The sequence below is a fragment of the Brachybacterium sp. p3-SID957 genome (assembly GCF_025144775.1).
In the GTDB taxonomy this organism is placed as follows: Bacteria; Actinomycetota; Actinomycetes; order Actinomycetales; family Dermabacteraceae; genus Brachybacterium; species Brachybacterium epidermidis.
On the sequence record NZ_JALXKT010000021.1, the window covers coordinates 1 to 44,120 of the forward strand.

Below are 44,120 nucleotides of genomic sequence, written 5' to 3' on the forward strand. Positions count from 1 at the left end.
CGAGCCGAACCGCTCCCACACCCGGTGCGAGCCCAGCAGCTCCTGCACCTGGGCGAGCACCGAGGCGCCGTCCTCGCCCGCCACGACACCGGGCGCGCCCTCGGGGGTGCGGGTGGCCAGCAGCTCGCGACCGCGACCCCAGGCACCGATGGCCTTGGCGTGGCGGTAGCACTCCTCCACCATCAGGCCCAGGCGCGGGTCCGCACCGTCGCCCGCAGGTGCGCCGCCCTTGGTGTCCACCGACGGCCACGCGTCGGCGCCGGGAGCGGGGCTGCCCGCGATCAGCAGGGCGTCGAACTCCACGGAACGGGCGGTGGCGAAGGTGCGGCTCACGGGCACACCGGCCACCTCCCCACCGCGCGGCGCGATCACCACGGGGGTCATGGAGGCCTTCACGACGGCCTCGTGGAGGGCCAGCAGGTCCTTGTTGTCCTCCTCCGGATCCACCACGATGCCGATCGTCCGGCCGTCCGCGGGCCAGGTGCGGCCCAGCTGAGAGAGGGCCTCGCTGGTCTCCACGCCGTCCTCGCCGGCATGCTCCCCGGTGGGCTCGGGGACCGGCAGGCCAAGCGCCTCGGCGACCCGTGAGCACAGCTCCCGGTCGATCTCGGCCAGGCACTGCAACTGGCGCTCCTTGATGGTCTGCTCGTAGCACTTGCCCAGCTCGAAGGAGTACGCGTCGACGATGTGGTCCTGCTCGATCTCCGTCATGCTGCGCCAGAACATCCGCGCCTGGCTGTAGTGGTCCTCGAAGGTGACCGACAGCGCCCGCTCCTTGACCCCTTCGGCGACCTGCACGGGCAGATCGGTGAAGGCGGCGTCATCGGCGCCGGCCATGAACGGGCATCCGCCGTCCAGCGAGTTCGGGCGATAAGGAGCCACCCCTGCCGGGTCGCCCTGCTGGCCGTACCCGTCGCGCAGCATGTCGTTGACCGGCGCGTGGGCGCGGTTGATCGGCAGCTGGGCGAAGTTCGGGCCGCCCAGGCGGGTGATCTGCGTGTCCACGTAGGAGAACAGCCGCACCTGGAGCAGCGGGTCGTCGGTGACGTCGATCCCGGGCACCAGATGACCGGGGTTGAAGGCCACCTGCTCGGTCTCGGCGAAGTAGTTGCGGGGGTTGCGGTTCAGGGTGAGCAGGCCGACGGGCTGGACGGGCGCCAGCTCCTCGGGCACGAACTTGGTGGGGTCCAGCAGGTCGATGCCCTCGAAGCTCTGCTCCTCGTTGTCGGGGAACACCTGGATGCCCAGCTCCCACTGGGGGTGGGCTCCCGCCTCGATGGCGTCGGCCAGGTCCCGGCGGTGGAAGTCGGGATCGGCACCGCCCAGCAGCTGCGCCTCCTCCCAGGTCAGCGAGTGCACACCCAGCTTCGGCTTCCAGTGGAACTTGGCCAGCGAGCCGTTGCCCTCCGCATCGGTGAGGCGGAAGGTGTGGATCCCGAAGCCCTCCATCATGCGGTAGGAGCGCGGGATGCCGCGGTCGGACATGTTCCACAGGGTGTGCGCCTGGGCCTCGGAGTGCAGGGAGACGAAGTCCCAGAACGTGTCGTGGGCGCTCTGGGCCTGCGGGATCTCCCGGTCCGGGTGGGGCTTGGCGGCGTGCACCACGTCGGGGAACTTGATGCCGTCCTGGATGAAGAACACCGGGATGTTGTTGCCCACCAGGTCGAAGGTGCCCTCGGGTGTGTAGAACTTGGTGGCGAATCCGCGGGTGTCCCGGGCGGTGTCCAGGGAGCCGCGCGACCCCAGCACGGTGGAGAAGCGGGTGAACACCTCGGTGACCGCGCCCTTGGCGAGGAAGCCCGCGCGGGTGATCGACGCGGCGGTGCCGTAGGACTCGAACACGCCGTGGGCGGCGGCGCCGCGGGCGTGCACCACGCGCTCGGGGATCCGCTCGTGGTCGAAGTGGGTGATCTTCTCGCGCAGGTGGTGGTCCTGCAGCAGCACCGGGCCGCGGCGGCCGGCCTTCAGCGAGTGGTCGGTGTCCCTCAGGCGCGCCCCCTGGGAGGTGGTGAGGTACGCGCCCTGCTGGGCGGTGGTGGCCGGGTCGTCCGAGGGCACCGCGCCGGTCGCGGTGCGGGGCTGGATCCCCTGCTGGTCCTCCTTGGGGGGCAGCGGGTCCGTGGGCTCGGTGGGCTCGGCGAGCGCGGGGGGCTGAGGCGCGGGGGCGCCGGGGGCGGGGGTAGGGGTCTTGTCGGTCTTGGCCATGACGGGTCCCTCCTCGAAGGGCTCGGTGTGATCTCACAGGACCGTGCCATTGACACGCTACGCGCGCGGCGGTGCACCGCGGCCGGGTGGAGCGATGAAACCGAAGGTCACGAATGCATACCGACCGGTCCGACGGGAGCACGATCGGTGGTCGCCCCCGGTCACCGGGGACGTCACCCTCCCGGCACTGCGTACGTCAGCCACCGGACACCGCGGAGGTGACCTGGATCCCTTCCGTGCCAATGCAGCCTCCCGGGAGTGCCCACCTCCGGCAAGGAGAAGCGAAAGCCCAGGTCAAACGGTTGGCATCGCTGAGCATCGGGGTAGGGTCACCCCTGATGAGCACCTCAGCCCCTCTGAACCCTCCCCCATCGGCGGCTCCCGCGCAGTGACGGGAACCCCGCTCCTCACTCCCCAGGAGAAGCGATGCAGAACCGAGCAGGCCACGGCATCACCGTGGTGATCCTGGCCGACCCGGGCCGCTGCACCCTGGGCGCCCAGTCCGTCCAGGAGCCCCTCCAGGAGGAGCTGTCGCGCATGTTCGGCTCCGCCGAGGTGCGGGTGCGGTCCCAGATGCTGGGGATCAGCAGGCACAACACCCTGGAGATGTCCACACCCGGATCCGTGCGCAGTGCCGACCGGGACGTGGACGCGGTGCTGATGCTCACCGAGATGCCGCGCCGCTCCGGCGGGATCCCGCTGATCGCCGAGGTGTTCCCCGAGCAGCATGCCGCGGCGGTGGCGTACCCCGTGGTGGGCGTCATGTCCAGCAGGAAGAGGCTCACCTCGGTGTTCATGTCGTGCGTGCTGCGGATCCTCGGCACCGGCACGCCGGAGGACCACGACCGGTACGCCCTGCCCTGGAACGAGTGGACCGAGGCGACCGAGCACTCCACGGCACAGCTGAAGGCCCACACCGTCACCGGAGTGCCGCGCACCATCATCGGGATGGTGGCCACCAATGCGCCGTGGCGGGCAGCCCCCAGGCTCTCCAGCGCGCTGGCCGCGGCCTGCGCCACCGGTGCGTTCGGCATCTTCTACAGCAACATCTGGGAGATGTCCGCCGCGCTGTCCACACCGCGACTGCTGATGATCGGGCTGCTGGCGATGACCCTGATGGTGGTGTGGCTGATCGTCAGCGGAGGCCTGTGGGAGAGAGCCGAGCGCGAGGACCCGACCACGGTGCACCTGTACTACAACCTCTCCACCGTGCTGACCCTGTTCCTGTGCGTGCTGGGCCTGTACGTGACCATGGTGGTGCTGATCTTCCTGGCCGGCCTGGTGGTGATCGATCCTGACTACATGGAATCGGTCATCAAGCAGCCCGCGGATCTCGGCCGCTACCTCGACATCGCCTGGATGAGCGCCGCCCTGGGCGTCGTCGCCGGTGGCCTGGGCGCCACGTTCGACGACGATACGGACCTGCGCACCCTCACCCACGGCCGCCGCGAGCTCCAGCGGCGCCCCGAGGCACTGCAGGACTGAACCAGGACGACGAACGGGCCCCGCGCTGTACCCAGCACGGGGCCCGTTGGTCGTGGTGCGCGTCAGGCGGAGCCGTCGTCGCGACCGCCGCCAGCCGGAGGGCCGGCGGCGCCCGCGTCACCGCCGCCGCGGCCCGAGCCGCCCCCGCCACGGCCCGTGGTGCCGCTCTGCTGATCCTCGCCGCTCTGCTGATCCTCGCCCGTGGGCTCCTCGGTGGGGCGCTGGTTGCCGCCGCCCCGGCCATCCCCGTTGCCCGGCTGCTCCTCGGCCGGCTCGGGCTCCTCACTGGTCGGCTCCTCCGCGGGCTCCTCGGTGGTCGGCTCCTCCGCGGGCTCCTCGGTGGTCGGCTCCTCCGTGGGCTCCTCGGTGGTCGGCTCCTCCGACGTGGGCTCCGGCTCAGGGGCCTCCGTGGTGGGTGCGGGGCGCTGCGTGCGAGGCGGTGCGGGGGCCTGGGTGCGCACCCGCTTCTGGTTGTCCAGCTGCACCTCCTCGGGGAAGTCGAGGAACTCCTGACCCTCCAGCGAGCGGGACATGATGGACCCCCAGATCTGGGTGGGGAAGCTGCCGCCGGTGATGTTGTCGACCCCGCCGAAGCCCGTGAGGACCTCCTCGGTGCTGCCGTCCTCGGAAGGCTGGAACATGCCCACGGCCGTCACCAGCTGCGGGGTGAAGCCCACGAACCAGGCCGAGCGGAACGACTCCGCGGTGCCGGTCTTGCCGGCCACCGGGCGACCCCCCATGACGTCCTGCAGCGAGCGGGCCGACCCGCGGGTGGGCGGGCCCTGCAGGCCGACGGTCGCGTTGATCGCCACCTGCTCGTCCAGCACCCGCTGCTCGTCGATCTCGTGCTCGTACTCGAGGGTGCCGTCGCTCGCGTGCACCGTCTGCACGATGTAGGACGGGCGATGCACGCCGCCCGCGGCCACCGTCGCGTACACCTCCGCCATCTCCCGCACCGTGGGGGAGGCCGAGCCCAGCACGTTCGAGGGTTCTGCGCCCAGGCCGGGGGTGTTCTCCGGCAGACCCAGCTTGATCGCCGTCTCCTTTGTGCGCTCGGGACCGATCGCCAGGTTCACCTCCGCATAGGCGGTGTTGATGGAGTTGGTGGTGGCGCGCTCCAGGGTGACCCGGCCGTAGGAGAGGTCGTTGAAGTTGTTGACCGTCCAGCCCACCTGCGGGAACTCCTTGGGGGCGTTGCCGTCCCAGCGGGAGTGCAGCGGGTAGCCGTCCTCCAGGGCGGCGATCAGGGTGAAGGTCTTGAAGATGGACCCGGCCTGCATGCGGGACTGGGTGGCGTCGTTCTGCGCCTGCTGCACGAAGTCGGGACCGCCGTACATCGAGCGGATCGCCCCCGTGGAGGGATCCACGGTCAGGGTGCCCACCCGGTTGCGCTCGGGCCGGTCCTCGGGGAGCTCGTCGATCGCGGAGACGGCGATCTCCTGCATCCGCGGATCGATCGTGGAGACGATCCTGAAACCGCCGGTGTTGAGCTGGTCCTCGGTCATGCCCTGGGCGAGCATCTCGTTGCGCACCGTTTCCAGCAGGTAGCCGTTCGTGCCACCCAGCGCGTTGGTGCGTCCCGGAGGGATGGTCTCGGGGAACACCATCGCGTCGGCCTCCTCGGGGCTGAGACCGCCGGTGGCGTTGACACGTCGCTCGATCACGCGGGTCCACAGCTGCTCGGCGCGCTCCGGATCCTCTGCCGGGTCATAGGACGAGGGGGCGGGGATCACCGCGACCAGCAGTGCGGCCTCCTCGTCGGTGAGATCCGCTGCGTCCTTGTCGAAATACGCCTGCGCGGCCTCCTGCACGCCGTAGGCGCCGCGACCGAAGTAGATGGTGTTGAGGTAGCGCGAGAGGATCTCGTCCTTGCTGAGCTCCTGGTCGATCTTCAAGGCCAGGATCGCTTCCTTGGCCTTGCCCACGTAGGAGGTCTGGGTGCCGGTGTGGTACCGCTCCACGTACTGCATCGTGATCGTCGAGCCGCCCTGACGGGCGTTGCCCGAGAGGTTGTTGATGACGGCGCGCACGATGCCTCGGGGGGACACGCCGCGGTTCTCGTAGAAGCTCGAGTCCTCGCTGGCGACCACCGCGTCCTTGACGTTCTCGGGGATCTCGTCATTGGGGATGATGGTGCGGTTGATCTCGCTGAACTGCCCCATCTCGGTCTCGTTGTCGGCGAAGTACACGCGGGAGGTCTGGGCCAGGGCGATGTCGTCGACCGCCGGCACCTCGGTGTCGTTGTACAGCCACACGGCGAAGCCCAGACCGGCGATCACGAACAGCGCCATCGCACCGACGATCATGCGCAGCGAGGGGATCCACCGCCACGGGTTCTTGGCACCCGCGCGCGGGTAGTTCAGGACGTTGGTGGCAGCGACCTTCTTGCCGCGCCCGCCGCGACCCGAACCGGAGCGACCCCTGCCCGAGCCCCCTGCCCTGCCGGAACCGCCGCCCTTGCCGGAGCCTCCACGACCGGGACCCGTCGGCCCCGATCCGCGGCCCGAGCCGGAGCCGCCGCGATCGGAGCCGCTGCCACCGCCAGCAGCAGCGCCGGCTCGCTTCCCGCCGCCGGCGGCGGCACCCGGGCGGGCATGGCGGGCGCCGACGGAGGTACGACCTGCCGCCCGGGGCCCCGAGGAGCCGGTGGTGGCGCCGGAGCTCGACGCCTTGCCGGCGGCGGCTCGCTTGCCGGGCTTGCCGGAACCGGTGGCGCGCCGGACTCCGGCGGCGCGACGGGCGCCGGTCGAGCGTCGGGACTCGCTCATTGCTGCTCCTGGGCGTTCTGGGGTACGGGGATCGCACCCCGCAGGGCGCGGGTGCGCGACCTCTCAGTATGGACACCCTCCCCACCCGGAGGGAACGACCCGTTGGTCACCGTCACAGGGTGTGCACGTTCCCTGCGGTCTCCGTCACAGGCCTGTCGGAGCACGGGGGTGACCCGGGGGCGCCCCCTGCACGCTGCTGCAGGACCCTTCAGGCCTCCTCGCGTGACTCCCACCAGGTGCGCAGCTCCTGCTCGGCGCGCTCCTCGCCCAGCGGGCCGTGCTCCATGCGCAGGTCCAGCAGGTGCCGGTAAGCGGCGCCGACCTCGGGGCCCGGGCCCACGCCCAGCAGCTCCATGATCCGGTTGCCGTCCAGATCGGGGCGGATCTTCCCGATCTCCTCCTGCTCGGCCAGATCCGCGATCCGCTGCTCGAGCTCGTCGTAGGCGCGGGCCAGGTGGCGGGCCTTGCGGCGGTTGCGGGTGGTGACATCGGCCCGGGTGAGTCGGTGCAGGTGCTGCAGCAGGTCCCCCGCGTCGGTGACGTAGCGCCGCACCGCGGAATCCGTCCACGGGGAGTCGGCGTAGCCGTGGAAGCGCAGATGCAGCTCGACCAGGCGTGCCACCTTCTTGGTGGTGTCCTTGTCGAAGGTGAGGGCCTTCATGCGCTTGGCGGCCATCTTCGCGCCCACGGTCTCGTGAAAGCGGAAGGTCACCGTACCGCCCTCCTCGTAGCGGCGGGTGGCGGGCTTGCCGATGTCGTGCAGCAGGGCGGACAGGCGCAGCACCAGGTCCGGCGCCTCGCAGGGTCCACCGGATCCCGCCGGGCTCTCCAGGTCCATCGCCTGATCCAGCACGGTCAGGGAGTGCTCGTAGACGTCCTTGTGGCGGTGGTGCTCGTCGATCTCCAGGCGCATCGCCGGCAGCTCCGGCAGCACGTGCTCGGCCAGGCCCAGATCCACCATCAGCTCAAGGCCACGACGGGGGTGCTCGCCGAGCATCAGCCGCACCAGCTCCTCCCGCACCCGCTCGGCGGAGACGATGGTGATGCGATCGGCGAGCGCGCGCACCGCGGCTGCGGTCGCCTCCTCGAGCACGAACCCCAGCTGGGAGACGAACCGCACGGCCCGCATCATCCGCAGGGGATCGTCGTCGAAGGACTGCTCGGGAGCCACGGGTGTGCGCAGCACGCGGGCGGCGAGGTCGGCCAGACCGTCGAAGGGGTCCACCAGCTCCAGGGAGGGGATGCGCACCGCCATCGCGTTGACGGTGAAGTCCCGGCGGGAGAGGTCGCCGACCAGTGTGTCGCCGAAGGCCACCTGGGGCTTGCGACTGGTGGGGTCGTAGCTCTCGGTGCGGTAGGTGGTGATCTCCACCTTCACCCCGTCGCGCACGCCGCCCAGAGTGCCGAACTGGCGTCCCATGTCCCAGATCGCACCGTCGCCCGTCCAGGAGCGCAGGATCGTCTCGGTCTGCTCCGGGCGTGCCGAGGTGGTGAAGTCGAGGTCGGCGCTGGAGCGCCCCAGGACCGCATCGCGCACGGGCCCGCCCACCAGCGCCAGCTCGTGACCCGCCTGCTCGAAGAGTCGGCCCAGCTCATGGACCTCCTCGGGGAGAGCCTGGAACATGACGGCCGCGCGGGTGCGGGCGATCTCGAGCCGCGTCGGCGTCTCGGGGGACGCCCCGGCGGTGGCGGCACCGGAGGCGCCGCCGACGGCTTCGGGGCCTGCGTGGTGGGCGGAGGGATCGGTCACGAGGGTCCTGTCCTGGAGTGGTCACCGGGAGGCCGCCTCCGGCGCAGGCACTAGCTGCCGCACCTGCGCGAGGCGGCGGGACCTCTACGGTAGTCGGCGCATAGGGTGTCCCCATGCCGTCGTCCCCGCTGCCCGTGCGCCCCGTGCTCGCGGCGCTGCTCACGGCGCTGCTGGCGATCGCACCGATGCTGGCCACAGCCGCCCTCACCCCGTCGGCATCCGCCCTCACCAGGGTCTCCCCACAGCCAGCAGCGCCCTCGGAACCGGCAGCCGACGCCCCCGCGGTGCTGGACCTGGAGTCGCTCACGCCGACCGCCCTGGCCGCCGGTGGCACCCTGACCGCGCGGGTGACCGTGACCAACACCTCCTCCTCCCCGATCACCGCACCGCAGTTGGAACTGCGCACCCGCAGCGCGCGGGTGACCGACCGGGGGACGATCGCCGAGTGGCAGGCCCGCACCGAGGTCGACACCACCGGGGGCCCCGTCGACAGCTCCTCCCCGGGCCAGGATCTCGCCCCCGGGCAGTCCGCCACCCTCCAGGTGAGCGCGAGCAGCGAGGAGCTGGGCTACAAGGACCAGCCCTACTTCTGGGGCACCCGCCGCATCTCCCTCACCCTCAGCTCGGAAGGGACGCCGCTGGCCTCCCTGTACACCTTTGTGGTGTGGCGGCCGGCCGGTGCCCAGGACGCCGTCACCCAGTCCGTGCTGCTGCCGGTTGCCACGCTGGACCCCTCCGCGCCGATCACCGCCCCGGACGCCTTCGCCGAGACGGCCGAATCGGGGCGGTTGGCGGACCTGGTGGACCTCGCGGTGCGCGAGGACGTCGACTGGTGGATGGACCCGGCGCTGCTGGACCCGCCGCTGGTGGCCGCCGACACCGCCGACGGGGACGGTGCGCCGCTGACCGACCCCGCTGATCCCGCCGATGGCGAGGCATCCCCGACGCCGAAGGTGCCCGCGTACGAGCCCCATCCGGTGGCCGCGCCCCTGGCGGCCACGTTGCAGGAGAACGTGGGCGAGCGCACCGTGCTGGCCATGCCCTATGCGCATGCCGATCGCGTGGCCCTGGAAGCGGCCGGCACCGACGCCCTCTCCGCCGCAGTCACGGAGGCCGGTCAGCAGGCCTGGCAGGAGGCAGGGATCGAGCCGCACGGCGATGCGCTGGCCACGGCCGCGCAGCAGACCCGGCCGGAGACCCTGGAGACGATGGCCGAGGCGGGGGCGTCCACCCTGATCGTCCCCTCGTCCTCCCTGCGCACGGACCCGAGCGCGCCGGTGACCCCGAGCTCCGTGGGCAGCTATGCCACGGAGGCGGGCCCCCGCACGGTGCTTGCTCCCGACCCGGTGCTCTCGGCCGAGTTCTCCCTGCTCACGGGCACGACGGACACAGAGCAGACCCGTCAGCGGCTGCTGGCCGAGACCGCCACCATCGCCTCGGAGTTCACCACCGCACCGAGGCACCTGCTGATCGCCCCCGACCCCGGCACCGCTCTGGACGCCCAGGCGGCCGGATCGGTGCTGGACACTCTCGCCGAGGCGCCGTGGATCCGGCCCGGCCGCACCGCGGATCTGATGGATGCCGTGCAGACCGGGGAGTGGACCACCCAGACCCAGGACGAGAGCGGGGCCATGCTGACCCTGGGTGAGATCGCGCCGCAGCAGGTCCAGCCCACCGGACCGGACGAGATCGGCACCTACACCGCACTCCCGCGGGCGGAGCCGCTCCCTCTGACCAGTCGCGCCGTCCTCGAGGACCTCGCCGGCTCCTGGGAGCGGCTGGACCGGCTGGGAACGGCGATGCAGGACGATGCCGCCCTGGACGGGCCCCGGCTGATGGCGCTGTCCGGGACCTCGGTGGGGTGGCGCGGCATGAGCGGGGCCCCCGCGGAGCGAGCGCGGGAGACGGGCAATGCCGTGGACGCCCTGCTGGGCGGGATCCGCGTGCAGCCCGCCTCGGGCTACAACCTGATCTCCGACTCCGCCGGTGTGCCGATCACCCTCAGCAACGACCTGGACACCCCCCTCACGGTGCGCACCTCGCTCAGCTCGGACCGTCCGCTGGTGCGGATCAGCGACGAGCAGCCGGAGGTGACGATCCCCGCCCACGGGCAGGCCGACATCGCGGTGCCTGTGGAGGCGATCGCCAACGGCACAGTGCAGCTCACCGTGGGCGTCACCACCGTGGACGGCCGACCGCTCACCGAGCCGGTGGAGGTGCCCCTCACCGTCAACCCCGCCTGGGAGAACTGGACCACCCTGCTGCTGGTGATCGCCATGGGCATCCTGGTGGTGGTGGGTGTGACCCGTGCCCGCCGCACGGGCGCCACCACCCGCGCGCCCGGCGTGCACGTGCCGGAGGACCCGGTGGAGCTCTCCCGTAGCGGGCTGTCCCAGCCCGCACGCCTCTCGGAGCCCGCGAGCCCGGCCCCGGGCGGGGGCCCAGCCGAGCCGAGCCCGGAGCCCGACGACCGAACCGAAACCCAGGAGGACCGAGCATGACCCGCGAGCTGAGGGCGGTGCACGTGCCCCGACACCGCCGACCGGGCGTCCCCTCCAGCCGGTCCGCCCTGATGCGCGCCAGTGTGCTGATGGCCTCCGGCTCGATCGTCTCGCGCGTGCTGGGCTTCGTGAGGAACTTCCTGTTCGGCATGATCCTGGGCGGTTCCATGACGGCCGCCGCCAATGCGTTCAGCGCCGCCAACACCCTGCCCAACACGATCTGGATCCTGGTGGGCGGCGGCACCCTGAACGCCATCCTGGTGCCCGCGATCGTGCGCGCCGTCAAACGGCCCGATCGGGGCAGCGACTACATCTCGCGCCTGATGACCCTGGTGGCCACGTTCGCCCTGGCCATCACCGCGGTGTGCATGGTGGCGGTGCCACTGCTGCTGGTTCTCACCAGCGGCGTGCTGCCCCCCGTGACCTACGCCCTGGCCATCCAGCTGGGCCTGTGGATGATGCCGCAGATCTTCTTCTCCGCCCTGTACGTGATGTGCGGACAGCTGCTGAACGCCCACGACTCCTTCGGCCCGTTCCAGTGGGCGCCGGTGCTGAACAACCTGGTGGGCATCGCGGGTGCCGGCATCTTCCTGGGCATCTGGGGCACCGTCGCCGAGGCGGAGCTGTGGACCATGCCGATGGTGGCCGCGATGGCAGCGATCAACGTGGGCGGATCGGCCGCACAGGTGCTGTTCCTGTTCTGGTACGTCAAGAAGCTGGACCTGCACCTGCGTCCCCGCTGGGGCTTCCGCGGCCTGGGCCTGGGCAAGCTGAGCCGGATCGGCCTGTGGACCCTGGGGATGCTGGGGCTGGGACAGCTGGGCATCTGGGCGTCCCGCTGGGCCACCAACGGGGCGGTGCGCGCCTCCGAGCTGCTGAGGGGCCAGCCGGAGGCGGCGGCACGGTACCCTGCCCTGCTCGCCATGGAGTGGGCGTACATGGCGTTCATGATCCCGCAGGGGATCATCGCGGTCACCCTGGTCACGGCGACTTTCCCCGCCATCTCCCGGCACGCGGCCGATGGCGACCACGGCGGCGCGCTGACGCGCTACGCGGAGACCAACCGCCTCCTCGCCGTGCCGATGGTGCTGTGCACCGCGGTGTTCGTGGCGCTGTCCGGGCCGATCATGTGGGTGATCGGCGGCGGCACCGGGGAGATCGGGGCCCGCGCCAACGGCACCGTGCTGGTGGCATACATGCTGGGCCTGGTGCCCTTCGCCTCGCTGTACCTGATCAAGCGGCTGTTCTACGCCTACGAGGACGCCCGCGCCCCGTTCCTGATGCAGATCCCGATCGCCGCCATCACCCTGCTGTCGGTTCCGGTGATCCTCACGGTGGTGGATCCGCGCTGGGCGGCGATGGCCGCGGCGGGTACCACCAGTCTCGGCAACCTGGCGGCCTGGGCCGTGGGCCTGCTGATGCTGCGCAGGCAGGCCGCCCGACTGGGTGTGGAGCCGCCCGGGATCCGCAAGGGCGCCGTCGTGCTCGCGAAGCTGCTGGCGGCGGGGGTGGTGGCCTGGCTGCTGGGTACCGGCCTGGTGCAGCTGACGGAGGGCCTGATCTGGTCGCACCGCGTGTGGGCGATCGTGCTGGGCAGTCTGATCGGTGCAGTGATGAGTGCTGTGTTCCTGGGCCTCACCTGGCTGCTGCGCGTGGATGAGGTGCGGTGGCTGATCGGGATCGTGCAGCGGCGCGTTCTTCGGCGTGCCAGGTCCACCTCGTAGCATGGGGAACGCTTCGGGCAGGCACGGGCCCGTCGGACGAGAGAAGGACGGTCGGTGAACACCATCCCGCATCAGGACGCGCTGCGCTCCCGGTGGACCTTGGAGGGGACGATCCCCCTGTCCGGGGTGGCCGAGAACGCCTCCTGGCAGCGTGCTCGTTCGGTGGCCACCGGGGAGAGGGTGGCCCTGTTCGTGGTCCACGGGACAGCAGCGCTGGAGACGGCCGACGCCGCGCGCCGCGCCTACCTGGTGGAGGATCCCCGACTGATCCCGGTGCGGGACGTCATGGTCCTGGACGATCCGCGGGAGGACGGGGCCGACGCCTCGGGCGCTGATCCGCAGCCGCTGACCGTGGTCGAGTACCCCTTGCCGGCGGCCCCGCCGCTGGCGGCCCTGCTGCGCGGCCGCAGCCTGCACCCCGAGACAGCACGCGCGATCATCGGGGAGGCCGCCCGGGGGGTGGAGACGGCTCGCCGCCGCGGGGTGCGCCACCAGTTCCTGGACTCCAACCGCGTCTTCGTGGACACAGCATCCGGCCAGGTCACGATCCTGGGCGTGGGGGTGGAGGCCGCGTCACATGCGGGGCTGGACCGTTCGGGGGCCATTGCCTCCTTCCAGGACACCCGGGCTCTGGTGGCCCTGCTGTACCGGGCACTGGCGGGTCGCAGCCCGCACCGCAGCGGGGCGGGCCCCGTCCCTCGCCCCTCGCAGATCGCACAGCACCCTGTGCCCGCCGATCTCGACCTGCTGTGCGATCTGGTGCTGAACGAAGCCGCCGAGGTCATCCCCGAGACCAGCCGGGATCTGATCGCCGAGTTGGAGCCGTGGCAGTCGATCCCGGTCACGCTCGAGGCGTACGAGCGGAACGAGGAGAGCGCCCCTGGCAGGGATGGGCAGGCGGCCCCTGCTCCCGGCAAGGAGGCGCCCGATCCCGCTGCTCCTGAGCAGGGGGATGCCGTCTCCGATCAAGGAGCCACCGCCGCCGAAGCTGCAGCTCTCGCAGGCTCGGCCGGGGCCGGTGCGACTGCCGGCGCGGACGGTGCAGTGGCAGGGGCGGGCGCGACCGCGCGCCTGGGCGAGCACAGCACGGCCGAGGACCCCCGTCCCTCGGTCGCCTCCACCGGGGCGGGCGACGACGGCGATCCCGCTGCGTCGGAGGACCCGGCCACGCCGGCGCCGCACGACCCCGCCCACTCCCAGCAGGCTCAGTCGCTGATCAGGGACCTTCGCCTGGACCAGAAGCGCGATGACGCCGCTTTCCCCGGGCACCTCGACATCACCCTGCCGCGTCGACCGGAGACCGCTGAGGCGTCGCAGGACGCGCTGGGCTCCGACGCTGCGCGCCACTCGGGCGCCATGCGCGACTCGGACGCCATGCGCGACTCAGAGTCCGGGCGCTCGGAGGACCGGACTCCCGGCCCTGCCGCTGCCGACGTCGACGCTCCGGATCGGGGCGCCGGTCGCGGCGCTGCCGGTGTCGCTGCTGCTGGTGCCGCTGCCGCCGGTGCTGCTGCTGGGGTGAGCAGCAGCAGCGCGGGCTCCTCGCCGCTGCCGGCGCGTCGCTCCGGCACCCTGTGGCCGCTGGCCCCGCGCCGCGAGGACGGTCCTGTCCAGCCGTCGAGCGATCCTTCCCAGCCGCTGGCCGAGGACTGGGCGGACGGGTCCCGCACGCCCTCGCAGGCTGCGCTTACCCCGGGCGTCGTCGGACAGCCCGCCGGGGACGCTGCCACCCCGTCGTCCCCGGAGCAGACGGCTGCCATGGCACCGGTCGCGCCGTCCGAGCCGACCGGGCCGATCGTGGTGCGCGGGCGCGACCGCTCCTCGCTCGAGGGCACCGACCTGGACACCACGGTGCCGATCGGACGGGCGGCCCTGCTGCGCGACGTGGTCAACGTGGCTGTGGACTCGGACGACCCCGACGCGTACACCATGGGGCCGCTGCCGGCCGAGCAGCGTTCCCGGATCTCGCAGTGGATCCTGCTGGGCGGCGTGCTGCTGGTGATCGTGGCGATGGTGCTGGCCCTGTCCACCATCACCTCCGGGCTTCGCGAACGGGTCACGAATCCTCTCAATACCGATCCCCCCGAGGCGTCGGCGGGGGCCCCGGTCAGCGACGGCGGGGGCGAGGAGCCCGCGGAGGAGGAGCCCACCGAGGAGGAGCCGCCGGCCCCGCCGGCCACTCTGCGCGGCGTCGAGGTGTTCACGCTGGGCTCGGACCGTGCACCGGACAACGCCGACCAGACCGAGCGCATCACCGACGGTGATCCCGGCACCTTCTGGTCCACGCAGATCTACACGAACCCGCAGTACGGCAACCTCAAGGACGGCGCGGGGCTGCGCCTGGATCTCGGGGAGCCCTCCACGCTGACAGCGGTCGTGGCCACCACCGCGCGCAACAGCGGTGGGGTGATCGAGCTGCGCGCCGTGGGTGAGGACGGCTCCCTGGGGGACGTGCTCGCCACCGGCCAGTTCGCCGGTGACGGCGAGGTGCGGCTGGCACCTCCGGAGCCGATCGAGGCCCAGCAGGTGGCGCTGTGGTTCCCCGAACTGCCACCGGACAGCAATCGTGACGGCTTCCGCGGCCGCATCGCCGAACTGCGGGTCGAGTGATGGCGCACTCGCGGCGCAGCAGGCTGCCCGCGCGGTTCCGCTCCGTGACCGGGATCCCTCTGTCCCTGGCCCTGATCGCCCTGCTGCTGGGGCTGCAGCTCTCTGCGGCGCTCGACAGCGGCACCACCAGCCGGGTCCGCACCGGGTCCTCCTCGGTGGACGGGGCGGCTGTCCCCGGGAAGAACGAGTCGGGTCTCCCCGTTATCACGGAGATGACCCTCGGGACCGAGGTGCAGCGCCTGATCGACAGCGGAGCCATCCTGCCCATGGCGAGCTTCGACGCCGCGCAGTGCCTGCGTGAGCAGAACATTCCCGATTCCGTGCTGATCATGGAGGAGGTGGCATGGGGCGCCGAGGAGACACCCGGCTGGCTGCTGGTGCACGGTCCCGGGGACCGCGAGACGCTGCGCTCCACCGGCGGCATCGTCTCGGCGACCGTGGTGCTGCCCCAGTGCGGATCGGTCCAGGATGCCGATCCCGCCGCGAACCTGCTGTGGACCGGCCAGGTCATGGTCGGCAGCGTCTGAGGTCGCTCCGGTGACCCGCACCCCGAACTCCCCGTACCCCATGGAAGGAACCCACCCGTGAACCAGCCCATCCAGGCCCTGAACATCCTCGGCACGACCCCTCTGGGCGCCACCGCCGAGCCCGAGACGCAGCAGGCGGCCCCCGATCACAGCGACGCCCCCGTGCACGATGTGGTCATCGTCGGCTCCGGCCCTGCCGGCTACACGGCCGCCGTGTACGCGGCCCGCGCCGAGATGAAGCCCGTGGTGATCGCGGGCGCTCTCGACGCCGGCGGCGCGCTGATGACCACCACTGACGTGGAGAACTTCCCCGGCTTCCCCGGGGGCGTGCAAGGGCCCGAGCTGATGGCGCAGATGCAGGAACAGGCCGAGCGGTTCGGCGCTGAGATCCTGTTCGAGGACGCGGTGGACCTCCAGCTGGAGGGTGAGATCAAGACAGTCACCCTCGACGACGGCACCGTGCACCGCGCGAAGGCCCTCATCATCGCCACCGGTTCCGCCTACCGCGAGCTCGGTGTGGAGGGCGAGGAGCGGCTCTCGGGCAAGGGCGTCAGCTGGTGCGCCACCTGCGACGGCTTCTTCTTCAAGGACCAGGACATCGTGGTGGTCGGCGGTGGCGACAGCGCCGTGGAGGAGGCCACGTTCCTCACCCGCTACGCCACCAACGTGACCCTGGTGCACCGCCGGGACGAGCTGCGGGCCTCCAAGATCATGGCCCGGCGCGCCGAGGCCGATCCCAAGCTGCGCTTCGCCTGGAACAGCCAGGTGGTGAGCATCAACGGTGAGGACAAGGTGGAATCGGTGACCCTGCGGGACGTGGAGACCGGGGAGGAGCGCACCCTTCCCACCGGCGCCGTGTTCGAGGCCATCGGGCACGTGCCGCGCACCGAGCTGCTGCGCGGGAAGCTCGAACTGGACGCGCAAGGATACATCGTGTGCAAGGACCGCTCCACCTACACGTCCGTTCCAGGAGTCTTCGCTGCCGGCGACGTGGTCGACCACACCTACCGGCAGGCCATCACTGCCGCGGGATCCGGCTGCCAGGCCGCGCTGGACGCGGAGCGCTGGCTCACCGACCAGGCAGCGCTGGCATTCGCCGGGGAGGCAAGCCCCCGCGAGGCCGCCGCCGACGAGGTGCCGACGGAGCCCTCCGCACCGGAGGCCCAGCTCACCCCCGTCACGCCGGGGACGGAGTCCGACGCGTCGACGACATTGCCCGCAGCGGAGTGATCGGCGCGGCACCGATCCGCACCGACCTGGGCTCCTTCTCATGAGCAGCCCCTCCATGCCAGGGGCGGGGAGGCCTTCGCGGAAGGACCGGTCGGCTGACGTGGAGCACCCGGTGCACCCCGACCAGCCGACTGACCTGGAGCTGCTCGCTGATCCGGAGCAGCCGACTGACCTGAGCGGGGACCGTCCTGCCGTGGTGCTGGTGACGGCATCGTGGTGCGGTCCCTGCCGACCGGCACCCACGGTGCTTCGTGAGCTGGGCCGACGGTGGGGGCCGTCTGTGCATGCGGTCATGATCGAGGACCCGTCCGATGAGGTGCTCGATCAGCTGGTGATCGACGTGCTTCCGGTCTGGCTGCGACTGGCGCCGGGAACCGTTGCCGCACCGGGGCCAGGCTCTGCCCCCGTGTCCCCAAGGACTCCACAGCACGTCGGCAAGGAGCACAGCGTGCCCGCCGGGTCCGGCGTACCTCCGGACGCCGACCCACCTCACCCGCTCATCGCCGACCTGCGCGGTGCCTTTCCGGATGGCACGCCGGTGCGACTTCGCGGGGAGTGGTCCATCACCAAGCGTCACGACGGCGCCCTCCCCAAGCACGAGGTCGCCGTGCGGTTCGGCAGCGTGGATTCGGGTCTCGACTGATCCTGTCAAGTCATCCCGTACTCCTCCCGCTGACATGCACGAACTCGCCGTGCACCATGTCGTGCACACAGTTGTCCACACACAGCGGCACATCAGTCCACAAGGTTATCCACAGGAAAATGTGGACAAGGTCGAGGTCGTGAATCATCTCTACTCACGTGTACAAAGTAGCGGCTGACCTGCAGTTTTGCTCATTCCCGCAGGCCACGCCGGGTAAGGGGCCTGTGCCTGGCGTGCACAGCCTGGTCCGGAACAAAGATCGACCGAGGGGGATTGTCCACACACTTACTCACAGTGTGCAAAGTCGCGGATTGAGTGGCCCTCCTCCCTCATGGCCCGGGTCCACGAGGAACATGGCTGTACCGCTCCGCTGGCTGTTCCCAGTGATGATTGCTGTCCACTTCGCCGGTGCGCTGGCAGGCGCTCGCGTCGCCGCATCCCGCCCGGTCATTCATCAACGGCGATCTCATGCAGCTGTGGCCCGCTCCATGTTCCGCGTGAAACGCCGCCGTCTGCGGCCGAATAGTAGAGGGTCCTCTGTCGGCGAAGCCCGCGGCGGGGTGCTCTATTCGAACGATTCTGCGGGTTTCACGGCGAACGGGTAGACCCACTGGAGGGTTCCTCATTGAGCAGCCCCCTGTGAATTGAGTCGTGACGGTGTGGCCTGCACCGCCCAGCAACCATCCCTGGCGGTCAGAGGTTGTGTTCCATGTGAAACGGGATGCTTCGCTGGGCAAGGCCGTCGTTTCACATGGAACATACGGCGCCCATCGTCGTGATCGAGAGAGTGACCTCTGTGCTCCCTAGACGACGCTGTCATTGTGGATCGGCTGCGAGGCGCGACGCTAGGCGAGTTCTCCTCACAACCGAAGCCCACTCGGCGCCGCAGTCTCTGTACTGCGAGAACCCCGTTTCACATGGAACGCCCCAAGAGCTCGGCGCCACACTGGATCCGTCCGATCGTTGCCGCTTATCTTGACGCGACCGTATCGCTGCCCGCATGAACCGCGGGTGCGAGTTTCACGTGCAACCAGCTCACGTGCTGGGTGGTGACGCCGTACGTCCAGATGGGAACGGCATCCAAACATCGCCGGTAGCACCCTTTTTGGTAGCTTCACGTGAAACTGCCCGCCACGTTCCGTGGACCGCCGTGAGCTTCGGCCTACCTGGCCCGCTGCGCATAGCACTGGCTCCGGCAGGCGGGGTGTGCCGCTAGGAGGACGCGCGACGCTCGGAGCTACCGAAATGAGAGGCGTCCATCCGCGGCCGCACATCAAAGACACCTTGCTCCGCACGCTCCATCCACCACGGCCCGGACTGTGCGGCTGTTTCACGGAAAACTAGAGCATCGTGCCGTTACAGCTGACAACGCCGCCGACGGGGAGATGGCTAGCTGTGTTTCATAGTTGCGTTTCACGTGAATCTCATGCGCGGCTCGTAGCCAGGCTCGTGGCGGCCGCCCCAAGCCACCCCGCGCGCGGGATGGCTCCGGCCCTCGACCTCGGGAGAGCCCGCACGATCCCACCCCACAAGTGAGCCCAGCGGCCTCGGCTGTGCGCCTGACGAGTGCTGGTGGGGATCAATCCCGCTTGACCTGGCAGCCCGTCCGCGTTCCACATGCAACGGGTCATGCGGTGCAGCCCCAGTCACGGGGAATCAACTCGAATGCCCGGCAACACGGGTTACACGTGAAACATGGCGCCGGCCTCTTGCGGGGCAAAGAGGCCCCGCGGTTGTAATTCTCCGGATGTCCCTCATCCACGGGGCGCACCGCGTTCTACACCGCAGATTTTTGCGGCGCTGTACGAGTCGAACGCACTTACTTCGCCATTACACGAAATCTGACGTTTCCCGTGGAACCTCGGCCTCGCCCGCGTAGTCGCCCGCAAGCAAGCCGCGTGACGACTTGGCGAGCCCCCGCGAGGAGATGACGAGCGATGATCCACGTGAAACCATTCCCGCAGCAGCGCCCAGCGTCACGCTAACCCTGGTTCACGTGGAACAACGCAGCGAACATCCGCATCATCTCACCGACCCCAAAAAGTACCGCTAGCACGTGATTCAGGGCCGTCACGGAGCAGGACGACCGAGCTATCACCAGCGGAAACGCGCCTCATCCACACGTCTGTGCACAATGGTGGATTCAGCAGCGGCACGATGCGTCGGCGTATGCACGTGGATGCGGTCTCGCAGTGCTCTTGGGCTCAACGGGCCCGTGCGTGTCACAACCACACCAGAAATGCGTGACCCGTCCGCCCCGAAGGAGAAGTGACGCCGCCGACGCTGCACGCTTTTGCAGTGGACTGCATACTCTTGCACCGGGTCGCGGAACCCACCGCTGTGCCGGAGCCCGGCTCTGTGCGATGTCCAGGCGCCGAGTTGCCCAGCGCCGTACACAGGGTGCCGTTCAGACCCGCTGGTCGTTCCCGTCGAACTGGGCCGGCAGCTCCAGCCCAATGCGTTCCACCAGACGCTCGAGATCCTCGATGTTGGAAAACTCCATCGTGATCTTTCCCTTGCGCTTCCCCACGTCGATGCGAACGGGAGCCTCCAGACGATTGGAGAGCCGGCTGGTGATGTCCACGACGTGGGGATCGTAGGTGCTGCGTCGCGGGGTCCGAGTGACCGTGGGCTGTGCACCGCGGGCCACCAGGCGTTCCACGGCACGCACGGAGAGGCCCTCCTGCACGATGCGCTGGGCGAGCTCCTCCATCAGGGACGGGTCATCCAGGGAGAGGAGAGCTCGTGCGTGGCCGGCGCTGATCGCTCCGCTGGCGAGCCGTCGCTGCACAAGAGCGGGCAAGCGCATCAGGCGAAGAGTGTTGGTGATCTGAGGGCGCGACCGGCCGATCCGCTCAGCCAGCTCCTCCTGGGTGCAGCCGAAGTCCTCCAGCAGCTGCTGATATGCAGCCGCCTCCTCCAGCGGGTTCAGCTGGGATCGGTGCAGATTCTCAAGCAGCGCATCGCGCAGGAGGTCGTCGTCGCTGGTCTCACGGATGATCGCCGGGATCCGATCAAGGCCGGCACGCCGAGCGGCACGCCAACGGCGCTCGCCCATGACCAGCTCGAAGGACTCACCATCCTCCGTGACGGAGATCGGCCGCACCACCACGGGCTGCAGCACACCGACCTGCTGGAGCGACTCGGCGAGCTCGTCGAGCTCGTCCTCGTCGAACATGGTGCGGGGGTTGCGCGGGTTCTCGCGGATCTCATGGATCGGGACCTCGGCGAACTCCGCGCCCGGCACGGGCACCAGGCCCGCGTCCTCATCGTCCTTGGATGCGGTATCGGGCTGCGCGGTCTCGGTCACCGAGCTCGTGTTCCGCGGCGCGGACACCGGGGTGCTCTGGACCTCCTCGACGTCGACCGCGGGGCTCTCGCCAGGAGTCTCGGACACAGTGGAATCCTCCTCCACCGGCGCGGGAGCGATCGGGGAGGGAGCGACCGGTGCAGAAGCCCCAACCGGTGTGGCATCGGCGGAGCCGGACTGCGCAGGTTCGGGCGCCGCGGAGCCGGACTGCGCAGGTTTGGTCGCGGCGGAGGGGCTCGCCACTGCAGGAGTCTCCTCCGAGGGCGCTTCTGCAACGGGCGCCTGCTGCGTGCCTGCGGGATCGGCGGGCTTGGGGGAGGTGGAACGACCGGGCTTCGTCGTGGTGGACGTCGTGGCCCGGGACGAGGAGGTGCCCTTCTGTCCAGCAGTGGACGTGGTGTCACGGCGGGACTTCAATGCACCGGCCTTGGACGACCCCGTCGCGGAGGCACCGGCCTTGGAGGTCCCGGCCTTGGAGGTCCCCGCCTTCGATGTCCCCCCTTTCGACGTCCCCGCCTTCGACGCGCTCTTCGTGGCGGTTCCCTGCCTCGAGGATCTGTCCTTGGAGGACTCGGACTCGGTGGCACCTGACCCAGCGGATGCGCCCGCGGAGGAGGATTTCGCGGTGCGGGTCCTTCGCGCGGGTGACGAGGTGCTCCTGCTGGTCGCCGTACCTCCGGCGCCGCGCCCGCGGCGCTCCGCGGCGGCGCGCGCCATGTCTCCGGCGAGATCCTGCTTGGCTGCGCGTTCGCGCTGGGGCCGGTCGGAGTCCGAGTGCACCGGTTCACCGGAGAAGAACATGTCCACCGGCCTGGTCGAGGAGCCCTTCTCCCCGGCCTCCGGCGAGGTGCGCGGGTGCGAACGGGTGCGCAGATCCTGGCCGGGTGCAGGTGCGGTGCCAGCGCCCGGGATCAGTGCGCCGAGGCCTCGACCGAGTCCGCGCTTCTGCGTCATGTGCGTCGTCCTTCCGGGTGGGTCGTCCACCGAGAGCAGGGGAACCGTTCCGCTGGGGGCGTCGTCGCCATCGGCGGATCGGGGGGTCAGGGGGCTGGGCGAATGGTGAGTTCGTGGGCTGCGGCGCGGTACGCGAGGGCGCCGCTCGACCCCGGGTCGTAGGTCAGGACCGTCTGCCCGTAGCTGGGGGCCTCGGAGATCCGGACCGAGCGCGGGATGGTGGTCGAGAAGGTCTGCTCCGGGAAGTGGTCGCGCACGTCCTGGGCCACCTGGGCAGCCAGTCGGGTACGGGCGTCGTACATCGTCAGCAGGATCGAGGAGACCACAAGCTCCGGGTTAAGGTGCTGGCGCAGCAGCTCGATGTTGTTCAGCAGCAGGGTGAGGCCCTCGAGCGCGTAGTACTCGGCCTGGATCGGGATCAGCACCTCTCGGGCCGCGACCAGGGCGTTCACGGTCAGCAGGCCCAGGGAGGGCGGGCAGTCCACCAGTACGTAGTCCAGGCGCGGGAGGCCGGCCGATTCGCGCTCGGCCAACAGGTCGCGGATGGCGCCGCGCAGCCGGTTCTCCCGGGCCACCATCGAGACCAGCTCGATCTCGGCGCCGGAGAGGTTGATGGTCGCGGGCGCGCACAGCAGCCCCTCCAGCTCGGGGACCTGCTGGATCACCTCCTGCATGGGGGTGGACTCCACCAGCACCTCGTACATGCTGGGCACGTCCGCGTGGTGGTCGATGCCCAGGGCCGTGGAGGCATTGCCCTGCGGATCCACGTCCACCACCAGCACGTCCAGCCCACCCATGGCCAGGGCGGCCGCCACGTTCACGGTGGTGGAGGTCTTGCCCACCCCGCCCTTCTGGTTGGCCACCGTGATCACACGGGTGGCTTCCGGAGCGGCGAACTCGAGCCCTTCCAGCTCGCGGCGTCGAGCATGGTCACGGGCCAGTTCGCGCATCAGCGGAGTGTCGTCCAGACCGCCGCCTGCGGGCGCGGAGTCCTCGCGCTGATCAGCCACGTCGGCCTCCCTTCCTGGTCGCCTGGGGGGTGCGGAGCACGTGGACCACTGTAGTGGGAACCTCCACCTCGCCGTCCCCGTACCGCTCGATGCGGGCATCGGTCCCGCCCAGACGGCGCAGCACCGGGGCGGCCTTGTCGATCTCCTCCGCCGCGGAGCCGCCCTTCATGGCCAGCAGCGTGCCGCCTGCGGTCACCAGGGGCAGGGTCCACCTGGCCAGTTTGTCCAGCGCGGCCACGGCACGCGCGGTGACCAGATCGAAGTCACGCTCGCCGTGCAGCTCCTCGGCACGGGCGCGCACCACCTCGATGCCCAGCCCCAGTTCCGCGTTCACCTCGTCGAGCCAGGTGGTGCGACGCTGCATGGTCTCGATCAGGGTGACGCGCAGCCCGGGCCGCGCGATCGCGATCACCACGCCCGGCAGTCCTGCACCGGAGCCGACGTCGGCCAGGGTGCCGACGGGCCGGCCAGTCGCGCCCACCTCGTCGATCGCGTCGGCCAGCAGGGCGCAGTTCAGGACGTGCCGCTCCCACAGCCGATCCACCTCGCGCGGACCGATGAGACCCCGCTCGGGGCCCTGCTCGGCGAGCATCCCGGTGAAGCGCTCGGCCAGGTCGAGACGGTCGCCGAAGAGCCGCTCGGCCGGGCCGCGCAGCTGCTCGGGAACGGTGGAGGAGGGGGCCATCCGGGACCTCAGGACGCCGGGTAGATCACGACGTGACGGTCCTTGCCATCACCGTCGGACTCCGAGCGCAGTCCCTCACGCTTGGCAACGTCGTGGACGACCTTGCGCTCGAAGGGGTTCATGGGGCGCAGCGGCACCGGGGAGCCCCCGGACTTCGCCTGCGCGACGGCATCGGCGGCGAGATCCTCCAGGGACTCCTTGTGCTGGGCCCGGAAGCCGCAGATGTCCAGCATCAGGCGGGAGCGGTCGCCGGTGCGGGTCTGCACGGCCAGTCGAGTGAGCTCCTGCAGGGCGTCCAGCAGCTCGCCGCGCGGCTCGTTCATGCGCTTCAGCTTCTCGGCCCCGCGGATCTCCACGGAGGCACGGTCGCCGTCCACGTCGATGTCGATGTCACCATCGAGATCGGCGATGTCCAGCAGCTCCTCGAGGTAGTCGGCGGCGATGTCGCCCTCCTCCTCCAGGCGCTTCAGACGCTCCTGGCGGGACTCGCCGGAGTCCTCGGCATCAGGAGCCCCTGCCGGTGCCTCCTCGTCCGCGGCGAAAGATGCATCACCGGCGGATGCGACAGCCTCAGCGGAGCGGGCGGGCTCTGGCCTGCCGGCGGCCTGGGCGGCCTCGCCCTGCTCCTCCAGGGTGATGATCTCGGCATCCATCGCGGTGGGATCCGGGGCGGTGCGGTCAGTGGCGGCGCGTGCGTGGCCGCCCTCGCCCGAGGGGGGCTGCGGGGTGGTGTCGTTCATCGGTGGTCCTCCTGGAATGCTGCGGGAAAAAGGATGTCCGGGGAGCAGCAGTGCTCCCCTTGGACACGGTCACTTGTGGCGCTTGGATCCCTTCTTGGAGCCCTTGGATCCCTTGTTCAGGGGCGAGGTGGACGGCGCGGGCTTCTCCTGGGCGGCGCGGGCCTGCTGGGCAGCCCGGCGCTGCTCCTGCGCCTTGGCGCGGGCGGCGCGGGCCTGCGCCAGCTTCTCCTGATCGCTGAGGCTCTTGTTCTTCTTGGGCTGCACGCGGATGGGGGCAGCCTCCTCGGGCTCGGCCACGACCTTCTTCTTCGGCGTGAAGTCCAGGGGCTCCAGGCCCTTCTTCTCGCGCTTGGCGTTGATGCGGGCCTGGCGCTGCTTCTCCGCATCGGAGCCCGGGGTGGGGGTGGCGCGGATGACGATGTACTGCTGGACGAAGGTCCACACGTTGGTGGTGAGCCAGTAGATGAGCACACCGATCGGCATGCCCGGTCCCGTGATCACGTAGATGAACGGGAGCATGTACAGCATCATCTTCTGCGTGCTGGCCATCGGCCCCTCAAGGGCTGCCTTGGGCATGTTGCGCATGGTCAGCTCCTTCTGGGTGATGAAGGTGACCGCGCACATGAGGGCGATGATGATGCCGGAGACGAATTTGGTGGTCAGACCGCCGTCGCCGGACTGCAGGAAGCTGTCGGCGATGGTGACGTTGCCGAGGAAGGTACCGGTGTAGGCGCTGTGGGCCAGCTCCGGGGTGAGCGGGCCGAATCCCTCACCCCCGGCGGCCTGGGGCAGCTTGGTGTACAGCACCCGGAACAGCGCGAGGAAGATCGGCATCTGCAGCAGGATCGGCAGGCACGAGGAGAACGGGCTGGCGCCGGCCTCCTTGTAGATGGCCATGGTCTCCTGCGCCATCGCCTGGCGGGACTCCTGGTCCGTCTTGCCCTTGTACTTCTTCTGCACGGCCTGCAGCTCGGGGCTGACCATCTGCATCGCCCGGGAGGCCCGGATCTGGCGCACGAACAGCGGGATGATCAGGGTCCTGATCACCACGGTGAGGCCCACGATCGACAGCGCCCAGGTCCAGCCGGAGTCGGGGTCCATGAACACGGACAGCAGCCTGTGGAACTGCACCATGATCCATGCCACGGCCCATTCGATGGGATACAGAGGGTTCATCGGCCTGGTTCTTCCTGCCGCCCGGATGCGCATGACGTCCATGCGATGTGACGGCTGTGGGTCGGGGTTCTGGACAAGGGTAGGCCCTAGCGGGCCGGTCGCCGCAGTCGACGTGGATTGGTCCACATCCCCGGGGCGGGAACCGGATCGGGGCCGCCGCGGGTGAGCGGGTTGCAGCGCAGGATGCGCCACGTGGTAAGCAGGGTCCCCTTCACGGCGCCGTGGACGCGCAGGGCGTCCATGCCGTACTGGGAGCAGACGGGGTAGAAGCGGCAGGCCGGCGGCGTGTACGGCGAGATTCCCACCTGGTAGGCCCGCACCGGCAGTGCCAGCAGGCGGCGCGGCAGGTCCCTCACAGTGCGCATCGAGGTGCCCATCAGAGCGCCGCCTCCCCGGCGGAGCGCCGGGAGAGCTTGCGGGTGGCCGAATCGAGCGCACCGGTCAGATCCGTCTCGAGCTGGTCGAAGGCCTGCGCATCGATGCCCGGCAGGGCGCGCACCACCACGGCAGCGGTCGGGGGCAGCTGCGCCAGCTGCGGTCGGATGATCTCCCGCATCCGACGGGTCACGCGGTTGCGCACCACGGCGTTGCCGATCTTCTTGGACACGACGAATCCCACGCGGGGTGCCTCCGGTCCCTCCGGCAGGAGGGCCAGGTGCACGACCACGTGGGATCGGGCGCTGCGCACGCCACGGCGGGTGACGGCGCGGAAGTCGTCGCCGGTGCGGAGCCGGTGACGGGACCAGGGGGTCACGGTCCCGACGCTGCCGGCCTGCGGCCTCAGGCCGACAGTTCGCTGCGGCCCCGGGCGCGACGCGCGTTGACGATGGCGCGGCCGGCGCGAGTGCGCATGCGGGCGCGGAAGCCGTGCTTCTTGGCGCGACGACGGTTGTTCGGCTGGAAGGTGCGCTTGCTCATCGGTTCTCCTCGATCATGGGCACGGACGTGCCCCTCGCGGTGGCATGTGGTCTGCTGCGCGGACGGGCTGATCGGGCGCTCGCGCGGATGACGGAGCGGCTGCCGGGTGACCGGACCGACCAGGACGACGTCCCGGTGACGTCTACAGGTCGGCTCGCAGCGCTGACTGCACGATCTTAGGGGCGGGGCGTCGAGGGGTCAACGGCTGAGGCGCAGGTGAGCGCCGGTGTGGCCGGTTTCTCACTGCGCGCCGCACGCCCACGGGCGTCTCCACGGTGGTAACGGACGGCGGTGAGGGGACGCACGTCACGGGAACCGCCCGCCCCCGACCAGGTGCGGCGACCTGACGTCCCACGCATCCACACCACCGATCCACACGATTGTGGATCATGTGGAAAACTACCCGGACTGCTGCCTTCCACCGGAGATGATCATGAATGACACGCGGATCGACGTCGAGGTGATCTGGGACCGCACCCTTCAGATCCTGCGCCGTGACGAGACCGTGTCCCCCCGGGTGATGGCCCTGCTCACCCTGTCCCGGCTGATGGCCGTGGTGGCGGACACCGCCCTGCTGGCAGCCCCCTCCACCTCGGCGAAGGAGCTGTTCGAGCACCGGATCGTGGACTCCCTCAAGAGTGCGCTCAGCGAGGCCGCCCAGCGCGAGATGCGCTTCGCCGTGACCGTGGACGAGTCCCTGCTGCTGGAGGGGGACGACGAGGATCCCGCCCCCGGCGGTGCGGTGCCCTCCCGTCCCACCAGCGCCGGTGCACAGTCTGTGGACAACTCTGTGGATGTTTCTGGGGAGGATGTCCACATCGGGCCCTCCGGTGGTGGATTCACCCGTGCGGGCAGCGGTGACCGGTCAGGGACCGCAGGCGGCAGAGGCAGCATCGCCCCGTCGGCCACCGACGCGCACTCCTCGACCCCGCCGGCCCAGTGGGGCCCGGACTCGGCCCGGCCCGTCAGCAGCACCTCCCCTGCCGCCAGCCGATCCCTGTGGTCCCCTCCCACCGCGGATTCCCCGGCGCCGGCACCGCGGGCCCCGCTGGCCGAGACCACGCTGGTGGGTGATTCGCGCCTGAACGGCAAGTACACCTTCGACACCTTCGTGATCGGCTCCTCGAACCGTTTCGCTCAGGCAGCCTGCTCGGCCGTGGCCGAGACCCCCGCCAAGGCCTACAACCCGCTGTTCATCTACGGCGGCTCCGGCCTGGGCAAGACCCACCTCCTGCACGCCGTGGGCCACTACGCCCAGAGCCTGTACCCGGAGATCGTGGTGCGGTACGTGAACTCCGAGGAGTTCACCAACGACTTCATCAACTCCGTGCAGTCCGGCCAGTTCGGCAAGGCCCAGGAGTTCCAGCGCCGCTACCGCGACATCGACATCCTGCTGATCGACGACATCCAGTTCCTTCAGCGCGCACCTGAGACGATGGAGGCGTTCTTCCACACCTTCAACACGCTGTACAACTCGGACAAGCAGATCGTGATCACCTCGGACCTTCCCCCCAAGGAGCTGGGAGGCTTCGAGGACCGCATGCGCTCGCGCTTCGAGATGGGCCTGATGACCGACGTCCAGCCTCCGGATCTCGAGACCCGCATCGCGATCCTGCGCAAGAAGGTGGCCCAGGAGAACACCGGTGAGGTGCCCCACGACGTGCTGGAGTACATCGCCAGTCACATCGCCACCAACATCCGCGAGCTCGAGGGCGCACTGATCCGGGTCCAGGCGCTGCACTCCCTGTCCCGGCAGCCGATGGACGTCACCCTCGCCCAGAGCGTGCTGAAGGACCTGCTCAGCCACGACGACGGCACCCAGATCACCGCCTCCACGATCATCGCGCAGACGGCCACCTACTTCGGTCTTTCGGTCGAGGAGATCATCGGCACTGGGCGCTCGCGGCGCCTAGTCTCGGCCCGGCAGATCGCGATGTACCTGTGCCGTGAGCTGACCGACATGCCGCTGATCCGCATCGGCGAGGAATTCGGCGGCCGCGACCACACCACCGTGATGCACGCCAACAAGAAGATCAGCGAGCTGATGAAGGAGCGCCGCGCGATCTTCAACCAGGTCACGGAGCTGACAGCACGGATCAAGAGCTCCAATTCCAGCTCCCGGCACTGAGGGATCACACGCGGGAGAGGACCCTGTTCCTCCCCAATGTGGACAACTCTGTGGATGGTGTGGACGGATTGGCATCCATGCAGGAGATGGTGTGCATGGTGGAATCACAGGAATCGGCTGTGAGGGCTTCGTCCTGCACAGTCCGACCACGTCGGAACGCGCGTGATTCACACTCCGTCCATCTGTCGCTCGTACGTGATGACCTGGGAGGACGGTGGTTGTCCACGGAATCCACAGCCGTGATGAAGAGGACTGCAGTTATGTGCTCGACGTGGATGTGGACGGGGCGCCGGGGGCGGGCATCAGGGAAGTCAAGGATCTCAGCCGGTGTGTCGGCGGAAGGGTCTCGGAGCGGATACGCTGGGTCCCGATCGTGAATGACGACCCTTCCGAAGGAGTGGCAACGGTGAAGTTCCACCTCGACCGCGGCGTTCTGGGCGACGCCGTCTCCTGGGCCACCCGCACCCTCCCCGTGCGACCGGCGATGCCCATCCTGCAGGGTGTGCGGATCGTGGCCGATGCTGGCGGCGAGCTGCAGCTGTCCACCTTCGACTACGAGGTCAGCGCGCAGATCACCATCGACGCCGAGGTGGACCAGCCCGGCGAGGTGCTGGTGCAGGGCCGGATGCTCTCCGACATCGTGCGCGCCCTGCCCAACAAGGACGTCACCATCGCCCTCGAGGGGACCAAGCTCGAGGTGCGCTGCGGCAGCGCTCGCTTCGCCCTGGCCACCCTGCCGGTCGAGGAGTACCCACAGCTGCCGGCCATGCCGCCCGTGGCGGGATCCGTCCCGGCCGACGTGTTCGCCGAGGCGATCTCCCAGGTGACCGTGGCCGCCTCCAAGGACGACACCCTCCCCCTGCTCACCGGCGTGAAGATCGAGATCTCCGGCGAGACCATGACGCTGATGTCCACCGACCGCTACCGGCTGGCGATGCGCGAGCTCACCTGGAACCCGGCCAGTCCCGGCACCGAGCTGACCGCCCTGGTGCGCGCCCGCACCCTGCACGAGGTGGCCCGTTCCCTGGCCACCGGCGGCAGGGTGGACATCGCGCTGTCCCAGGAGGGCTCGGCGAACCTGATCGGCTTCGAGGCCGGCGGCCGCCGCACCACCTCCACCCTGGTCGACGGCGACTACCCGCCCGTGCGCCGCCTGTTCCCCGACTCCACCCCGATCACCGCGGTGGTCGCCACCGGGCCGCTGATCGACGCGGTCAAGCGCGTGTCCCTGGTGGCCGAGCGCAACACCCCCGTGCGGCTCTCCTTCACCGAGGGTCAGGTGGCTCTGGAGGCCGGCGCCGGTGACGACGCCCAGGCCAGTGAGGTGCTCGAGGCGCAGCTGGACGGCGAGGACCTGGTGGTCGGATACAACTCCGGCTTCCTGCTGGACGGTCTGAGCGCCCTGGGCACCGAGTTCGCGCGGCTCACCTTCACCGACTCCATCAAGCCCTCCGTCATGGCCGGCCAGGAGTCCCTCGAGGGCAGCCCCAGCAGCTCGTACAAGTACCTGATCATGCCGATGCGGATCTGAGCGGCGGGGGTGACCCCTCCGTGCTGCTGACCTCCCTCGAGCTCACCGACTACCGCTCCTACCCCCGGCTGTCTTTGGCCGTGAAGCCCGGGATCACCGTGCTGGTGGGACGGAACGGCCAGGGAAAGACGAACATCGTCGAGGCCGTCTGGTACCTCGCCACCCTCTCCAGCCACCGTGTCTCCCACGATGCCGCGCTGGTGCACCGCGGCGAGAGCACCGCCATCATCCGCGCGAGCTTCCTGCGCGCCGGCCGCCCCCTGCAGGTGGACCTCGAGATCACTCCGGGCCGGTCCAATCGTGCCCGCGTGCAGGGCAGCGGCCTCAGTCGGCTGCGGGACCTGCTGGGAGAGGTGCGAGCGGTGCTGTTCGCCCCGGAGGACCTGGGCCTGGTCAAGGCCGATCCCGAGGGCCGGCGGCGGTTCCTGGACGAGCTGCTGTTCGTCATCGCCCCGCGCTACGCCTCGGTCAAGGCCGACTACGACCGGGTGCTCAAGCAGCGCTCCAACCTGCTCAAGCAGATGCGGTCCATGAGACGCGGCAGCAGCGGCCGGTCTGTGGGCGGGCTGGACCCCGCCGAGTCCGCCGAGTCCACCCTGGCGGTGTGGGACCAGCAGCTGGCCCGACTGGGCGCGGACCTGCTGCGTGCCCGACTGCACCTGGTCAACCGCCTGCGCCCCCATGTGGGCTACTCCTACCTGCGGGTCTCCTCCGACGAGGGCGCTGAGGAGTCCCTCTCCCTGCCCCCGGACCAGCGGCCCGAGGTGAACTCCCCGGCCGATGTCGCCTACCGCTCCGCGGTGCTCGATGAGCTCGGTGCCCTGCCCGGCACGCTCCCCACCACCGTCGAGATCCACGACGTGATGCTGCGGATGCTGGGCGAGAGGCACGACGAGGAGATCGACCGCGGTGTCACCCTGGTGGGCCCCCACCGCGACGACATGGAGATCCGTCTGCACGACTTCCCCGCCAAGGGGTATGCGAGCCACGGCGAGAGCTGGTCGCTGGCCCTGTCGCTGCGCCTGGGCTCCTACGACCTGCTGCGACTGGAGGAGGGGGATCTCGGCGACGGCGAGCCCATCCTGATCCTCGACGACGTGTTCAGCGAGCTGGACGTGCACCGCCGTGAGCGCCTGGGACGCATCGTCACCGGCGCCACCCAAGTGCTGATCACCACCGCCAACGACACCGACATCCCCACCTCCCTGCACGGGGACATGCACCTGGTGGACGTGACGCTCGGCGAGGCGGTGCCGCGCAGCAGCAGCGCCGGGAGCAGCTGGTGAGCGGCCGCATGACTCCGCGCCGCGGCGGGTCTGCGCCCGGCGGTGGCAGCGCAGCTGACGGCAGGCGTCGCACCCCGCCCCCGACCCTGCCGCGACCGTCGCTGGCGAACCCCTACGACCTGTCCACGTGGCGCCGGGACGACACATCGGCGCAGCGCCCCGGTGCCGCGCATCTGCCGCAGGAGCCGCCGACCGAGCAAACCCGCGCCCAGCGCCAGGCGAGCTGGCCGGAGCCGGGTCCCGGTCCCGACCAGGGGGCCGATGACCAGCAGTGGGTCGACGACCGCGATCCCGAGCCGGAACCGCCTGCCTACGACCCGGTGGACCTGCCCACCCCCGCTGACCCCTTCGAGCTCGCCCGCCGCACCGTCAACCGCTCCCGGGCCGCGGCGCGAGACCGGGGCCTGTTCCCGATCTCCGCCAAGACCCAGGCCCGCGACGTGCGCGACCGATCCACCAGCGCGCCGGGCTACTCCGGCGCGCGGCCCGATCCCCGGGACCCGCAGGGCGTGCAGCTGGTGCTGCGCCGCGTGCTGGGCGACCTGGGATGGAGTGCCGGCATGAGCGCGGGACGCGTGCTCGAGGAGTGGGAGGAGATCGTCGGCGACCGGCTGGCTGCCCATTGTCGCCCGGTCTCCTTCGAGGACGGGGTCCTGGTGGTCAGCGCCTCCTCCTCCGCCTGGGCCTCCCAGCTGCGCATGCTCACCCCCCAGCTGATCACCACCATCGAGGAGCACGTGGGTTCGCACGTCGTCTCCGAGCTGCGAGTCACCGGGCCCGCGGCCGCGCAGCGCAGCTGGAAGAAGGGCCGCCGCACCGTCACCTGGAGGGGCCCGCGCGACACCTACGGGTGAGATCCCTGCACGGCCCTGTGGCGGGAGATCACCCCTCGGCGCGTACCGGACCCCACGGGACGGTGTCCGAGTCGTTCCACGGGGGGTTCTCGGGCCGCCTGGGGGCACTCCCGCGTCGTGTTGTCCACGTGATCGGGGCGTCGAATAGGTTCACGGGCCTGATTCCGATAGAATCGACCAGGTTCGACCGGCAACCCGGCGCACTGCTTCCTGTTCCCGGCCCCGAGGTCAGCGTCCTGTGGGCCCTCGCGCGTGTGCGCGAGGCGCGGCGGGCCGTTCGCGTGCCAGGCCAGGATACGTTCCGCGCCGCCACCAGGTCGAACCCCCTCGGCGCTCCACCGGAGCCGAGGGCCCCCGTACTGCGAGGAGCTGCACCACGTGAGCGACAGCGACCACCCCACACCCGATCAGGCAGTGACCCAGGCCCAGGCCGAGCCCCCCGCGCCCAGCGCCGCGGAGAGCGCCGCTCACGCACCTGAGCACTACGAGGCCTCGGACATCACCGTTCTCGAGGGCCTCGAGGCCGTCCGCAAGCGCCCCGGCATGTACATCGGCTCCACCGGTGAGCGCGGGCTGCACCACCTGGTGTGGGAGATCGTCGACAACTCCGTGGACGAGGCCCTGGCCGGCCACGGCGACTCGATCGAGGTCACGCTGCTGGAGGACGGCGGCGTCAGGGTGGTCGACCACGCCCGCGGCATCCCGGTGGACATGCACCCCACCGAGGGCAAGCCCGCCGTGGAGCTGGTGCTCACCGTGCTGCACGCCGGCGGCAAGTTCGGCGGCGGCGGGTACGCCGTCTCCGGTGGTCTGCACGGCGTGGGATCCTCGGTGGTCAACGCCCTGTCCCGTCGGATGGAGGTGGAGATCCGCCGTCAGGGCCACGTGTGGCGCCAGGCGTACCAGCGCGGCATCCCCGAGGCCCCGCTGGACAAGGGCGAGCAGACCGAGGAGACCGGCACCACCATCAGCTTCTGGCCGGATGCGGAGATCTTCGACGCCACCGTGTTCGACGTCGAGGTGCTGCGCAAGCGCTTCCAGCAGATGGCGTTCCTGAACAAGGGCCTGGCGATCACCCTCACCGATCTGCGTCCCGCCGTCGTGGAGGAGGGCGAGGAAGACCTCGTCGACGTCGAGCTGGAGGGCGAGGGCGAGGACAAGCCCGCCGGCCCCCCCACCTGGACCTACCGCTACGACCGCGGCCTGCAGGACTTCGTGGAGTTCATCAACAAGGCCAAGCGGGCCGAGGTGATCCACCCCGAGATCATCGCCTTCGAGGCCGAGGACACCGACGTGAAGATCTCCGTCGAGGTCGCCATGCAGTGGACGGGTGCCTACTCCGAGTCGGTGCACACCTACGCCAACACCATCAACACCCATGAGGGCGGCACCCACGAGGAGGGCTTCCGCACGGCGCTGACGGCGATCGTGAACCGGTACGCCCGCGCCCAGGGCATCCTCAAGGAGAAGGACGCCAACCTCACCGGTGAGGACATCCGCGAGGGCCTAACCGCCGTGGTGTCCGTGAAGCTCGGTGAGCCGCAGTTCGAAGGCCAGACCAAGACCAAGCTGGGCAACGCCATCGCCCGCACCTTCATGGTCAAGGTGATGAACGACCAGCTGGTGGCCTGGATGGAGTCCCACCCTCAGGAGGCCCGCTCCATCGTCACCAAGGCGCAGGCCGCCGCGATGGCCCGCGAGGCCGCCCGCAAGGCCCGCGACGCCACGCGCCGCAAGTCCCCGCTGGAGACGGGTGGCATGCCCGGCAAGCTGCGCGACTGCTCCTCCCGCAACCCCGCCGAGTCCGAGATCTTCATCGTGGAGGGCGACTCCGCCGGCGGCTCGGCCGTCTCCGGTCGCGATCCGCGCACCCAGGCCATCCTGCCCATCCGCGGCAAGATCCTGAACGTGGAGAAGGCCCGGCTGGACCGCGCCCTGGACAACCAGGAGGTGCGCTCGCTGATCACCGCCTTCGGCACCGGCATCGGCGAGGACTTCGACGCCACCAAGCTGCGGTACCACAAGATCATCCTGATGGCCGACGCCGACGTCGACGGCCAGCACATCTGCACCCTGCTGCTGACCCTGCTGTTCCGCTACATGCGGCCGCTGATCGAACTGGGCCACGTGTTCATCGCGATGCCGCCGCTGTACCGCCTGAAGTGGTCCAACTCTCCGCACGAGTACGTGTTCAGCGACGAGGAGCGCGATCAGCGCCTGGAGGCCGGCCGCGCGGCCGGCAAACGGATCCCCAAGGAGAACGGGATCCAGCGCTACAAGGGCCTGGGCGAGATGGACTGGAAGGAGCTCCAGACCACCACCATGGACCGAGACGTGCGCACCCTGAAGCAGGTCACCGTGGACGAGGCCGCCGATGCGGACACCATCTTCTCGGTGCTGATGGGCGACGACGTCGACGCGCGCCGCCGCTTCATCCAGGAGAACGCCAAGGACGTCCGCTTCCTCGACATCTGACGGCCCGGGCGCCGCGCACCGGATCCTCACCGGTCCCCGCGCGCGCCCCGCGGCCGGCCCCCACCCGCTGCCCCAGGATCCTCCGGGATCCGATGCGAAAGGTCTTCCCGCATGAGCGACACCCCGAACGACCCCACCACCCCCGAGGAGAACGGCGGCCTCCCCGCCGACCAGGGCGCCGGTGGGACCGGCCCCGAGCCGACGGGCACCCCGTCCGGCGCCGATGACGTCCTGCTGGAGGGAGCACCGGCCGGCCAGGTCGCCCCCGAGGGCACCACCCAGGTCTCCGCCTCCGAGGCCGTCGATCGCACCGTCACGCTGGTGGACCCGCTGGACGAGAGCGAGGTCGACAAGATCAGCCAGGTCGACCTCAACCAGGAGATGCAGCGCTCCTACCTCGACTACGCGATGAGCGTGATCGTCGGCCGCGCCCTGCCGGACGTGCGTGACGGACTCAAGCCCGTCCACCGCCGCATCATCTACGCGATGTACGACGGCGGCTACCGCCCCGACCGCTCCTTCTCCAAGTGCGCGAAGGTCGTCGGCGAGGTGATGGGCAACTACCACCCCCACGGCGACTCGGCGATCTACGACGCGATGGTGCGCCTGGTCCAGCCGTGGTCCATGCGGTACCCGCTGATCCTGGGGCAGGGCAACTTCGGCTCCGCCGGCGACGACGGCGCGGCCGCCCCGAGGTACACCGAGTGCAAGATGGCACCGCTGGCCCTGGAGCTGGTGCGGGACATCGAGCAGGACACCGTCGACACCGTCGGCAACTACGACAACACCATCCAGGAGCCGTCGATCCTGCCGGCCCGCTTCCCGAACCTGCTGGTCAACGGCTCCTCGGGGATCGCCGTGGGCATGGCCACCAACATCCCCCCGCACAACCTGCGCGAGGTCGCAGGGGCCGTGCAGTGGCTGCTGCAGAACCCCGAGGCCACCAAGCCCGAGCTGCTGGAGGCCTGCCTGCGGTTCATCAAGGGCCCCGACTTCCCCACCGGCGCCACCATCGTGGGCACCAAGGGCATCGAGGAGGCCTACCGCACCGGCCGCGGCTCCATCACTCAGCGCGCCGTGGTCAACACCGAGGAGGTGGGCGGGCGGATGGCCCTGGTGGTCACCGAGCTGCCCTACCAGGTCAACCCCGACACCCTGGCCCGCAAGATCGCCGAGCTGGTCAAGCTGGGCAAGGTGCAGGGCATCGCCGACATCACCGACGAGACCTCCGGCCGCACCGGCCAGCGCCTGGTGCTCACCCTCAAGCGGGACGCCGTGGCCAAGGTGGTGCTCAACAACCTCTACAAGCACACCCAGCTGCAGGAGAACTTCTCCGCCAACATGCTGGCCCTGGCCGGCGGGGTGCCGCGCACCCTGTCGATCGACTCGTTCGTGCGCGAGTGGACCCGCCACCAGATCGACGTGATCGTGCGGCGCACCCAGTACCGCCTGCGCAAGGCCGAGGAGCAGATCCACATCTACCGCGGCTACCTCAAGGCGCTGGACGCGCTGGACGAGGTGATCGCCCTGATCCGGCGTTCCCCGGATGCCGACCAGGCCCGCGAGGGACTGATGGAGCTGCTGGAGATCGACGAGATCCAGGCCAACGCCATCCTGGCGATGCAGCTGCGCCGCCTGGCCGCCCTGGAGCGCCAGAAGATCATCGACGAGCACGACCGCCTGCAGGCGATGATCGAGGAGTACAAGGCGATCCTGGCCGATCCTGCCCGGCAGCGCAGCATCGTCTCCGAGGAGCTCACCGAGATCGTGGAGAAGTACGGCGACGACCGCCGCACCCAGATCCTGCCCTTCGACTCGGACATGTCGATGGAGGACCTGATCCCGGAGGAGGACGTGGTCGTCACCATCACCAAGGGCGGTTACGTCAAGCGCACCCGCACCGACCAGTACCGGGCGCAGAAGCGCGGCGGCAAGGGCGTGCGCGGGGCGGCGCTGCGGGCCGACGACGTGGTGGAGCACTTCTTCACCACCACCACCCACCGCTGGCTGCTGTTCTTCACCAACCAGGGCCGCGTGTACCGCTCCAAGGGCTACGAGATCCCTGAGGCGCCGCGCGATGCGAAGGGCCAGCACGTGGCGAACCTGATGGCCTTCCAGCCGGAGGAGCGGATCGCCTCGGTGCTGTCCCTGGACACCTACGAGGACGCCGAGTTCCTGGTGCTGGCCACCCGCTCGGGCCTGGTGAAGAAGACCCCGCTGTCGGCCTTCGACTCCAACCGCACCGGCGGCATCATCGCCATCAACCTGCGCGAGGTGGATGGCCCCGACGGGCCCCGACAGGACCGCGTGATCGCGGCCCGTGCAGTCAACAGCGACGACCACCTGCTGATGGTCTCCCGCAACGGCCAGTCGGTGCGCTTCCCCGCCGCCGACGACGTGCTGCGCCCCATGGGCCGCGCCACATCCGGCGTGACCGGCATGAAGTTCCGCAACCAGGACGAGCTGCTGGCCATGGACGTGGTGCGACCGGGCACCTTCGTGGTCACCGTGACCGACGGCGGCTTCGCCAAGCGCACCAGCATCGAGGAGTACCGCCTGCAGGGCCGCGGCGGCCTGGGCATCCGGGTGGCGAAGCTGCCGGACGACCGCGGCCACCTGGTCGGCGCGGCCGTTGTGCAGGAGACCGACGAGCTGCTGGTGGTGATGGAGCGCGGCAAGGTGGTGCGCTCGCGCGTGGACGGCGTTCCCGCCAAGGGCCGCACCACCATGGGCGTGGTGTTCGCCAAGCCCGACAAGGGCGACCACATCATCCTGGTGACCACCACCTCCGAGGCCGAGGTGGACGAGGAGATCGAGGCCGCTGAGGGCGCTGGGTCGGAGGCCGCCGCTGGTGAGGCCGCGATCGCCGAGGCGATGGAGGGGACCGAGACCGCCGCGGAGGCCGCCCGGGAGGACCTTCCGGCCGATCCCGACGGCGAGGCCGGTTCGGCAGATCCTGTGGAGGCTTCGCCCGCGGACGCGTCGCAGGGGACGGTCGACGGCGGCGATGATCTAGGCTCGGAGCCGTCCGACCCGTCGTCCGACGATGACACCCAGACCGAGGAGTGACCCGTGACCACGAGCAACGCACAGCGCGATTCGGCGTCGTCCGGCGACTCCTCGAAGGGCGCCAGCCGCAGCCCCGTGAAGTCGGCCTCGGCCGGCAGCGCCAATGAGCGCGAGCGGCGCGCGCCGCGGCGCGTGCGCCTCACCCTGGCACGGCTGGACCCGTTCTCGGTGATGAAGCTGTCGTTCCTGATCGCGATCGCGATCGGCATCTCCACCGTCGTAGCCGTGGCACTGCTGTGGAACCTGGTGGACGCCATCGGCCTGTGGAATCAGATCGACCAGCTGGGACGTGACCTCAACGGTGGCAATCCGTTGCCCTTCATGGACTTCTTCAGCTTCTCGAAGATGGTCAGTTACGGCACCGTGGTGGCCGTGGTGAACGTCGTGCTGATCACGGCGCTGGGCACCCTGCTGGCGTTCCTGTACAACCTGGTGGCGGCGCTGTTGGGCGGGCTGAAGTTCACCTTCACCGACGAGTGAGACCGGGGTCTGCGGCCCTCAGCGCAGCTCGGTGACGTCCGCGACCTGCGCGGTCAGCGCTTCGAGGGCGGCCTCGGCGTTCACCGTGACGGCCACGCCGTGAGCTCCGGCGCCCAGGGAGATCTCGCGATCCGGGTCCCCGACCAGGGAGGCATCGGCGATGACAGGCCAGGCGGTGGTGGAGCCGAAGGGCGTGATGGTGCCGCGCTCGTAGCCGGTGGCCTGCATGGCCACGTCCTTGTCCGGCATCGAGAGGCGGTTCACGCCCAGCAGGGAGCGCAGCTTCGGCCAGGAGATCTCCCGGTCACCGGGCACCAGCACGAAGAGGAAGTCGCCCTCGGCGCGGCGCACCACCAGGGTCTTGATCAGGTCGCGGGGCTGGACGCCGCGGGCAGCAGCGGCCTCGGCCAGGGAGGAGACCCGGTCGTGGCGAGTGACGGTGTGGTCCAGTCCCAGGGACTCCAGGGCAGTGATGGCACGATGCTCGCTCATGGCCTCACCGTAGGAGCGGATCTGGTCACGAGTGGCCGGCGATCGAACCGAGACCGGGGGACGGGGCCCGCTGTGACCTCCCGTACAACCATCCGGGCCGGTTGGACGCAGAGGCGGGAGGGGCTGTACCGTAGTGCGTCGGTGGCACGCCGCCGCACGGTTCTCCGGGCCCGCCTTGAAGCACCGTGCAGGGATCGCCATCATGGGCCTATAGCTCAGTCGGTTAGAGCGCTGTCCTGATAAGACAGAGGTCACTGGTTCAAGTCCAGTTAGGCCCACTTCGAGGATCGGAGGACTCGTGAAGAAGTTCGCGCAGATCGCAGCAGTCCTGATCAGCAGCACCGTCGCCGGCGTTCTCGTCTGGCGCAAGGTGGAATCGGATCGGCTCCGCAACGACCTGTGGAACGAGGCCGAGGCCATCTCCGCCGAGCAGGACCAGGCACAGGCCGCCCCCAAGGCCCAGCCCGTTCCCGCAGAGCGGGTGTAGGCCTACAATCGATCCTGCGCCATCGGCGCACCCGGGGACTTAGCTCAGTTGGTAGAGCGGTAGCTTTGCAAGCTTCAGGTCAGGGGTTCGACCCCCCTAGTCTCCACAAAGCAGCACGTCAGAGGCCCTCTCCCGTCAGGGAGGGGGCCTCTGACGTGTGATCAGCCATTCGCCGGGGTGCGAGCCCTGCCCACAGCTGCGATGACGGGCCGCCGCCCCGTTCTCAGGACGAGCGCGCCACCCGGTGGGTGAGCACGATGGTCACCAGGACCAGCAGCAGCGGCAGGGCCACGCCGAGAGCGAGGAAAGCGCTGAGGGAGCCGATCCTGTCCACCAGCCAGCCGAAGTTCGTGCCGAAGAATCCCGCGGCCAGGTTCAGGGGCAGGAAGATCGTGGCCACGAAGGTGAGGCGCTCGCTGATGATCGTCCCCTGCTGCTGGAGCACGTCGCCCAGGCGGGCGTACTGCTGGGTGGCCCGAGAGCGCACGGCGTCCACGGCGTTCGCGCTGCGACGGAGCTGACGACGGTGGCCCGGTGAGAGGCACTGCGCCAGGTCCCCGTCCGGTGCCATCAGGCGGTGCTGGGTATCGGAGATCTCCTGGATGGAGAACAGGTGGTTGCGCAGCTCGGCGATGGCCTTGCGCTCCGGCGCGGAGGTGAAGCCGGCTGCTCGCACCTCGAGCCGCCGGCTCCGCTCGACCATGTCGTCCAGGACGTCCTGGGTGTGGAGAGCCAACTGGTGCACCAGGTCGATCACGATCGCCCACAGGTCGGGGCTCGGTGAGGTGCTCGGCGCGTGGAGGCGGTCCCTGATGCGGTCGAGGTCATCACCGTCGGCCACGATCAGCAGCCCGTCGCGCGCCACCAGCAGATGGATCGGTGACGGATCGCTGTCGGCTCTGAAGGTGAACAGGAGCAGATGCGCGGAGGCTTCCCCGATGCTGAGGGCGGGCCGGCGCGGGGTGCGCCCGTGCCGGGTGTGGGCGCGGATCGAGTCCGCGAGATCCAGCTGCGCGGCCGCCCAGGCCGTCAGCCGTGTGTCGAACCCGCGGGACAGCGCGATGAACTCGCCGTCCTGCCTGGTCCTGGTGTCGTCGTCCTCAAGGATCTGCATGGGTGCACGCTAGACCTGCTGCGAGGCCGGCCCGGGCGCGAGGACGGTGATGCCAAGGTCCTGCGCGGCTTTTGCCATGCGGTCGCCGTCGGTGGCCAGGCCATCGACGTCGTCCCCCAGTTCGAGAGCGGTGGAGAGATGGGGCGCGTCGAGGGACCGCAGCACCACTGGATCCAGCAGCCCGGTGCCCGCCCGTGCCTCTGCCGCGACGACGGAGGCTCTCTGCTTGAGCGCACGGATCGCGATCTCGGCCATGAGCTACATCGTAGAACGTGGGGTGGTCCCTGGCGAGGGTCCGAGCAGCTCCCGGACGTGCTCCACGGTGAACGCGGCCGCGACCGCTTTCTGCAGCCCGCGGCAGGTGAGCTGGCGAGGCTCGGTGCGCGAGGCGCTGAGCTCCACCTCGAGCAGCTGCTGGGCAGCGAGCTCCTGCCGATCTTCTGCGCCCGCATCCCGGACCTTGGTTCCCGCCCCTGAGCGCAGGCGACGTACTCGCACCCGCCACCGGCCGTCCTCGAACGCAGCGGAGTCGATGCGGTGGTCGAAGCGGCCGGCCGGGCCCCAGTGCTCGAGGGCGGCACTGACTGCCACTTGCTCCACCGGTGCCAGGTCCGTGTACCCCCGCAGGTGCTCGGCCCCGATGAGTCCCTGCATGTGGTCCTCGATCACAGCGAAAGTGCTGCCGGCCTCGAGGTTGCCGTAGTACACGCCGTCGGGCACCACCAGGACGTTCGCCGCGAACCTGTCGCCACCCACGTGCGAGCACTCCCAGACCGACTCCGGCCACCGCGCGGCCAGGGCCGCCGCGACGGGCCGCCCGCGCACCGCACAGCACACGTCGTGCTGACCATGAGCGCACACCAGCAGCACCGGATCCCCGCTGAGCCGGCCCGCGTTCGCCGGATCAGCCACCTCCGTCAGGGCTTCCGGGATAACCCGCAGGTCCTCATCGTGTCGCCAGCGGCCCCAGATCTGCCGCAGGTCCCCGGGCCCGGCCAGGTGCATCACGCCCCAGCGGCCCGAGGCGGCCCGGGAGCGCCGCCCGTGCCGACGGATCAACAGGATACGGGCCCGCAGCGCCTGCGCTGCCGTGAACACCTGTGCGTACACCTCAGCATCGAGATCCAGGCCGTCGAAGCCGTTGGGTGGCCAGCCCCCGCGATGCTCGACCAGCACCCAGTACGTGCCGCGGGGCGCGGTGCCGGCGATCCCGTCACCGCGCTCCCGGGCGGCATCGGCGCAGCGGAATGCGTGCTGTGGTGGCAGAGGGGTCACGTCTCAGTGCTGGAAGGTGTACCGACCCCGGGGCGCACTTCCGCGGGGACAGCATCGGCCGGCACCAGCACGCCGGAACGCAGCAGGCGCTCCACCAGCTCACGACCGGCCTGCTCCGCGGTGATCGAGTCACCGGCCAGCGCCGGCTTCACGTGCGCGAGCTCCCCCTCGGTGAAGTCCAGCCAGCCCACCCGCGTCCACAACCGAGATCCTTCCAGTCGCGCATCCAGGTGGCCGCGCAGCACGAACCGGGGCGATCCTGCATCGTCTGCATCGTCTGCATCGTCTGCATCGTCTGTGTGGGCTTGCAGGCCCCGCAGGGCGGCGAGCTGTGCGAGCGGTCCCAGCGGTGCCGGGCGTGCCTGCCCCCGACGGGTGCGGGCCAGGCCGGCGGAGGGATCAGCATCGTCGAGCACGGCCGCGATCTTCTCCCGCACCAGGTCCAGCACCTCCCTGTCGGGCCCGTCGGACCCCAGCGGGAGGCTCTGCCGCATCTGCGGATCCTCCCGCAGAAGCGCCAGTACGGACTGGGTGACCTCCTCGGCCACGGCGTACCGGGTCCAGTTGTGGATGCCGAGGGTCACGTGGATGGAGACCTCGCCCTGCGCTGTGGCCGAATGCAGCCAGCCCCGCGGCAGGTAGAGGGCGTCCCCGGGTTCGAGCACCGCGTCGATGTACGGCTCATTGGCGGCGGCCTCGGCGACAGCGTCCCGGCGGTCGGTCCAGGGCTGGTCCCGCAGGGGTGCCTCCAGCACGGGAGGGCGCAGCACCCATCGCTTGGTGCCCTCGATCTGCAGCACGAACACGTCGTGCACGTCGTAGTGGTCGTCGAAGCCCTGATTCTGCGGGGGCGTGATGTAGGCGTTGGCCTGCACAGGATTGCCCAGCTCGTCGGCGAGATCGGCAGTGAAGGCAGCCAGTGGCTCCCAGGTGCGCTGCAGGGCCTGCAGCACCAGGGTGGCGCCATCACGGAAGTGCCGCCACAGAGCGGTGTCATCCAGCTGGTCGCCGATCGTGGCACCCACACCGGCGCCAGACGTGAAGGAGGACACCGGCAGCGTCGCCCCGTCCTTCGCGACACGCAGGAACGGCGAGCGCAGACCGCGGCGGGAGATCAGCTCGTCGACCGCGGCGGAGGAGAACAGGTCGGAGAAATCGCTCGCTCCCCGCGTCAGCAGAGCCTTGCGCCCCCACACCTCGGCGGCGAACTCCTCGCGGCCGACGTCGATCAGGCGCGAGGCCAGCACCCCGGCCCCGTCACGGGAACCGGGGTGCTGGTCATCGGTCGAAGGACAGGTGGTCACCGATCAGCTCCACCGTCGGCGCCGCCGTCCTGCTGGCCGGGGACGCCGGAGGCACCGCCGTCGGCCGGACCCTCCGCGCCGCCGTCAGCGCCACCGTCCTGCACGCCGGGAACGCCCGAGGCGCCACCGTCCGCAGGGCCCTCCGCGCCGCCGTCGGCGCCGCCGTCCTGCACGCCGGGAACGCCTGCAGCGCCGCCGTCCGCGGGGCCTTCGTTCTCGTTCGGGAAACCAGTGGTGTCGGTCATGCGTCCTCCTCGGTCGGTGACATGGGGCGGGCAGTGACCCGCTCCACAGGAGGCTATATGCCCCAGCTGACGGACGAAACCGCGCGGACCGATCGTTTCGACGCCGCTGCCCCGTTTCCGGCTGTCACTGGCTCGTTTCCTCCGTACGCTGAGGTCATGACCACCTCGCCTGACGCGCACCGTCTCTCCGACGCCCTCGACGGCCGCCGCATCGTGCTGGCGGTGGACCGCCGCACGGAGGAACTGGCGGCCGCTCTCGAACGGCATGGCGCCGAGGTGTCGGTCGCCGCGCCCCTGACCAACATCCCGCACGTGGACGACGAGGCGCTGCTGGCCCGCACCCGGGAGCTGATCGCCGATCCACCCGAGCTGCTGGTGATCACCACGGGCATCGGGATGCGCGGCTGGTTCGAGGCGGCCACTGCCTCCGGGATCGCCGAGCAGCTGCGCGAAGCACTGTCCGGTGCCACGATCCTGGCGCGCGGCCCCAAGGGGCGCGGCGCGATCCAGCAGGCGGGCCTGACCGCCCACTGGGTGGCCGAGTCGGAGACCGCCGCAGAGGTGGCCGAGCACCTGCGCACCATGGATGTCGCCGGGCGGCGGGTGGCGGTGCAGCATCACGGTTCGGGGGCCGACGGGCTCGACGAGCTGCTGGCCCAGAAGGGTGCCGACGTGGTGAGCCTGACCGTGTACCGGTGGGGCCCTCCCCGCGACCCCGAGGCCGTGCGTCGCTCCGTGCACGATGCTGCCGAGGGCCGGATCGACGCCGTGGTCTCCACGGCCGCCCCGGGTGCACACCGCTGGTTGGAGGTCGCCCGACGGGAAGGGGTGCTGGACGGCATACGGGAGCGGGCGCAGTCCGGAGACCTGGTGCTGGCGGTGGTCGGTCCGGTGAACGCCGGCCCGTACGAGGAGCTGGACATCCCGGTGCTGCAGCCCGAGCGGATGCGGCTGGGGTCGATGGTCAAGGTGATCGTGCAGCACTACGGGCAGCAGCCCCGCGGCTGACCCTCCGAGGTCGTGGGTCGTGCGTCGAGGGTCCGTGGGTCGTGAGTCGAGGGGCCGTGCGCCGGCCTGGCCATGTCACGGCGTGACCGTCCGCCGGCGCCCGAAACGAGGTCCGCGAGGCAAAGATCGGATATCC

At 70.2% G+C, this 44,120-nt stretch carries 33 protein-coding genes and 2 tRNA genes; 18 read left to right on the plus strand and 17 right to left on the minus strand.

Annotated features, from left to right (window positions below; genetic code table 11):
* Nucleotides 1-2,205, minus strand: a 2,205-nt coding sequence (locus tag M3B01_RS06325) for a catalase (RefSeq protein ID WP_259790321.1), incomplete at its 3' end; no start/stop codon positions are given.
* A gap of 426 nt (nucleotides 2,206-2,631) precedes the next feature.
* Between M3B01_RS06325 and M3B01_RS06330 the strand changes: the two genes are divergently transcribed.
* Nucleotides 2,632-3,690, plus strand: coding sequence for a hypothetical protein (locus M3B01_RS06330; protein ID WP_259790322.1), 1,059 nt, complete (start codon nucleotides 2,632-2,634; stop codon nucleotides 3,688-3,690).
* 62 nt (nucleotides 3,691-3,752) lie between these two features.
* On the opposite strand, the gene M3B01_RS06335 is transcribed toward M3B01_RS06330, so the two are convergent.
* Entirely contained in the window at nucleotides 3,753-6,458 is a 2,706-nt protein-coding gene (locus M3B01_RS06335) for a transglycosylase domain-containing protein (RefSeq protein WP_311203202.1), read from the minus strand.
* A 208-nt stretch (nucleotides 6,459-6,666) separates the two neighbouring features.
* A complete protein-coding gene (locus M3B01_RS06340; protein ID WP_259790361.1) occupies nucleotides 6,667-8,082 on the minus strand; it encodes a CCA tRNA nucleotidyltransferase in 1,416 nt (471 codons plus the stop codon).
* Nucleotides 8,083-8,321: 239 nt separating this feature from the next.
* On the opposite strand from M3B01_RS06340, the gene M3B01_RS06345 reads away from it, so the two are divergent.
* From M3B01_RS06345 to M3B01_RS06370, 6 genes are all read left to right on the plus strand, one after another.
* Complete coding sequence (locus tag M3B01_RS06345) at nucleotides 8,322-10,709, plus strand: DUF6049 family protein (RefSeq protein WP_259790323.1); 2,388 nt, start codon at nucleotides 8,322-8,324, stop codon at nucleotides 10,707-10,709.
* Nucleotides 10,706-12,433, plus strand: a complete 1,728-nt coding sequence (murJ, locus tag M3B01_RS06350; protein WP_259790324.1) for a murein biosynthesis integral membrane protein MurJ — start codon at nucleotides 10,706-10,708, stop codon at nucleotides 12,431-12,433. Before M3B01_RS06345 ends, murJ begins: the two co-directional genes overlap by 4 nt.
* Before the next feature lie 54 nt (nucleotides 12,434-12,487).
* Nucleotides 12,488-15,043: a hypothetical protein gene (locus M3B01_RS06355; protein WP_259790325.1), complete on the plus strand. Its 2,556-nt coding sequence runs from the start codon at nucleotides 12,488-12,490 to the stop codon at nucleotides 15,041-15,043.
* A gap of 44 nt (nucleotides 15,044-15,087) precedes the next feature.
* Complete coding sequence (locus M3B01_RS06360; RefSeq protein ID WP_259790326.1) at nucleotides 15,088-15,570, plus strand: hypothetical protein; 483 nt, start codon at nucleotides 15,088-15,090, stop codon at nucleotides 15,568-15,570.
* Nucleotides 15,571-15,627: 57 nt separating this feature from the next.
* Nucleotides 15,628-16,800, plus strand: coding sequence for a thioredoxin-disulfide reductase (gene trxB, locus M3B01_RS06365; protein WP_193864999.1), 1,173 nt, complete (start codon nucleotides 15,628-15,630; stop codon nucleotides 16,798-16,800).
* 292 nt (nucleotides 16,801-17,092) lie between these two features.
* The gene (locus tag M3B01_RS06370) at nucleotides 17,093-17,443 is read left to right on the plus strand and encodes a hypothetical protein (protein ID WP_259790327.1); all 351 of its coding nucleotides are present in this window, start codon (nucleotides 17,093-17,095) and stop codon (nucleotides 17,441-17,443) included.
* A gap of 2,407 nt (nucleotides 17,444-19,850) precedes the next feature.
* On the opposite strand, the gene M3B01_RS06375 is transcribed toward M3B01_RS06370, so the two are convergent.
* The 8 genes from M3B01_RS06375 to rpmH form a co-directional block, all read right to left on the minus strand.
* Complete coding sequence (locus M3B01_RS06375; protein WP_259790328.1) at nucleotides 19,851-21,707, minus strand: ParB/RepB/Spo0J family partition protein; 1,857 nt, start codon at nucleotides 21,705-21,707, stop codon at nucleotides 19,851-19,853.
* Nucleotides 21,708-21,793: 86 nt separating this feature from the next.
* Nucleotides 21,794-22,657 carry a ParA family protein gene (locus M3B01_RS06380; RefSeq protein WP_259790364.1) on the minus strand — a complete coding sequence of 288 codons (864 nt, stop codon included), beginning with the start codon at nucleotides 22,655-22,657 and terminating at the stop codon, nucleotides 21,794-21,796.
* Nucleotides 22,658-22,709: 52 nt separating this feature from the next.
* A complete protein-coding gene (gene rsmG / locus M3B01_RS06385; RefSeq protein ID WP_259790329.1) occupies nucleotides 22,710-23,402 on the minus strand; it encodes a 16S rRNA (guanine(527)-N(7))-methyltransferase RsmG in 693 nt (230 codons plus the stop codon).
* Nucleotides 23,403-23,410: 8 nt separating this feature from the next.
* On the minus strand, nucleotides 23,411-23,872 hold the full coding sequence (locus M3B01_RS14715; RefSeq protein WP_396123341.1) for a protein jag: 462 nt from the start codon (nucleotides 23,870-23,872) through the stop codon (nucleotides 23,411-23,413).
* Nucleotides 23,873-24,211: 339 nt separating this feature from the next.
* Nucleotides 24,212-25,318, minus strand: a complete 1,107-nt coding sequence (yidC, locus tag M3B01_RS06395) for a membrane protein insertase YidC (protein WP_259790332.1) — start codon at nucleotides 25,316-25,318, stop codon at nucleotides 24,212-24,214.
* A gap of 86 nt (nucleotides 25,319-25,404) precedes the next feature.
* Nucleotides 25,405-25,683, minus strand: coding sequence for a membrane protein insertion efficiency factor YidD (gene yidD, locus M3B01_RS06400; protein ID WP_259790334.1), 279 nt, complete (start codon nucleotides 25,681-25,683; stop codon nucleotides 25,405-25,407).
* An 11-nt stretch (nucleotides 25,684-25,694) separates the two neighbouring features.
* Complete coding sequence (gene rnpA, locus M3B01_RS06405) at nucleotides 25,695-26,072, minus strand: ribonuclease P protein component (protein ID WP_259790336.1); 378 nt, start codon at nucleotides 26,070-26,072, stop codon at nucleotides 25,695-25,697.
* Nucleotides 26,073-26,098: 26 nt separating this feature from the next.
* Nucleotides 26,099-26,236: a 50S ribosomal protein L34 gene (gene rpmH, locus M3B01_RS06410; protein WP_193864992.1), complete on the minus strand. Its 138-nt coding sequence runs from the start codon at nucleotides 26,234-26,236 to the stop codon at nucleotides 26,099-26,101.
* Between the two features lie 427 nt (nucleotides 26,237-26,663).
* On the opposite strand from rpmH, the gene dnaA reads away from it, so the two are divergent.
* The 7 genes from dnaA (at nucleotide 26,664) to M3B01_RS06445 (ending at nucleotide 38,059) form a co-directional block, all read left to right on the plus strand.
* Nucleotides 26,664-28,364 (plus strand): chromosomal replication initiator protein DnaA, encoded by a 1,701-nt coding sequence (gene dnaA, locus M3B01_RS06415; protein ID WP_259790338.1) that lies wholly within the window; start codon nucleotides 26,664-26,666, stop codon nucleotides 28,362-28,364.
* A gap of 406 nt (nucleotides 28,365-28,770) precedes the next feature.
* Nucleotides 28,771-29,895: a DNA polymerase III subunit beta gene (gene dnaN / locus M3B01_RS06420; RefSeq protein WP_259790340.1), complete on the plus strand. Its 1,125-nt coding sequence runs from the start codon at nucleotides 28,771-28,773 to the stop codon at nucleotides 29,893-29,895.
* 20 nt (nucleotides 29,896-29,915) lie between these two features.
* Nucleotides 29,916-31,181, plus strand: coding sequence for a DNA replication/repair protein RecF (recF, locus tag M3B01_RS06425; protein ID WP_259790341.1), 1,266 nt, complete (start codon nucleotides 29,916-29,918; stop codon nucleotides 31,179-31,181).
* Nucleotides 31,178-32,035, plus strand: a complete 858-nt coding sequence (locus M3B01_RS06430) for a DUF721 domain-containing protein (protein WP_259790342.1) — start codon at nucleotides 31,178-31,180, stop codon at nucleotides 32,033-32,035. Before recF ends, M3B01_RS06430 begins: the two co-directional genes overlap by 4 nt.
* 378 nt (nucleotides 32,036-32,413) lie before the next feature.
* Nucleotides 32,414-34,510 (plus strand): DNA topoisomerase (ATP-hydrolyzing) subunit B, encoded by a 2,097-nt coding sequence (gene gyrB, locus M3B01_RS06435; RefSeq protein ID WP_259790343.1) that lies wholly within the window; start codon nucleotides 32,414-32,416, stop codon nucleotides 34,508-34,510.
* A gap of 111 nt (nucleotides 34,511-34,621) precedes the next feature.
* Nucleotides 34,622-37,579, plus strand: a complete 2,958-nt coding sequence (gene gyrA / locus M3B01_RS06440; protein WP_259790344.1) for a DNA gyrase subunit A — start codon at nucleotides 34,622-34,624, stop codon at nucleotides 37,577-37,579.
* Between the two features lie 3 nt (nucleotides 37,580-37,582).
* Nucleotides 37,583-38,059 carry a DUF3566 domain-containing protein gene (locus M3B01_RS06445; RefSeq protein ID WP_259790345.1) on the plus strand — a complete coding sequence of 159 codons (477 nt, stop codon included), beginning with the start codon at nucleotides 37,583-37,585 and terminating at the stop codon, nucleotides 38,057-38,059.
* An 18-nt stretch (nucleotides 38,060-38,077) separates the two neighbouring features.
* Here M3B01_RS06445 and M3B01_RS06450 read toward each other — a convergent pair whose 3' ends face one another.
* Complete coding sequence (locus M3B01_RS06450; protein WP_259790347.1) at nucleotides 38,078-38,551, minus strand: aminoacyl-tRNA deacylase; 474 nt, start codon at nucleotides 38,549-38,551, stop codon at nucleotides 38,078-38,080.
* 204 nt (nucleotides 38,552-38,755) lie between these two features.
* Here M3B01_RS06450 and M3B01_RS06455 point away from each other — a divergent pair.
* The 3 genes from M3B01_RS06455 to M3B01_RS06465 all read left to right on the plus strand — a co-directional run bounded on the left by M3B01_RS06455 (nucleotide 38,756) and on the right by M3B01_RS06465 (nucleotide 39,144).
* Nucleotides 38,756-38,829: transfer RNA gene (locus M3B01_RS06455), tRNA-Ile, on the plus strand.
* A 20-nt stretch (nucleotides 38,830-38,849) separates the two neighbouring features.
* Nucleotides 38,850-39,038: a DLW-39 family protein gene (locus tag M3B01_RS06460; protein ID WP_259790349.1), complete on the plus strand. Its 189-nt coding sequence runs from the start codon at nucleotides 38,850-38,852 to the stop codon at nucleotides 39,036-39,038.
* Between the two features lie 33 nt (nucleotides 39,039-39,071).
* Nucleotides 39,072-39,144: transfer RNA gene (locus M3B01_RS06465), tRNA-Ala, on the plus strand.
* A 117-nt stretch (nucleotides 39,145-39,261) separates the two neighbouring features.
* On the opposite strand, the gene M3B01_RS06470 is transcribed toward M3B01_RS06465, so the two are convergent.
* The 5 genes from M3B01_RS06470 to M3B01_RS06490 are packed head-to-tail and all read right to left on the minus strand — an operon-like array spanning nucleotide 39,262 to nucleotide 42,976.
* On the minus strand, nucleotides 39,262-40,152 hold the full coding sequence (locus M3B01_RS06470) for a CorA family divalent cation transporter (protein ID WP_259790351.1): 891 nt from the start codon (nucleotides 40,150-40,152) through the stop codon (nucleotides 39,262-39,264).
* 9 nt (nucleotides 40,153-40,161) lie between these two features.
* Nucleotides 40,162-40,407 carry a hypothetical protein gene (locus tag M3B01_RS06475; protein ID WP_259790352.1) on the minus strand — a complete coding sequence of 82 codons (246 nt, stop codon included), beginning with the start codon at nucleotides 40,405-40,407 and terminating at the stop codon, nucleotides 40,162-40,164.
* Between the two features lie 3 nt (nucleotides 40,408-40,410).
* On the minus strand, nucleotides 40,411-41,427 hold the full coding sequence (locus M3B01_RS06480; protein WP_311203204.1) for a sucrase ferredoxin: 1,017 nt from the start codon (nucleotides 41,425-41,427) through the stop codon (nucleotides 40,411-40,413).
* Entirely contained in the window at nucleotides 41,424-42,731 is a 1,308-nt protein-coding gene (locus M3B01_RS06485) for a cupin domain-containing protein (RefSeq protein WP_259790355.1), read from the minus strand. Before M3B01_RS06485 ends, M3B01_RS06480 begins: the two co-directional genes overlap by 4 nt.
* Nucleotides 42,728-42,976 (minus strand): hypothetical protein, encoded by a 249-nt coding sequence (locus M3B01_RS06490; protein ID WP_259790357.1) that lies wholly within the window; start codon nucleotides 42,974-42,976, stop codon nucleotides 42,728-42,730. Before M3B01_RS06490 ends, M3B01_RS06485 begins: the two co-directional genes overlap by 4 nt.
* 156 nt (nucleotides 42,977-43,132) lie before the next feature.
* Here M3B01_RS06490 and M3B01_RS06495 point away from each other — a divergent pair, with 156 nt between their 5' ends.
* Entirely contained in the window at nucleotides 43,133-43,984 is an 852-nt protein-coding gene (locus tag M3B01_RS06495; protein WP_259790358.1) for a uroporphyrinogen-III synthase, read from the plus strand.
* Nucleotides 43,985-44,120 lie beyond the last annotated feature (136 nt).

What these genes read in the sequence shown, in the direction of transcription:
- M3B01_RS06330 (WP_259790322.1), top strand. Translation starts at nt 2,632, where the DNA reads ATGCAGAACCGAGCAGGCCACGGCATCACCGTGGTGATCCTGGCCGAC.
- M3B01_RS06335 (WP_311203202.1), bottom strand. Translation starts at nt 6,458, where the DNA reads ATGAGCGAGTCCCGACGCTCGACCGGCGCCCGTCGCGCCGCCGGAGTC.
- M3B01_RS06340 (WP_259790361.1), bottom strand. Translation starts at nt 8,082, where the DNA reads ATGTTCCAGGCTCTCCCCGAGGAGGTCCATGAGCTGGGCCGACTCTTC.
- M3B01_RS06345 (WP_259790323.1), top strand. Translation starts at nt 8,322, where the DNA reads ATGCCGTCGTCCCCGCTGCCCGTGCGCCCCGTGCTCGCGGCGCTGCTC.
- murJ (WP_259790324.1), top strand. Translation starts at nt 10,706, where the DNA reads ATGACCCGCGAGCTGAGGGCGGTGCACGTGCCCCGACACCGCCGACCG.
- M3B01_RS06370 (WP_259790327.1), top strand. Translation starts at nt 17,093, where the DNA reads ATGATCGAGGACCCGTCCGATGAGGTGCTCGATCAGCTGGTGATCGAC.
- M3B01_RS06375 (WP_259790328.1), bottom strand. Translation starts at nt 21,707, where the DNA reads ATGACGCAGAAGCGCGGACTCGGTCGAGGCCTCGGCGCACTGATCCCG.
- M3B01_RS06380 (WP_259790364.1), bottom strand. Translation starts at nt 22,657, where the DNA reads ATGCGCGAACTGGCCCGTGACCATGCTCGACGCCGCGAGCTGGAAGGG.
- rsmG (WP_259790329.1), bottom strand. Translation starts at nt 23,402, where the DNA reads ATGGCCCCCTCCTCCACCGTTCCCGAGCAGCTGCGCGGCCCGGCCGAG.
- yidC (WP_259790332.1), bottom strand. Translation starts at nt 25,318, where the DNA reads ATGAACCCTCTGTATCCCATCGAATGGGCCGTGGCATGGATCATGGTG.
- yidD (WP_259790334.1), bottom strand. Translation starts at nt 25,683, where the DNA reads ATGCGCACTGTGAGGGACCTGCCGCGCCGCCTGCTGGCACTGCCGGTG.
- rpmH (WP_193864992.1), bottom strand. Translation starts at nt 26,236, where the DNA reads ATGAGCAAGCGCACCTTCCAGCCGAACAACCGTCGTCGCGCCAAGAAG.
- dnaA (WP_259790338.1), top strand. Translation starts at nt 26,664, where the DNA reads ATGATCATGAATGACACGCGGATCGACGTCGAGGTGATCTGGGACCGC.
- gyrA (WP_259790344.1), top strand. Translation starts at nt 34,622, where the DNA reads ATGAGCGACACCCCGAACGACCCCACCACCCCCGAGGAGAACGGCGGC.
- M3B01_RS06450 (WP_259790347.1), bottom strand. Translation starts at nt 38,551, where the DNA reads ATGAGCGAGCATCGTGCCATCACTGCCCTGGAGTCCCTGGGACTGGAC.
- M3B01_RS06470 (WP_259790351.1), bottom strand. Translation starts at nt 40,152, where the DNA reads ATGCAGATCCTTGAGGACGACGACACCAGGACCAGGCAGGACGGCGAG.
- M3B01_RS06475 (WP_259790352.1), bottom strand. Translation starts at nt 40,407, where the DNA reads ATGGCCGAGATCGCGATCCGTGCGCTCAAGCAGAGAGCCTCCGTCGTC.
- M3B01_RS06490 (WP_259790357.1), bottom strand. Translation starts at nt 42,976, where the DNA reads ATGACCGACACCACTGGTTTCCCGAACGAGAACGAAGGCCCCGCGGAC.
- M3B01_RS06495 (WP_259790358.1), top strand. Translation starts at nt 43,133, where the DNA reads ATGACCACCTCGCCTGACGCGCACCGTCTCTCCGACGCCCTCGACGGC.